We start from the raw sequence: 51,102 nt of genomic DNA, 5'->3' as shown, positions 1-51,102 counted from the left end.
GTGTTCGGCGACCGCGACCTCGTCGAGGTGGCGCCGCGGCGCAGCCGGGCGACCGTGCTGCAGATCCTCGCCGCCATCGTCGCGCAGAACCAAGCACTCGGCGTCGGACGCGGCCTGGTCTCCGCACCGGCCATGCTCAACACTGCGCTCGACCATGCCAGACGCCGCGCTGCGCACGATGCCGCCGTGATCGTCATCAGCGATTTCGACGGCGCGGACGCAGCGACCCGCGAGACCGTCACCGCCCTCGCCCGGCATAATGACGTGATCGCCGTGCTGGTCCACGATCCCCTGCAGAGCGACCTGCCGCCCTCGGCCAGCATGACCGTGACCGATGGCGAATTGCAGATCCGGCTCGACGTCGGACGCGACAGTGTCCGCAAGAGCGTATCGCAGGTCACGCAGGATCGCCTCAAGGGCATCTTTGCCTGGACGCATGAGCTCGGAATTCCAGTGCTGCCGCTGAGCGCGGCGGAGGACACCCCTGCTCAGCTCCGCCGCCTGCTCGGCGGCCTGCCGACCCGCCACGGCCGCACGGCCGCGCACAGCCAGACGGGGGCAGCCCTTGGCTGAGGTCACATTCGCAAAGGCCGATCCTGTCGCCGGCCTGATCGACGTCCCGCTGCCGCACGAGGTGAGCCTCCTGCCGCAAACCTGGGAGGCGCGGCTTGCGATTGTCCTGCTGGTCGTCGCCGTCGGCGCGGCGCTGTGGCGCTATGCGCATCTGCGCCGCGTCAACCGCTACCGCCGGCAAGCGCTCGCAGAACTCTCCCGGATCGAGCACGCCCGCAATTCTGCCTCGCCGGAATTGCTGTCGAAATTGACTGTGCTGGTGAGGCGCACCGCGCTCGCTGCCTTCCCGCGCGAGCAGGTCGCGCCCCTCATCGGGCCGGCTTGGCTTTCCTTCCTCGATCGCAGCTATGGCGGCGAGGAATTCTCCCATGGCGTGGGCTGCCTGCTCGTCAGCGGTCCGTATCAGCGGATGCCGCCCGACGGGGCCGAGCTGCAATCGCTGGTCCGTCTCGTCCGCCGCTGGATCAGGGGACACCATGCTTGAATTCGCCTGGCCATGGCTGCTCCTGCTGTTGCCGCTGCCGATCCTGGTGTGGTGGCTGCTGCCGCCGTACCGGGCGCGACAGGCCTCGGTCCAGGTGCCGTTCTTCGACAGGCTGGCCGCGGCGACCGGACAGACACCGCAGCGGGGCGCGGTCATCCTGGAACGCCGGGCCGTGCAGATGATCGCGGCGGTGGTGATCTGGATATTGCTGGTTGCGGCCCTGGCCCGTCCGCAATGGGTCGGCGATGCCGTGACGCGGGAGGTGTCCGCGCGTGACCTGATCCTGGCGATCGACATCTCGGGATCGATGGATCAGCGTGATTTCAAGGCGCCGGACGGCACGACGCTCACGCGTCTCGACGGCGTCAAGCGCGTGGTCAAGGACTTCATTGCACGCCGTAAGGGTGATCGTATCGCGCTGATCCTGTTCGGCACCAGACCCTATGTGCAGGTGCCGTTCACACAAGACCTCCAGACGGCGCAGCAACTGCTAGATCAGGCTACGGTCGGCATGGCCGGCCAGCAGACGGCGATCGGCGATACGATCGGCCTTGCCATCAAGACATTTGCGGCCAGCACAGCGAAGCAGAAGCTGCTGGTGCTCCTGACCGACGGCAACGATACGGCAAGCCGCGTGCCGCCCGAACACGCCGCCGACATCGCCCGTCAGAACGATGTCGCCGTCTACACGATCGGCGTCGGCGATCCCGCAGCCTCCGGCGAGAACCGCGTCGATCTCGGCGTCCTGCAACGCGTCGCCGGCACCACCGGCGGTCACTTCTTCAGGGCCGAGGATGGCGCCCAGCTGCAGGCAATCTATGCCGACATCGACCGGCTGGCGCCGGCCAAGCTTCAGACCTTGTCATGGCGGCCGAAGCGGCCGCTGTTTCAATGGCCGCTTGGCGCCGCCGTCATGCTCGGCCTGCTCCTGTGGATCGCGCTGCTGCTCGGGAGCGAGTGGCGCCGGATGAGGAGCGTGAGCCATGCATGAGGCGGCCGCGACGTCCTTCCACCTCTTGCGGCCGCTCTGGTTGCTCGCGCTGATCCCGCCCGCCGCCGTGTTCGTCGTCCTGCTGCGGCGGCAAAGCGTGAGCGCGCAATGGGGCGGCGTGATCGCGCCCCATCTTCTGACGCATCTGATCGTGCGGCCGCGGCGCGGACGCCATATCAATCCGATCTATCTCGTGGCCGCCGCCATGATGCTCGGCATTATCGCGCTGTCCGGACCAACCTGGCGGCGCGAGCTGCCGCCTTTTGTCGAGGACAAGGCGCCGCTGATGATCGCGCTCGCGGTCGGCTCATCGATGAGCGGGACCGATGTCGCGCCCTCGCGCCTCGAACGTGCCAAGCAGAAGATCCGGGATCTGCTTGCGACCCGCGCCGGCGCCAGGACCGGGCTCGTTGCTTATGCCGGCACCGCGCATCTGGTGATGCCACCGACGGACGACCGCTCCGTGATCGAGCCGTTCCTGGCGGCGCTTGCCCCCGGGCTGATGCCGGCAGACGGCAAGAACCTTGCCGGCGCAATCGCGCTAGCTGCCGACGCCCTCGCGACCGAGCCCGTAGCCGGCACCATACTGCTGGTCGCCGACGATGTCGGCGCTGCGGATGCGGCCACGGTGCGGCAGGCGGCCGGGCGCAACAATCTCGTGGTTCTTGCAGTGAGCGCGGACGCACCCGCCCTGCCCGCCGGCACGGATGTCATCCGCGTCAGCATCGACGGCTCCGATATCGCGCGGCTCGAGCGCCGGATCGAAACGCGCTTCCAGGCCGCGCAGGGAGATGCGTTCGGCACGCTATGGCGCGACGAGGGTTATTGGCTACTGCCGTTGCTCGCGCTGTTGAGCCTGCTCTGGTTCCGACGCGGCACCACCGTGGCCTGGGCCCTTGCCCTGATGATCGCGATGCAGACGGTGCCTGCGAAAGCCCAAGAGGCCTCTCGTTTTGCCAGTCTCTGGCTGACGCCCGATCAGCAGGGTCGGCTTGCCTTCGATCGCGGCGACTATGCCGCTGCAAAAACGACGTTCGCCGACCCGATGTGGCGCGGCATCTCGGCCTACCGCGCGTATGACTTCCTCGCCGCCGCCGAGGCGTTCTCGCACGTTGACACGCTGGAGGGGCAATTCGCGCTCGGCAACGCACAGGCGCAGAACCACGCCTATGAGAAGGCGATCAAGGCCTATGACAATGTGCTGAAGGCGCAGCCCGGCAACGTCGCCGCCAAGATCAACCGCTCGATCGTTCAGGCAGCGCTCGACGCGCAAGAGGAGAAGCGCCGCAAGCAGGAGCAGGATAACAGTGCGCCGCCTGAGGAGAAGGCGGACGAGATGCGGGTCGATCCCAAACAGAAGGGTGGCAAGCGGATTACGGTCACGCCGCAGGACGTCACGACGGCAGATGCGGCCGCGGCCTGGATGCGCCAGGTCCAGACCTCGCCGGCGGACTTCCTCAAGCTGAAATTTGCGATCCAGGCTGCAGCGCCGACGCAGGGAAAGGCCGCACCATGAGACTGCGGATTGCATCCGGAATCCTCTGGACCGCCGCAGTGCTCCTGCCGCCGCACGCCTTCGCGCAACAGCCGGTCGCACCGGAGCCGATCGTGCAGGCAACGGCCGATCCGCCGCGTGTCGTGGTTGGGCAGCCGGTGACGCTGCGCATCGTCGTGGTCGCGCCCAATTACATGACATCGCCCCCCGAACTGCCCGGCTTCCAGGTCCGCAACGCGGTGACCAGGCAGTTGCAGAGCATCAACACCAGTGAGCAGCGCGACGGCGTGTCTTATGCCGGCGTGCAGTTCGAATATGCGATCTCGCCGCAGGAGCCGGGCGCCTATGCGATCGCCGACCAGACCGTCAACATCAAATACGCCGCCGCCCCTCCCGCCACGCGCGAGGTGACTGTCGCGCTCCCGCGCGTGTCGTTCGAGGCATTCATTCCGGACGCGGCAGCCGGGCTTCGTCCATTTGTTTCGGCCAAGAGCCTGATGGCTGAACAGGAGATCAAGCGTTCGTCCGACCAGCTCAAAGCCGGCGATGCGGTCACGCGAACGGTGACGATCACGGCAGAGGGTACGCCGGCGATGCTGCTGCCCCCGCAGAAATTTGCTGCAATCGACGGCTTGCAGCTCTATCCGACGCAGCCGGTGCTCGAGGACAAGATAGAGGGCCGCACCGATGTCATGACCGCGACCCGGACCGACTCCGCAACCTATATGCTGGAACGGCCCGGTACTTATTCGCTCCCCGCGATCGAGATCGACTGGTGGAACAACGCCAGCGGCAAGGTCGAGCGGATCCACCTCGATGCCGTGCCTTTCGCCGTTGCCGCTCCTCCGGGGGGCGCGAACCAGATGTCCATGGGACGATCAGGTCGGGGCTGGACATGGGCCGGCATCCGCGACCTCCTGGCGGACCACTGGCTGATTGTCCTGTTCGCAGCCGCCGTCGCCGCAGGCCTCGGTCTGATCGCGCCCCGCGTGATCCAGCGAGTGACTGCCGAACATCGCCGACGGCGCGACGCCTATTGCCTGTCGGAAACCTTTGCCTTCAACCGGCTGCGTCGCGCGATCGGCCGCCGCGATGCAGGACAGGCGTATTTCGCTTTGCTCGATTGGTTGCCGCGCCTCAATGCAGCGCCGGAGAACACCGCCGCAGCGTTCAGAGCGGTCGCAGACGATCCGGTGCTTGACGGACAGATCGGAGCACTCGAGAGCACGCTGTTTGGAGATCGGCGCAACGCCGCTCCCTGGTCGCCGCCCGAGATGCTGCGCCATCTGGTTGCAGCCCGCCGCAATCTGCGGCCGCGCGAAAGGCGCGCTCACGGCAGTGGCCTACCCCAATACATCAATCCGGTCGGGACTTCGAACATGCCTGCGCATCAACGCAGAAGGCCCGCCAGATGAGTGAAGCACGTGGAGACCAAGTGAGCACCAGAAGAGGTCACGTTATCGCCAGCCCAAACACCCCTTGAGCACCGAGGAGCGTCAAATGAGCCGTGAAACGACCAAGCAGGACACCATCAGCGCCGACTCCCTCTGCGATCCCACGCCAAGCCTCCACCGCCGGGCAGTGCTGCTCGGCACGTCGTCGATCGTCGCGACGGCGGCGTTGACCCCACAGGCCCTCGCCCAGGCGCAGAAGGCCGCACCCTCACCGTCGCCCGCCGCGGCAGCGCCTGGAGGGCGCAAGCCCAACATCCTCGTCATCTTCGGCGATGACATCGGCATTCCCCAGATCAGCGCCTACACCATGGGCATGATGGGCTATCGCACGCCCAATATTGACCGGATCGCGCGCGAAGGCGCGATCTTCACCGATTCCTACGGTCAGCAGAGTTGCACCGCCGGCCGCGCTTCCTTCATCCTCGGTCAGGAGCCGTTCCGGACCGGCCTTCTCACCATCGGCATGCCCGGCGATCCCCACGGTATCCAGGACTGGATGCCGACGATCGCTGAGGTCCTCAAGACCCAGGGCTACGCCACCGGCCAGTTCGGCAAGAACCATCTTGGCGACCGCGACGAGCATTTGCCGACGAAACACGGCTTCGACGAATTCTTCGGCAATCTCTATCATCTCAACGCGGAGGAAGAGCCCGAAGGCTATTTCTATCCGAAGGATCCAAACTTCCGGAAGCAGTTCGGACCGCGGGGCGTCATCAAATCATCCGCCGACGGCAAGATCGAAGACACTGGCCCGCTCAACACCGCCCGAATGCCGACTGTCGATGAAGAGTTCCTCGGCGGTGCTAAAGATTTCATCGACCGGCAAGCCAGGGCAAACCGCCCCTTCTTCGTCTGGTTCAACTCGACGCGGATGCATGTCTTCACGCATCTGAAGAAGGAGTCACTCGGCAAGACCGGTAAAGGAATCCATGCCGACGGCATGGTGGAGCACGACGGGATGGTCGGCGAGTTGCTGAAGCAGCTCGACGATCTCGGCATCGCCGACAACACGATTGTTCTCTACACCACGGACAACGGCGCCGAGATTGCGCTGTGGCCGGACGGAGCAATGACCCCGTTCCACGGCGAGAAAGGCACCACCTGGGAAGGCGGCATGCGCATCCCGATGATGGTGCGGTGGCCGGGCGTCGTGAAGCCGGGCACGCAGTACAACGAGATCATCTCGCTGATCGACTGGTTCCCGACGCTGTGCGCCGCGGCGGGAGTCCCCGACATCAAGGAGAAGATGAAGACGGGGTTTTCTGGCGCCGGCGGCAAGAACTTCAAGGTCCATCTCGATGGTTATAACTTCATGCCGTTCTTCAAGGGAGAAGCAACCACGCCGCCGCGAGATGCGATCTACTACTTTGACCAGGGCGGCAATCTCAACGCCATCAGATGGAACGACTGGAAGCTGAGTTTCGCGACCGCTTCCAAGGGCAATATCGCGACGGCGACCCGTGAAGTCCCGGCATGGTCGCTGATCGCAAACCTGCGCATGGATCCCTATGAGCGCGGCCTGGAGGAAGGCGGCGGAGCCGTCCAGTTCCTCGCTCAAAACATGTGGCTGATCGTGCCGGTGCAGGGAAAGATCAAGGAGTTCTTCTCCGATTTCGATCAATTCCCCTATCAGGAAGGCAGTTCGTTGAATGCCGGCGGCATCAACTACGGATTGCTCCGGCAGCAGGCGGCATTGAAGCGGCTCAACGAGCTCGAACGCATGAAGCCGCAATAGTGAGAGCGTAGCGAGGAACAGAAGGAACGATGCCATGATGGCACGGCTCGGTGCTCTGCTGCTTGCATGTTTGGCCGCGATCTCCGCTGCGGTGGCGCAGCCGGCCGATCCCTTGCCATCCTGGAACGACGGCGCGGCGAAATCGGCAATTGCCGATTTCGTCGCGCGCGTCACGCGCGACGGCGGACCGGACTTCGTTGCGCCTGCCGAGCGCATCGCCGTGTTCGACAATGACGGGACGCTCTGGTGCGAGCAGCCGATCTACTTCCAGGCGGCGTTCGGGCTCGACGAGGTCAAGGCGAAGGCGCCGCATCATCCCGAATGGAAGCGGCAACAGCCGTTCAAGGCATTTCTTGCGAACGACAAAGCCGCGCTCGCGGCGCAGGGCGAAAAAGGGTTGCTCGCGCTGCTCGCGGTGTCGTACAGCGGCATGACCACGGAAGCTTACGCAAAATCGGTTGGCGACTGGCTCGCGCAGGCCAAACACCCGCGGTTCAACCGTCCTTACAACGAGCTCATCTATCAGCCGATGCTGGAGCTGCTCGCCTATTTGCGCGCAAACGGCTTCAAGACCTTCATCGTCTCCGGCGGCGGTGTCGAATTCATGCGGGTATGGACCGAGAAGGCCTACGGCATCCCCCCGGAGCAGGTGGTCGGCTCGTCCGACGTGACGCAATTCAAGATCGGCGCCGACGGCCGGCCGGTGCTCATGAAGCTGCCGAAGGTCGCGTTCATCGACGACGGCCCCGGTAAACCGTCCGGCATCAACCGCTTCATCGGCCGCCGGCCGATCCTCGCCTTCGGCAACTCCGACGGCGACCTCCAGATGCTGCAATGGACCGCCGCTGGCCCCGGCGCGCGCTTCCTCGGCATTGTCCATCACACCGATGCAGCCCGCGAATACGCCTACGACCGCCACTCCAGAATCGGAAAGCTCGACAAAGCCTGGGACGAGGCGGTGCAACGCGGCTGGACCGTCGTCGACATGGCCAAGGACTGGAAGACGGTGTTCGCGTTCGAACACGGCAGCACGGGAGCGCCGCAATGACTGGGGTGCCGCAGACCGAACCGGTGAAGGACCTGAAGGGCAATACGCAGAAGAGCAACAGGAGAGGTACGCCAATGTCTGATCATACGCACGTGGCACGACTGGCAAGCTGCATTCTGATGCTGGCGACCGGCATATCGTCATCGCCAGTGCCGGTATCGGCGGCCCCGCTTCAACCCGCCGCGATCCAGCATGACGCCGCGACACCCCCCGACCTCATCGAGGTCCGCGCCGCCGGGCGCCGCGGCGGTGCCGTGGTCGGTCCCCGCGGCGGCGCGGTCGTTCATCGTGGTGGGGCCGTGGTTGGTCCTCGCGGTGCCGCCTATCGCGGTGGCACGGTCGTGAGGGGACCGCGCGGCAATGTTGCGGTTCGATCCACGACGGCCGTCGCCGGACGCGGCGGATGGGCCCGGCCCGGCTGGTACCGCTGGCCCGCAGGCGGTGCGATCGCGGCCGGTGCGGCGATCGGCTTCGTGACCGCGGCGACGGCTGCGGCCTGGGCGGGTAGCCCGCCCTCACCCGGCATGTGCTGGTACTACACCGATCCATCCCGGACGCAGGGCTTCTGGGACTATTGCCAATGATGGCGGTGCTGACATGAAGGCGAGGCGATCGTCATGAGCGGTTACGACATCTTTGCGTCGATCGTGCTGGTGATCCTGCTCGCCAGTGCGATCGGTGTGGTCTGCATCGCCGGCTGGCTGCCCGGACACATCGCGAAATCGCGCAACCATCCCCATGCGCAAGCTGTGACCGTCGCCGGCTGGATCACGCTCTTCTTCGGCTTCGCGCTGTGGCCAATCGCCTTCATCTGGGCCTATCTCGACGTGCCCGCACGGAAAGCAGGAGATGCGTGATGGGCGCCGCGATCTTCAACACCTATCTGGCTCTGCTGTTCCTCCTCGTGCACTTCAAGATCGTGAGCTTCAACCTGTTCTGGAAGGCGTCGCCCGCGATCGTCCCGGTGCTGCTGCTATTCGGGCTGCTGATCCCGATGGGATGGGGCGCGCCGCAGGGCAACGCGCTGGTGGTGCGCAACGCGGTCTCCATCGTGCCCAACGTCGCCGGCGAAGTGACTGATGTCCCCGTCGTTGCCAATGTACCGCTCAGGTCCGGCGATGTCCTGTTCAAGATCGACCCCACACCCTACGCCGCCCAGGTCAAGGCGATCGACGCGCAGTTCAAGCTCGCCAAGACGCGCCTCGGCGAGCTGACGCAGCTCTATGAACGGGACGCTGGACGCGGCTTTGATGTCGAGCAGCGCCAGTCCGAGGTCGACCAGCTCTCGGGCCAGCTCGAGTCAGCCCAATGGAATCTCGACAAGACAGTCGTGCGCGCGCCTGCTGACGGCTACGTCACAAACCTCGCGCTGCGCAAGGGCGCGCGCGTCGCCAACCTGCCGGTGTCGCCGGTGATGGCTTTCATCGACACCTCCAACACCATCATCGGCGTCGAGATCAACCAGATCGATGCGCGCTTTGTTGCCCCCGGCCAGGAGGTCGAGGCGACCTTCAAGTTTGCGCCCGGACAGATTTTCTCCGGCAAGGTCGAGAGCGTGCTCCAGGCGATTGCGACCGGACAAACACAGACATCGGGCACAGCCGTGCTGCCGAAAGCGATCGAGGCCGCGCCGTTCATCGTCCGCGTGAAGCTCGACGATGCCGAGTTCACCAGGCGCCTGCCGGCCGGCAGTGTCGGCACGGCCGCGATCGACACCGATCACGTCAAGCCGACCCATCTCGTGCGTCGCGTGATCCTGCGCCAGCTCGCGATTCTGAACTACGTCAACCCGTTCTGAAGGAAGTGCCCAAAGCCATGAAGCAAATCGCCTTGATGATTTCGATCTCCCTGCTCGCGATATCTTCGGCCTTCGCCCAATCGCCGGTGCCCGTAACCGTCGACAATTTTGTGCGCGCCGAGTCCGATCTCTATGCGTCCAATCTCGAAAAAGAGGGCGGCCTTGGAAAGCTGTCCCATCGGCGCGAGCCTGCCTCCATCGATAGACAGTCCGTGATCCGCCTCAACCGCGATACGCTCTATTCGTCGGCCGTGTTCGATCTCGATGCAGGACCTGTGACAATCACCCTCCCCGACGCCGGCAAGCGCTTCATGTCGATGCAAGCAATCAGCGAGGATCACTACGCCACGACGTCTTACGGCACCAAGCCGCACACGTTCACGCGCGAGAACATCGGGACGCGCTATCTGATCGTCGGTATCCGCACGCTGGTCGATCCGACCGACGCGGAGGATTTAAAGAAGGTTCACGCTCTGCAGGACGCAATCAAAGTCAGCCAAAAAGACGTCGGCAAGTTCAACGTGCCGAATTGGGACCCGGCCAGCCAAAAAAAGGTACGTGATGCACTGTTGGTTCTCGCGTCGACCATTCCGGATTTCAAACGAGCGTTCGGTACAAAGGGTGAGGTCGATCCGATTCGGCACCTGATCGGAACTGCTGCAGCCTGGGGCGGTAACGCTGACAAGGACGCAACTTATCTCAACGTCACCCCGACCAAGAATGACGGCTCGACCGTCTACAAGGTCACGGTCAACAACGTCCCGGTCGAAGCATTCTGGTCCATCAGCGTGTACAACGCTGAAGGGTATTTCGAGAAGAATGCGGCAAACGCCTACTCGATCAACAATATTACAGCGAAAAAGAGCAACGACGGTTCGATCGCCATCCAGTTTGGCGGCTGCGACGGCAAGATTCCGAATTGTCTGCCGATTACCAAGGGCTGGAACTACACCGTCCGCCTGTACCGGCCGCGTGCCGAGATTTTGAACGGAAAGTGGAAGTTTCCCGAGCTGCAGCCAGCAAGCTGACTGCGAATGTTGGAGGCTATCATGAGAAGAGCAATTGCGACCATTGTTGCCTTGCTGATGACTGCAAGCGCGCAGGCGCAAGGCCCATCGCCGGATGACCTCGCCGCGCGCAATATCCAGCGCCGTGCTGTCGAGGCGATGATCTGGGCGATGCCCGCGGTCAACACCGATTTGATGCTTCAGGCAATGCTTGGGAGCACCAAGGCCAAGGTCAACGAGATCGTCTACTGGTCGAAGCCGGCAAATTGGAAGAACCAGACGCTGACGCCCAATCCGGATTCGATCTACTTCATGTCGTTCTGGAATGTGAAGGACGGGCCGATGGTGCTGGAGATCCCACCGGCGCAAGGCGGCTCGATCGCCGGCAACATCGTCACGGCCTGGCAGATGCCGCTGGAGGACGCCGGCCCCGAAGGCGCCGACAACGGCCAGGGCGGCAAGTACCTGATCCTGCCGCCCGGCTACAGGGGCGAGGTGCCCGCAGGCTACATTCCGCTCCAGTCGGACACGTTCAGCGGCTTTGCGTTGCTGCGGTCCAATCTTGCCAGCCATACCGATGCCGATGTCGCGAAGTCGGTGGCTTATGGCAAGCAGATCAAGCTCTATCCGCTTGGGCAGGCGCAGAACCCGCCGCCGACCAGTTTTACGGACGCCTATGACGTCCTGTTCGACTCCACAATTCCGTATGACGTCAATTTCTATCGAAGCCTCGACCGCGTCGTGCAGAACGAACCCTGGCTCGATCGCGATCGCGCGATGATCGACCAGCTTCGATCGATCGGCATCGAGAAGGGCAAGGCATTCAATCCGGATCAGACGACCGTCGCGATCCTGGACGATGCCGCGCAGGAGGCGCACGCGCTGTTGTCGCAGCCCTATGATGCCGGCTTTCCAGTCCTCAACCCGGGCATTCACTGGTTCCCGGCGGCGATGGCCGAAATGGTGAAGGCGGCACAGGGTGGATATGCCGATCCCGACAATTATCCAGTCGATGCGCGCGGCGTCACCTACACGCTCGGCTTCACCGGCATCAAGCGGCTGGGCACAGCGCAGTACTACCTGATGGCCAACAAGGACAAGGACGGCCGGCCGTTCGAGGGCAGCGTCACCTATCGCTTATCCGTGCCGGCCAACGCGCCGGTCCGCAATTACTGGTCCGTCACCGTCTACGACCGCGAGACCCACGCGCTGGTGCGCAACATGCCGAGCGCGAGCCGCGCCTCGATCAGCCCGGGCATCCAGAAGAACGCCGACGGCTCGGTCGATGTCTATTTTGGCCCGAAGGCGCCAGAGGGCAAGGAAGCCAATTGGGTGCCCACCGACCCCACGCGCAAATTCGAGCTGCTGTTCCGACTCTACGGACCGGAAAAGCCGCTGTTCGACCACAGCTGGAAGTTGCCGGACGTCGAGCGCTTCGCTACCACGATCGGGGGCATCACGAAATAGCGAGACCACGACGACGGGCTTTGAATGACAGGCGTGACCCCGTCCGGGTGGAAAACATGATTGGACTAAGGAGGTGACATGACGCGACATTTTCGGAAGGCCGGGATCGCAACCGCATTGGCGTTGACTGGCCTCGTCGCGCAGCCAGCCCTCGCCGACTCCGGCGGTGTCAGCTTCTGGCTTCCGGGCATCTTCGGCAGCCTCGCCGCCGTGCCAGTGACGCCGGGGTGGGCCTATTCGACGATCTACATCCACCTGCAGGAGAATGCCGGCCGAGGGCAGAACTTCGTCACCAGTGGCGGCATACCCGGCTCGGTGACCGCCGGCCTCAATGCACATGCCGATGTGCTCGTTCAGGGCATCACCTACACTTCGGCGATGCCTGTGCTCGGCGGCCAGGCCGCCTTCACGCTGATCACCGCCCCCGGCAACATCGGTGTCGGCATCGATGCGACGCTGACTGGCCCCCGCGGCAATACCATCTCGGGCGGCGCCACGGACAACCGCACGACGCTGACCGATGTGTTCTACCAGGGCACGCTGAAATGGAATCAGGGCGTCCACAACGAGATGGTCTACATCACCGGCAACATCCCGAGCGGCACCTATGATTCCAGCCGGCTCGCGAATTTGAGCTTCGGCTTCCCCGCGATCGACGCCGGCGCCGGCTACACCTATCTCGACCCGAAGAGCGGCCACGAATTCTCGATCGTCGGCGGACTCACCTACAATTTCATGAACGCAGCCCTGCAGTACCAGAACGGCATCGATTTCCATGTCGACTGGGCCGCCTTGCAGGTCGTCAGCAAGAACGTCCATGTCGGCATCGCCGGTTATTTCTTCCAGCAGATCACCGACGACAGCGGTCCCGGCGCCAAGCTCGGCGGCTTCCGGGGACAGGCGGTCGGCATTGGCCCGCAGATCAGCTTCATGATCCCGATGTCCGACGGCTACCAGGGTTATCTGAACCTCCGGGGATACAAGGACCTCGAGGTCGAGAATCGGCCGAACAGCTGGTCGACCTGGACGACCTTCTCGGTCTCATCGGCGGCGCCCACGCCGGCCGCGACAAAACCCATCGTTCGAAAGTACTGAAGGAGGCGTCACGCAGCCCCAATGACCGGAGACAGGACCAGCAAGCGCGTATTTCGCATCGGCTTCCAGACATCGATCATCGCGGTGTTCGTGGCCGTCGTGCTGGTTGTCGGCCTCGCGCTGGTCTATCTTAGCTTCGAGCGCGTGACGGCCATCACGCGCGCGGCGGCCAGCGGCTTCAGCGAGAAGGTCGCCCAGCTCGGCGCCGACCATGTCGACGAGCACTTCAAGAACATCCGCGACAACCTCAACATTCTGTCCGCCCTGCCCCCGATCCAGGAGGCCGACATCGCAGACAATTCGAGACTCTACAGCTTGATGGCCGCGATGCTGCGCAACAACCCGCAGCTCTTCAATCTCTATGTCGGCTACGAGGACGGCTCGTTCATCGAGATGGACGTGATCGACCGCGCCAAGCCTGGCTTCAGGGTGGGTCTGAATGTCAATCAGGACGCGGCCTTCCGGCTCGTCGTGATATCGCGAACGACCGGCGCCAAGCCGGTCACCCGTTTTCTCTCGGAGACTCTCATCGTGGTCGCCGAAGCGGCTGGTCCCGACAATTACGATCCGAGGACCAGGCCCTGGTATGTCGAGGCATTCAAGAATGACAAGACGCTGCTCACCGGCCCCTACATCTTCTATGCGACCAAAGAGCCTGGCTACACCCTGCGAACACCGCTGAAGGAAGGGCGGCAGGGTGTCGTCGCAGGCGACGTGCTGTTGAGCCGGTTCGAGGACATGCTGACGCAGCAGAAGCTCGGAGAGTCCGGCATCGCTTTCCTGTTCAACGATTCCGGGCAAATCGTCGCCCATCCGGAGATGAGCCGTCTGGTAGACGGGATGCCAGGGCGCCACGACAATCTTCCGCCAATCAGCGCACTGAAATGGCCCGGCTTCGAGCCGATCGTTCGCTCCTGGCAAGAGGGCGGACCGACCCAGCAATTCTTTGCGGACGACTCGGGGCGAACCTATGTCGCGGCCATGCATCAGCTGGCGACGACCGGCTCGGCCAATGTCCGGTTGGCGATCATCGCGCCGCTCGATGAGTTCTACGCCCATATCATCCGCGAGCGTCGCGTGCTGTTTGCGCTCGCCCTCGCTTTCGTCGGCGGCACACTCCCGTTCGCATTCTGGCTGGGATCTCTCATGGCGAAGCCGCTGCGCAATCTCGCCAGGCAGACAGACGAGATCCAGCGGTTCCAGATCGCGGAGCAGCCGCGCATCCATTCGATCTTTGCCGAGATCGACGAGCTCGGTCGCTCGGTGTTCACCATGCGCAGCGTGGTGCGCAGCTTCGCAAGCTTCATTCCGCGCCAGATCGTGCGGCAGCTGATCGAAACCGGTTCGTCCCTCAGCCTCGGCGGTTCGCGACGCGAGGTGACGGTGCTGTTCACAGATGTCGCTGACTTCACCGCCAAGACCGAGCGGGCCGATCCGTCGCAGGTGATGATCTACACCTCGCGCTACTTCGCGGCGCTGTCGGACGAGATCATGCGGCATCACGGCACGATCGACAAATATATCGGCGATGCGGTGATGGCGTTCTGGAACGCGCCGGCGGATGATCCCGACCATACCGTCAATGCCTGCCGCGCCGTTCTCGCATGCCTTGCGGCGAACGATGCGCTCAACAGGGAATTCCAGCGCGAGGCATGGCCGGATTACGACACGCGCTTCGGCCTGCATGTCGGTGACGCCGTGGTCGGCAATATCGGCTCGAGCGACCGGATGAACTACACGGCGCTCGGCGCCACCATCAATCTGGCATCGCGGCTGGAGGGCCTCAACAAGAACTATGGCACGCGCGTGCTCGTGAGCGCCGCCGTGCGCGCACGCGCCGGCCATGCGTTCCTGTTCCGCAGCGTCGACAGCATCACGCCCAAGGGATTTGCCGAAGCGATCGAAGTCAGCGAGCTGCGCGGCGAACTCACGCTTACAAACGAGGCGGACATTGCAATGTGCAAGCGCTGGGACGAGATTTTTACGTCGATCGTACAGGACGGCGCGGCGGAGACGACCCTGGCCCGGCTCTCCGGCTTCCTGCTCGACTTTCCGAAGGACAGCGTCGCGCAGTTTCACGCCGAACAGTTCCGCACAGCGGCCTAGAATACCGAGGCGGCGGCGCAGCTCTGTCTGTCAGCTGTCCGATAGAGATCATTCCGCAGCGCAGAACGACGAATTCAATTTAAGCGTTCATTTCCAGTCTAATTCCACTTGCTAGCTAGTCTGAACCGGAGCAGCATCCCGCCGCCGGCCTCGGGCCGAACGTAACGCGCGACAAAGCCGCGCAACTCAAGGGAAATAGTGGAGGAAACGAATGACACTCAATGTCTCACGTCGATCCCTGCTCGCACTCGGCGCCGGCCTTGGCGCCAGCGCAATGCTCGGCAGCAGCGCGATGGCACGCGCTCCCAAGCTCGGCACCCAGACTCCCTACTGGCATCGCTTCGTTCTCGGCGATGCCGAAGTGACCGTCGTGTCCGACGGGCCCCTGCCCCTTGGTGATCCCTCCGGCACCTTCACCGGCGTTCCCAAGGAGGAAGTGAAGAAGATGCTCGCCGACAATTTCCTCTCCCCGGACAATGTCGTGCTCGAGCAGAACTCGCCGATCGTGAACGCCGGCGACAAACTCATCCTGTTCGATACCGGCATGGGCACCTCCAAGGCGTTCGGGCCCACCACCGGCCGGCAACAGAAGAGCATGGCTGAAGCCGGCATCAAGCCGGAGGACATCGATGCCGTGGTCTGCTCGCATGCTCATATCGACCACATCGGCGGCATCGTGGACGCCAACGACAAGCCGCTGTTTCCGAACGCGCAAATCTACATCTCCCAGACCGATTTCGACTTCTGGACCGATGAAGGCAAGCTTGGCAGCCCGGCAAAGGACTTCGTCGTTCACGCCCGCAAGAACCTTCTGCCGGTCCGCGACCGGATCGTGTTCTTCAAGGACGGCCAGGAATTCCTGCCCGGAGTTCAGGCGATCGCCGCCCCCCGGTCATACAGTCGGTCACACCATCTTCATGGTCTCGTCGGCCGGCAAGTCCTTTGCATTCCTCGGCGACCTCTCGCACCATTCCGTGCTGCTGCTCGAACGGCCACGCATGGAATTCTCCTACGACACCGACCCGACGCAGGCGGCTGAATCGCGCGTCAAGTTGCTCACAATGCTCGCGGCGAACAAGACGCCGGTGATGTCGTACCACTTCGCCTGGCCGGGCTACGGTCATGTCGCCAAGGTCGGCGACGGATTCCGCTACTATGCCGAACCAATGCAGATGACGTTGTAGTCTGCCAGATCCGGTCCGAGCGATGCGTGTCGCCCGGACCATTTACCCGGCGCTCGCTTTGGCAAGGCTGCGAACGCGATCTCAGCAAGCAGCCTTCCGCTCTTTAGGGGTGTGGAATCCCTGGACTGACAGTGATGCCAAGTCTCAGCTGGCCGCGCTTCCCTGTAGCGATTGGAGCAGCTTCCTGGCATCCGAGCGATCCCGACCGTCAGGCTGATTGGCGAAGAACTGCAATTCGCGCTGCAAGAGCGTGAGTGCCCGCTCCGTCTGGCCTTTGGCGCCGACAAGGTCGGCAAGCCCCACCGCCGCGCGCAAGCCAAATCCGCGCTGGCCACGCCGGCCGGCAAGCGCGATGGCTTGCTCAAAGTTCTTCTCTGCAAGCGCGGCGTCATTGATCTCCGCATGTGCGGCAAGCCGCCCTTCGATACGATAGCATTCGGCCTCGTACCAATAGTTGCCACCCCGTCCGAAGACGCTGCGCACCTCATCGAGACAGCGCCGCGCGTCCGTCAGCTTGTCGGAACGGACATAGGCCTCCGCAAGCCAGCACAGGTAGGTCGGCAACCAGTAGACAAGGTGCGCCGTTTGCAAGAACTCGCGCTGCTGCTCCAGCATGTCGATGCCCTCCGACAGGCGGCCGGATTCGACGTCGGACCAACCGAGAAAGGTCCGCGCTACCGAAATCCACAGCGGCAGCTCCCTCTTGATGGCCCCCTCGAGTGTGCGCTGTGCGAGCCCCCGAACCGTCTCCACATCCCGCTCCAGCGTGTACAGCATGCAGACGTGAGCACACGCGTAGCCGAGGGTATGCGCATGTGACAATCGCTGCGCATGCCCCAGCGCCTCGCGTGCGTGAGCGATCGCTTCGCTTACCCGGCCCACCAACCAGCAGCAGATGCACAGGTTGGACAGGCTCGTGATCTGCACGTCGGTGCCGTATGTCACGGCCGTTTCCCGGTCAGCGTCTGCATCGTATAGCTTGACCGCCTGGTCGAGGTGGATGCACGCCTGCTCGGTCTCCCCGTCGAGCAGCGAGGTGCCAAGTAGCCGATGGCCGACCATCCGATCGGCCCTCGTTCCTTTCTCTTCGGCCAGCGTCAAGAAGTCCCGCGCCAGCGCGCCGGCTTCCCGTACGTCGCTTGCAACGCGCAGGTGCGACCACCGCGCGTACAGCGCCGGGAAGATGCGCGGATCGTTGTCCAGGGCCCGGCAGAGCTCGATGGCGCGGCTGCTGACGTCCGCGACCGCGTCGGCGCCGAATCCCCCGAGCGCGATTGTCGGCCCGATCAGCGCAATCTGGGCATTCAGCTCCAAATTGTCCCGTTCAAGCCCGACAGGAAGCTTCTTGATCTCCTCGCGCGCCATGTTGAGCTCGGCGATCGTCTCCAGATTTGCCGAACGCTCGGCCGCCTGTTTTGCAGCCTTGAGCCACATCCGCGCCGCTCGCGACGTCCGCCCGGCCTCCGACAGATGCTGTGCGACGTAGCCGGGCTCCGTCTGCACGATCTCGGGCAGATGGAGCTCGATCTGCTCAGCAACACGGTCGTGAAGCTCCCGCCTCTGCCGCTTGAGAAGCGAATAGTAGGCGACGTCCCTCACCAGGGCATGCTTGAAGGAGTAGACCTTTTCGTCGTCGCCGCGCTCCAGCCCTATCAGGCCGGACGCGCGCAGTCGCTCCAGGGCGTCGTCAAGGACGTCGTGAGGCTCCGTCGCAACAGCTGCGAGAAGCCGATGCGAAAAACTTCGGCCAATCACCGACGCGAGCTGAGCGATCGCCCTGGCATTTCCGAGCCGTTCGAGTCGCAGCATCAGGGGATCGTAGAGTGCCGATGGTACTTCTGCGGGTCCACTGGTGCCGACTGTACCGGCACCCGGATCGACTTGCCCGGTCTCGAGGGCGGCCGCCGCCAGCTCCTCCACGAACAACGGCACCCCGTCCGATCGCGCAACAATCTGCTGGATCAATCGACCAGGCAATTGCTGGTCGCGGACGACGGAACCGGCGAGATCACGGCAGTGCTCGTCGTCCAGACGTTGCAGCACGATACGCTGGATCATCGGCGACACGTTGCCGAGGACCGTCGCGCGGCTCGTCACCAGCAGAAGAATCCGTGCATTATCGATCTGGCCGGCAATTCGCTCGACAATCTCGACGGTCGACGGATCGGCCCAGTGAAAATCCTCGACCAGAATGAGACCGGCATCGCCACGGGCCTGCGACGTCAACAGCTGCACGGCTGCGTCGCGTGTCTTCCGACGCCGTTCCTGCGCATCGGGGATTGGCGGGCTCGATGCCGCCGGCACCGGCAGACCGAGCATTTGACCGATCAGCACAAACTGCTCTTCGTCGGTGCCGGAGGTCGCGGCGACGAATTCACGCAGACGCGCCAAATTGGCCTGGGCGTCTTCATCCTTGCGAATACCTGCGCGCTGCTCGATGGTTCTGATGATCGGATATAGCGGCGTGTTCTGGTGCGAGGCGGAAGCGTGGATGGCCAGGATCAGGTCGTCCGGCAACCCCGCCTTTTCGATCAGTTCCAGCGCAAGGCGCGATTTTCCAATCCCGGGCTCCCCGGTGATCTCCACCGTATGTCCCCGCCCAGTCTGCGCGAGGTCCCATGCTTGCAGCAACTGGCCCATCTCGGTGACCCTGTCGACCAGAGGCAAGGCATTGCGGTGGCGTGCACGATGCCCAGCGTCATCCTCCGATACCTCTCCCAAGACGAGAAAGACCTCGACCTTCCGCGACAGTCCCTTGAGCGAACACATACCGAGCGGGCGCAAGGCGAATCTGCCGCGTAGCAGGCGCTTCGTCTCGCCGCTGATCACGAGCGAGTTGGGTTCGCCCATTTCCAGCAATCGGAATGCGATGTTGGGCGTGTCGCCGACGATCTCCGTCGCATCGTGCACATGGCCCGGCCCAGCCTTGCCGATCACCGCCACGCCCGTATGCACACCGATCCGAACGCGAAGCGGCTCCTTGATAGCCAGCGCGGCGCGCTCACTGAGCTCGTGAATTGCCCGCAACAACACCAGGCCGGCGCGGACTGCGCTCACGGCCTCGTTCTCCGAGGTGAGCGGATAGCCAAACTCCGCACGAATGCCGTCGCCGATGTAGTTGACGACGCTGCCTCCGGAATTGCAGATGCATTGCGAGCTGACCGCCTGGAATTCCAGCAGTATCTCTCTCAGCTCCTCTATGTCACAGCGTTCGGAGAGACCGGTTGAATCGACGACGTCACAGAACAGAACCGTGACCTGCCGGCGTTCAGTTGCTCTGTCGTGAGGCGCGTCCATCACCCAAATTCCGCGGTTCGACTTCGCAATTCGACTTAGCAATTCGACTTGGCAATTCGACTTAGCAATTCTACTTGGCGGTTCTACTTGGCTCCGCTGCCTTTTTCCCGAGCGTGGCGGAGATTGGCCATTCCCTTGAAAGAAGTCCACGTCGCGTTACGCGAGTAATTGCGTCAGTCCCTCTGTCTCAATCGTGCCGGACGCAGTTATGCCGGCATGCCACTCCTCGTTCGACGTTCGGACCAGTCCTTACGGGCTCAGCAGATCGGCAAAGAAAGGATTCAGCATCCGCCCCTGCGGATCTGCTTGTCTAACTTGCGCGGAGAAATTGATCCATCTCGTCCCGTACGCCGCTTCAACATGGCTCTTGGTGATGAAAGGGCTCTGGTTCAGCAAGGGAATGCCGCCCCTCTTGCTCGCAAATTCGTTGAACTCCTTCAAAAACCCATCCCACGCTGGTCTATCCGTATAGGCGTGAATGGGGTCGACGGAAAATACGTCTCCGTCATGCGAGTAGGACAGCATGGAATGCTCGTCCTTCCGAATGAAGTATGAGCCAAGCGCCATGTTGCAGCGGAAGTCATGATCCCTAAAATACTTTTCGCTGAAGTCGACGTAGTCACGCAGCACCTTCAGCCACGCAGCACGCGGAAATGCCCAGAATGTGAAGGCATATCTCGCTGAGGGCCGCGTCTCGCTGTAATCGATCGTCTTGTCTGGATTGTACAATGTCGCTCCGCCAACCAGGTGCAAATACGACATCAGCAGCCTGTTGCCGACGAACCAGGTATCGAGTGATGCCTCCCTGAGGGGCTTGGTCGGGATGCTGCTGTCAATGAACCTGCCGACGCGGGCTTCGCCAAAATTCCAAAGCTTGCGCCGACTTGCGGCGAATAGCGATCCAAACGGTCCGACCCGGTCAGCAGGGTGCCGCGTCTGGAAGTGAGCCTTTCGACCGACCGTCCAGCAGATCAAGCCACGTGATGCATCGATAATCTCATCCACCTCCTTCTCGGTCAGATCTCCGATCGGGCGCGGCAGATATTTGAAATGAATCACCTCCAGCGGCTTGATGCGGAAGGTCACCTCGTAAACGATCCCGCACAGGCCATAACTCGAACGCATGAGATACATGAGAGCGGGGTTATTAGCCTCCGACGCCTCGGCGAGCTGGCCGCTGGGCGTCACCCATTTCATCGCTGTGATGTACGAACCGACCTGCCCGAACTCGCCACCATCCAGGCCATCCTTGGTATGGCAGCAGGCCGCGGCACCGAGAGTCATGTTTCCGATCTCGATGTTGGTCATAAACTGGAGGTTCAGCGCCTTTAGCACCCGCGATGCGGCTATGAATTGAAGCCCCGCCTCCGCGGTGAACGTCATGTCGTGCGGATCGATCTTGAGGATCCGGTTCATGCGGGACATGTCGATGATGGTCCCGTCCGAGGATACGCAGGGTGTCAGGGAGTGAAAGCTGCCCTTCGCCCTGACAGGACCAGGGTATTGGACGGCATCCGTCAGGATCGACTGAATCTCGGGAACGGTACTCGGAGACACAAGTCGCGCGGGAGAGCTCGTGATCCCGCCATCGTAATTCCGAACCATGTTATCCATCTGCGTCACCCCCTTTTGACGGCGAAACACGCAACTAAGATGGCTTTCCAGTCTTGCCGACGTCGCTGTCGGCGTGGTTCTCATGAGGTTGAAGCTCGCTACCGCACAGCTTGACCCCGCTCTCGCGAATTCCGCTGTATCTCCGATTGCACCCCAAGGCTATTGTACCTCCGGGCTTCACTACATCCTATCCGAGCATCCGCTTAACCGACAGGGCAAATTGACCGGCCCTGACGCCGCAGAAGCTGCAGTTTGCGAGATCGCACGGAGGTCCCGACGCGACTTCCGATGCTTCAGCCGGTGGCCGAGGCTCCCGTGACAAGGCGTTTCGAGGCCCTTTCTCCGGTCGGCCCGACGATGACGCTGCTCAAATTAGCGCCAACCCATGGTTGCAGCAACGGATCGGTCATCGAGACCTGGCGCGCCCGCAAGACGCGTTGGCAAACAGACAGTTTAGTGCTATCAGACTACATTTACTGGTTGCCGCCCGAATTGTTTTTCAGACGAATTACTTCTCGGAGTGCACATGTCGCGTGAGAACGATGGCTTTGTCTTCCATCGTCGCGTGCTCGACGAAATCCTCAATGTTGTCTATCGGGTCATTAACTTCTTTGTAAGGTGGGATCGCCTGCCGACCCTGCTTGGGGCAGTCAATCTTTCGGTCTTCCGCAACCGGCTCCGAGAATACAACCTCTACCATACCGGTTACGGCATCGGGACATCGGCGGGCTGGAGCGCCGGCAATGAACGGTGGCGTTCCGCCGATGGCTCGTTCAACAGCCTTGATCATCCGCACATGGGCATGGCGGGCTCCCGGTTCGGGCGCAACTTTCCCCTGCCGGAATGCGTGCCGGACAGCGAAGACGATCTGCTCGAGCCGAGCCCACGCCTGATCTCGGAGACATTGTTGGCGCGCGAGACCTTTATTCCCGCGACCAGCCTCAATCTGTTGGCCGCTGCGTGGATCCAGTTCGAAACGCACAACTGGTTCAGCCATGGGATTCCCGAGCCGGGAAACGAGTTCAATATCCCGCTGCCGCAGGGCCATGATTGGCCCGAGCAAGTCAACGGCTGCATGCAAATCCGTCGTACAGTTCGCGACCAGACAGCGCGTGATCCGTGGCTCGGTGCGACCCCGACATTTCGCAACTTCAACTCACATTGGTGGGACGCCGGCCAGATCTACGGCAGCAGTCGCGCAAGGCAGATGCAGCTCCGCTCCATGGTGGACGGGAAGATCAGAGTCGGCGGCGACGGGATGATTCCAGCCGATCCAGAGCACCGGGGCGCCGATCTCACCGGCTTCAACGACAATTGGTGGATCGGGCTGAGCCTGCTGCACAATCTCTTCGTACGCGAGCACAACGTCATCTGCGACGCCCTGAAGGCGCGCTATCCGGCCTGGGATGACGAAGAGCTGTTCCAGCGCGCGCGCCTGATCAATGCGGCCCTGATCGCCAAGATCCATACCGTCGAATGGACCCCGGGCATTCTTGCCCATCCGGCGCTGGACTTTGGCATGCACGCCAATTGGTCGGGGATACCCGATTGGCCAGGGATACCGTCGCGGGTGGCTCGCGCGGTGCTCGGCAAAGACAGCGAGGCGGCCTATGGCATCCTTGGCTCGCCCACGGACCAGCATAGCGCTCCCTACGCCCTCACCGAGGAGTTCACCGCAGTCTACCGCCTGCACCCGCTCGTCCCGGACGAGATGGATGTGCGACAGCTCGACACGGCAAAAATCGAGCGCTGTGAGTTGGTCAATATGCAGGGAGCCGCGTCCCGCACGTTCATGCAGACGCACGGCTTCGTCAACCTGCTGTACTCCTTCGGCACCGCTCATCCCGGCGCGATTCGCCTCCACAATTTTCCCAACTTCCTTCGTCAGTTCAGAAAGGACGGCCAGCCGCTGCTCGACATGGCCGCAATCGATATCATGCGCGACCGCGAGCGCGGCGTGCCGCGCTACAATCGCTTCCGCGAGCTGGTCGGCAAGAAACGCGTCGAGACATTCGAGGAAATCACCAGCATTCCTGGTGCGGCGGACAAGATGCGCACGATCTACAAGAACAACGTCGACCGTGTTGATCTGCTGGTCGGGCTGTTGGCGGAGGACCTGCCGAAGGGCTTCGGCTTCAGCGATACCGCCTTCCGCATCTTCATCCTGATGGCATCGCGGCGTCTCAAGAGCGACCGCTTCTTCACCGACGACTACCGGGTGGAGGTCTACACTGACTTCGGCCTGGACTGGATCCGCAACAACGGCATGAAATCGGTGCTGTTGCGGCACGTGCCGCAACTGGGTCCGGCGCTCGAAGGCGTCGACAACAGCTTTGCCCCCTGGAACGTTCTTCGAGGCTGAGCCGTGGCCGTCACCATAAACATTCCGGGCCTCGTACGTCTCATCATCGTCTGGCAGCCGAACGAGGTGCTCAGCATCAACGATGCAAGCATGGTTACGCGTCCGCTGTCCGGCCGCGGCGGCCTCTTGAACAGCTCGATCGCTGGAAAGCTCGCGGTTTTCCGCAGCCCCGATGGAGACATCTGGCCGGCGTTCCGCGACCGCCGCGACCTGTCACGCGCGACGCATCAGGCGGCGCTCGAGGCCGCGCTTTCGGACGTCGAGCCGTTGTTGCAGCGGATTGCGCCTGAGATCGCCGAGCTCGGCGGTTACGTCGCCGGCGCCCCCACGGATCGCAACATGGGCATCATCGTCCAGCAGGCCGTGGGCCGCCTCTTCTTTCCCGACTATGCCGCAACCGAAGACTCTTACAGAGCTGCGCGCACGTTGCAGGCCTGGTTGTCGGCCGGACCGCTGCGAGCCGCCTGGATCAGGCGAAGCGGCGCGCTGGAGGCCGCGCTCGATCGGATCGAGAAGTTGTCGCGCCGCAGCATGGCTTGCGCGCACGCAACCGCGCTCGCAATGGACAATATCGTACGGTCTATCGACTTGATGCGCACGATGGCGGGCGACGGCGGAAGTCTGGCGACGATCGCGCCAGAGGTAGCGTCGGCGCAAACCTTGCGCGCGCCGGCGCGCGTGGTCCGCGAGGTGCAGGATCAAGGCTGTATCGGCACGATCCGGCTCCGTTCACGGACGCTGGTGGTGATGATGCTGGAGCGTGCCCGCCGGCAACGCCCCGCCGATCCGGGCTTCGCCTTCTTTGCCAGCACCTGGAATCGATGCCCCGCGCACCGCATTGTTCCTGCGTTGCTCACTGCCGTCTGGCAGGCGGCCAGGGACCAGCGCGGGGGCGGCGGCGCGCAAACGCCGCGATGATCTGACTACGAGCAGCCGAGCTTGTCGGCGATCCCGCCAAAATCCTTCGCGACGATGTCCCAGTTGCCGGTGGCCTCGAAATCGACCTTCTGATGCGGTCCATATTCGGTCGGCCTTGCCACGAACGCGGTCTTCAGCCCGTTCTTCTGCGCGGCTGCGAGGTCGCCATTGTGGGCAGCGACCATCATCACCTGCTCCGGCTTGAGGCCGAGCAGGCGCGCGGCGCCGAGATAGGTCTCGGGATCGGGCTTGTAGTGCTCGAACAGCTCGGCCGACATCACGAGGTCCCAGGGGAGACCGGCAAACTTCGCCATGTTGGTGAGCAGCGCGACGTTACCGTTCGACAGCGGCGAAATCACGAATTTGGATTTCAGCCGCGTCAGGCCGGCAACGCTGTCGGGCCAGGGATTCAGACGGTGCCAGCCCTTGGTGAGGTAGTCGAGGTCGGCTTCGGTCAGACCCTTGATCGCAAACTTCTCGACCAGCTTTTCCAGCGAGCGGCGGTGCAGATCGTCGAGCATCACATAGCCGTGCTCGGGATGCTTGCGCACGTCGTCCATCGAGGCGACGTACATGCCGCGCCAGCCGTCGACCAGGGCGGTCCAGTCGGCACTGATACCGCGGCCCCTGCTCCACCACATGAAGTCGGTGATCAGGCTGGTGCGCCAGTCGACGACTGTGCCGAACACGTCGAACACCAGGGCTTTGACGGTGGTGAGATCGGACATGTGCGCTTCCCTCTATGCTCGTCATTCCGGGATGGCCCGTAGGGCCAGGCCCGGAATCCATAACCCCGGCTCATGGTTATGGATTCCGGGCTCGCGACTTTGTCGCGCCCCGGAATGACGGCAGTTGTTTATTACGTCGTCAATCCAGGTGGAACTTCGCCAGCTCGCGGTGCTCGGCCTTGATGTAGCGCACGGTGCCGGTGACAGAGCGCATCACCACCGTCTCGGTCTCGATCACGCCGTCCTTGCGAAACTTCACGCCCGAGAGCAGCGAACCCGTGGTGACGCCGGTGGCGGCGAACAGGCAGTCGCCGCGCGCCATGTCCTCGATGCCGTAGATCGTCTTGGGATCGTTGACGCCCATCTTGGCGGCACGCTCGCGCTTCTCGTCGGAATCGAGGATCAGGCGGCACTGCATCTGGCCGCCGATGCAGCGCAGCGCCACGGCCGCGAGCACGCCTTCCGGCGCGCCGCCGGTGCCGAGATACATGTCGACGCCGGTATTATCGGGATCGGCGCAGTGGATTACGCCCGCGACGTCGCCGTCGGTGATCAGGCGCACTGCGGCACCGGTCGAACGCACGCTCGAGATGATGTCGGCATGACGCGGACGGTCGAGCACAAGAACGGTGATGCCGTCCGGCTTGACACCCTTGGCCTTGGCGAGGCGGCGGACGTTGTCGGCTGGCGACGCGTCGAGATCGACGACGCCCTTGTCGTAACCCGGGCCGATCGCGAGCTTCTGCATGTAAACGTCCGGGGCGTGCAACAGCGTGCCGCCGTCGGCCATCGCCATCGTGGCGATCGAGCCCGGCATGTTCTTGGCGCACAGCGTGGTGCCCTCGAGCGGGTCGACCGCGATATCGACTTCCGGACCCGCCTTCAGGCCGACCTGCTCGCCGATATAGAGCATCGGCGCCTCGTCGCGCTCGCCCTCGCCGATCACGATGGTGCCCTGGATCGGCAGCTTGTTGAGCTCGCGCCGCATGGCGTCGACGGCGGCCTGGTCGGCCGCTTTCTCGTTGCCGTGTCCGCGCAGCCGCGCCGACGACACCGCCGCCCTCTCCGTCACTCGCACGATCTCCAGCGTGAGGATGCGCTCGAGCAACGCGTGCGGCGGGACTGAAATATGGGTCGACATTGGCTCACTCCTTCAAAACAGTTCGGGACAGAACTCTCTGCCCGCATCAATTCGTACGCCCCCGGTTCGTTCGAACGAACCGCCTCATTGTTTGAGCATGACCTTTCCGGAAAACCGCTCCACGCTTTTCCGGGGGCATGCCCTAGTTCTTCTCGATCCTGATCACCTGCGGCCGTCCGCTGATCACCTTGTCGCGCTGCACAGCGGCGAGCGCGCGGCGCACGGCGTCCTCATGCGTGGCATAGGTGATCAGGATGACGGGCACAGGGACCGCCTTGCCGGTCGCCGGCGCAGCGCCGCCATTAGGATGACGCTGCACGATCGACTCGATCGAAATTTTCTGCTCCGCGAGCCGGGTCGCGATCGCGGCCGCCGTGCCCGGAAAATCGCGCGCCAATAGGCGGATGTAGTAACCGCCTTCATGCCGCTCCATCGGCGCCTTCTTGGTGTCGTGGAGCTGCGAAATCGGCCGTCCGAACGGATTGGCGCGGATGCCGCGCGCAACGTCGGCAATGTCGGCGACGACGGCGGATGCGGTCGCCGCCCCGCCGGCGCCGGGCCCGACCAGCGTGATCGGCGGAATACCATCGCCATCGATCGTGACCGCATTGGTGACACCCATCACCTGCGCGATCGAGGAGGATCTTGGAACCATGGTCGGATGCACGCGCTGCTCGATGCCCTTGGCAGTGCGAACCGCAACGCCAAGCAGCTTGACGCGATAACCGAGATCGGCGGCGGCGCGTAAGTCCTCCGTCGCGATGGACGAGATACCTTCGACATACACCGCGCTTTGAGCAACTTTCGTGCCGAAAGCGAGGCTGGCGAGAATTGCGAGCTTCTGCGCGGTATCATGGCCGTCGACGTCGAAGGACGGGTTGGCCTCCGCATAGCCGAGCCGCTGCGCGTCCTTGAGGCATTCGGCGAAGGACAGGCCCTCCTGTTCCATCCGGGTCAGGATGTAGTTGCAGGTGCCGTTGAGGATGCCATAGACGCGGTCGATACCGGTTCCGGCGAGACCCTCGCGTAACGTTTTGATGACGGGGATCGCGGCGCCGACCGCTGCCTCGAAATTCAGCGCTCCGCCGTGCTTTTCGGCGGCCTTTGCCAACTTGATGCCGTGCTTGGCGAGCAGCGCCTTGTTGGCGGTGACGACGGACTTGCCGGCATTCAGCGCGGCCTCGACCGCCGACAGCGCGGGATCGCCGGCGCCCCCCCATCAGCTCGACGAAGCAATCGACCTCGGGATGCGTGGCGAGCGCCATCGGATCCTTCGCCCATTCGACGCCGCGCAGGTCAACGCCGCGCTTCTTCGCCTTCGAGCGCGCGGTGACGGCGACGACGCGGATGCCGCGGCCGCTGCGGCCCGCGAGCACGCGCGCCTGGGTTTCGATCAAACGGACAACTTCGGCGCCCACGGTGCCGAGCCCCGCTATGCCCACTTTCAGGGGTGCGACCATGATGCTTCAGAAAACCTGTCGGAGAGAATTAGCGCCGGTTGGCGAGCGGAACGACGTTGTGCAACGTTTCGATGCCGCTTTCAAGGAAGCGGCGCACGCCGCGCGCGGCCTGCCTGATCCGTTGCTCGTTTTCCACCATGGCGATCCGGACATATCCTTCACCATGCTCGCCGAAGCCGACGCCGGGCGAGACCGCAACGCCGGATTTCTCCACCATCAGGGTGGCGAACTCCATGCTGCCGACGCTACGGAAGGCCTCCGGCAACGGCACCCAGGCGAACATCGAGGCTTCCGGCGGCGGGATCTCCCAGCCGGCGCGGCCGAACGACTCCACAAGCGCATCGCGGCGCTTGCGGTAGGTGTCGCGCATCTCCTTGATGCAGTCATCGGGGCCGTTCAGCGCCGCGGTCGCGGCGACTTGCACCGGCGTGAAGGCGCCGTAGTCGAGGTAGGATTTGACCCGGGCGAGCGCTGCGATCACGCGCTCATTGCCAACCGCAAAGCCCATGCGCCAGCCGGCCATCGAATAGGTCTTCGACATCGAGGTGAATTCGACGGTGACATCCATCGCGCCAGGCACCTGGAGCACCGAGGGCGGCGGGTTGTTCTCGTCGAAATAGACCTCGGCGTAAGCAAGATCGGACAGAATCAGGATCTCGTGCTTTTTCGCGAACGCCACGAGGTCCTTGTAGAAGTCGAGGCTCGCGACATAGGCGGTCGGGTTCGAAGGATAGCAGACGACGAGCGCCAGCGGCTTCGGGATCGAATGCACGATCGCCCGCTCCACCGCCTCGAAGAACTGCGGCGTCGGCTCGGACGGCACCGAGCGGATCACGCCGCCCGCCATCAAAAAGCCGAAGGCGTGAATCGGATAGCTCGGGTTCGGACAGAGGATGACATCGCCCGGCGCGGTGATCGCCTGCGCCACGTTGGCAAAGCCCTCCTTCGAGCCGAGCGTCGCCACGACTTGAGTGTCGGGATTGAGCTTCACGCCGAAGCGGCGGTCATAGTAGCCGGCCTGGGCCCTGCGCAGCCCGGGAATGCCGCGGGAGGCCGAATAGCGGTCGGTGCGCGGCTTGCCGAGCGTCTCCTTCAGCTTCTCCAGCACATGCGGCGGTGCCGGCAGGTCCGGATTGCCCATGCCGAGATCGATAATGTCGGCGCCGGCATTCCGCGCGGCCGCCTTGGCCCGGTTGACCTGTTCGAACACGTAAGGCGGAAGGCGGCGGATGCGGTAAAATTCTTCCATGGCTCTCTGGGCTCCGGGCAACCGGTCAGGACAGAATCGACAGGCCACGACGGCCGCTCGGGAAGACACTCGTCTCCCTTCGCGAAAATCGCTCAAAATCAAAGACTTGGAGCAATATTCGACGACGGGAGCTGAAGTCGTTCGCCCTGACTCTCGGCTGAACTGAGGTCTTTTAGCACGGCATGGCGGGGGCGCCAGCGATTACGTTGCACCGCTCGCGAGCGCCGTTACTTGCCGTTACTTGGCGTCCTTTGCGGCGACGGACTGGCGGTCGCGCGCAGCTGCAAGCTCCGCTTCAATCTTGGCACGCTGATCCGGTGGAATGACCGCCTGATCCCTATCCGGGGGCAGATCGTGCACCGGAAGGTAGGCACCGGGCTCCTTGGGATGGGCCTGCGCGTCGGCGGGCGTGTAGTCGGCCAGCTGACTCGAACAGCCAGCCAGCGCGAACGCCGCGCCGCAGATCAGGAGCGACTTTTGCAGGTCCCTCAACGCCAACACTTGGGAATTCCCCTACTCGTCCCAACGCACGGCTGCGGGAGGTTAACCCGACAGCACGCCCAAGCTCAAACCACTGATGCCCTAAATGGTGCGAGCGAGAAAACATCCAAGGCCCACGAACCCACCAACCCACCAACCCACCAACCCGCGCGGTGCGGCTTGATTATGACGGAACCAAGAAAACTTATCGCAGTGCAACACATCTTCGAGAGTGTTTAACGTCAAACATGTGAGCTTCGCGGTGACGAATACGGAATGAATCGTTACTGTTCTGCTCATGAGTACCGCCACGACCGACAAGCCCAAATCCGAGACGAAGTTCGATGCGGAAGCCTTCGCGATGAATGTCGCGCAGGCGATGGAAAGCGGCGGCAAGGCGCTTGCCGCCTACCTCAAGCCGCGCGAGAGCGGCGAGGTGCAGGACCGCCCGCCGGCCGAGCTCACCGAGGTCGTGAAGACGTTCACGTCGGTCGCCGAATACTGGCTGTCGGATAGCTCGCGCTCGTCAGACCTGCAGACCAGGCTCGCCAAGGATTATCTCGACCTCTGGGGCTCGGCGGTGCGCCGCATGAGCGGCCAGGACGCCGCGCCCGCGATCACGCCCTCGCCGCGCGACAAGCGCTTTGCCGATCCGGAATGGAAGTCGAACCAGTTCTTCGATTTCGTGATGCAGCTCTATCTGCTCACCACCAAATGGGCGCAGGAGCTGGTGCGCGACGCCGACGGCCTCGATCCGCACACCCGCCGCAAGGCGGAGTTCTACGTCCAGCAGGTCACCAACGCGCTGTCGCCCTCGAACTTCGTCCTGACCAATCCGGAAGTGCTGCGCGAGACGGTGGCGAGCAGCGGCGAGAATCTCGCGCGCGGCCTGAAGATGCTGGCCGAGGACATCGCAGCCGGCAAAGGCATGCTGAAGATCCGCCAGTCCAACCCGGACAATCTCGTCGTCGGCGTCAACATGGCGACGACACCGGGCAAGGTGATCTACCAGAACGAGATGATGCAGCTCATCCAGTACTCGCCGACCACGGAGAAGGTGCTGCGCACTCCGCTCCTGATCGTGCCGCCCTGGATCAACAAGTTCTACATCCTCGATCTCAAGCCGGAGAAATCCTACATCAAGTGGTGCGTCGACCAGGGCATCACCGTGTTCGTGATCTCATGGGTCAATCCCGACAAGCGGCTCGGCAACAAGAGCTGGGAAGACTACATGAAGGAAGGCCCGCTCAAGGCGATGGACGTGATCGAGAAGGTCACCGGCGAGATGAAGGTGCACACCGCCGGCTATTGCGTCGGCGGCACGATGCTCGCGACCACGCTGGCCTGGCTCGCCGAGAAGCGCCGCCAGCGCGTGTCGTCCGCTACGTTCTTCGCGGCACAGGTCGATTTCACCCATGCCGGTGATCTCCTCGTGTTCGTCGACGAAGAGCAGATCGCCGCTCTCGAGCAGGACATGAAGGCGGCCGGCGTGCTCGAAGGCTCGAAGATGGCGATGGCGTTCAACATGCTGCGCTCCAACGACCTGATCTGGTCCTACGTCGTCAGCAACTATTTGAAGGGCCAGCAGCCAAGCGCGTTCGACCTGCTGCACTGGAATTCGGATGCGACGCGCATGACGGCGTCGAACCACTCCTATTACTTGCGCAACTGCTATCTGGAGAACCGGTTGTCGACGGGCACGATGGTGCTCGACAACACGCTGCTGGATCTCTCCAAGGTCAAGGTGCCCGTCTACAATCTCGCCACCCGAGAGGACCACATCGCGCCGGCGGAATCGGTGCTGTACGGCTCGCAGTTCTTCGGCGGGCCTGTGAAGTATGTGCTATCGGGCTCTGGCCACATCGCCGGCGTGGTCAATCCGCCCGCCTCGAACAAGTACCAGTACTGGACCAACGACAACGTCAAGGACGTCAGCATCGCCGAGTGGATGAAGGGCGCGGTGGAGCACAAGGGCTCGTGGTGGCCGGACTGGCGCGAATGGCTGGGCGGGCTCGATCCGGAGGAAGTCCCGGCGCGGGCAATCGGCAGCGACGCACTCCCTCCGATCGAGGACGCGCCGGGCAGCTATGTCAGGGTTCGCGCGTAGCGGAATCTTTCGCGCTTGTATAAGCTCGCTTCCGGCACAGCGACGACAGAGAGGACCGGACCATGACGCGCGAATTGTTCTGGCTGACACTGACGGTGATCCTGACCGGCATCCTCTGGGTCCCCTACATCATCAACCGCTGCCAGGTTCGCGGTCTCAGCGGCGCCATGGCCAATCCCTCGCGCGGCGACAAGCCGCACGCCGAGTGGGCGAACAGGCTGATGTTCGCGCATGACAACGCGGTCGAGAACCTCGTGATCTTCGCGCCGCTGGTCCTGATCCTGAACGCGATCGACTATTCCACGAAATGGACGGTGCTTGCCTGCGCCGTCTATTTCTGGGCCCGCGTCGCCCATCTGCTCGTCTACACGCTGGGGCTTCCCGTGTTCCGAACCCTCGCCTTCACCGTCGGCTTCCTCGCGCAGGCCGTGCTGGCGCTGGCGATCTTCAAGGTGTTCTGAGCGCACAGGGCGCTCCAAGCTCACAGCATAATTCGGGGGATCGGCTCGGCGCGGTCGACCTCGGAATGCTGCCAGGGTGCCGTCAGCCGTTCTTCTGGGCGACGACAAACAACATCGATGCCGTCTTGTCGTCGAACCCGATGACGTCGCCGGTTTCGATCGACAACCCATTCCAGCTGCCCGCTTCAGCGTAGGTTGCCCGGAGCCAGTCCGGGGAAGGATAGTTGTAATAGCGGTTCAGCGTGTCGCGACCGGCAACCTCGCCGGCCTTGTAGTTGGCGTAGAAATGACCGGCCGGCTTCAAGGCACGCAAGATCCGCGCAAGAACATTCGCCAGTTCAGGCCTGGGCACGTGAAGGAGGCAGGCATTGGCCCAGACGGCGTCGTAGGCCTCGATCTCGTCGAGGTCCTCAAACAACAGCGTCTCGACGCGACGTCCAAGGCGGCGCGACGCGACATCGGCCATTTCCGGCGATCCATCTGTCGCGCGAACAGCAAAGCCGCGCGCCAGCATTTCAGCGTGTCGCCGCCGGCACCGCATCCGAGTTCGAGGATGGAAGCGCCCGGCGCTAGCCGGGCCAGCAAGGCTGTCAGCCGAGCCTGGCGCGAGGTGATCTCGCGCCGGGCATAGGCTTCGGCGTTGCCGCGGTAGAACTGCAGCGTCTCCTTGTCCATGGCGTCACTCGCTTTGGGAAACCTTCAACAAGTTTCTCTCGTGTCCCGGACGCGCTGCAACGCCACAGCGCGTCGAAGACGCGCGTAAACGCGCTTACGGCGTTGCTGCGCAGAGCCGGGACCCAGAAAGCCGCTGTGAGCTGTGGGGCATGGGCCCGGCTCTGCAGCGCATCGTTTCACGCTGCGCTGCGTCCGGGGCACGAGCGTGCCCTACTCGTCTGCCAGGCCCAGCATCAGCCGCATGTTCTGCACGGCGGCACCCGAAGCACCCTTGCCGAGATTGTCGAGCCGGGCGACCAGCACGGCCTGGTGATACTTGTCGCTGGCAAAGACGTAGAGCTCGAGCATGTTGGTCTCGTTGAGCGCTTCCGGCTCGAGCCGGCTGCCCTTCGACGCTTCGTTTTGAAGCGGCATCACCGAGACATACTTTGAGCCGGCGTACCGTTTTGCCAGTGCGGCCTGCAGAGCCGCACCATCAGGCTTGCCCGCCACCGTGTCGAGCTGGAGCGGCACCGAGACCAGCATGCCCTGCCGGTAATTGCCGACCGAGGGAATGAAGATCGGCCGCCGCGTCAGGTTCGAGTAGAGCTGCATCTCCGGCAGATGCTTGTGCTCGAAGCCGAGGCCGTAGAGCTCGAAGGACGGCGCGCTGCGGTCTTCAAAGCTCGCGATCATCGACTTGCCGCCGCCGGAATAGCCGCTCACCGCGTTGACGGTGACGGGATAATCCTGCGGCAACAGGCCGGCATCGACGATCGGCCGCAGCAGCGCGATCGCACCGGTCGGATAGCAGCCCGGATTTGAGACCTTCTTCGCGGTCTTGATCTTGGCGGCCTGGTCCGGCGTCAGTTCCGGAAAGCCATAGGCCCAGTCCGGCGCGACCCGGTAGGCGGTCGAGGCGTCCAGCACCTTCGGCGCCGAGGCGCCCATGCTGTCGACCAGCGCGACCGTTTCCTTCGCGGCATCGTCGGGCAGGCAGAGGATGACGAGGTCCACCTCCTCCATCAGCGCCTTCTTGGCCGCGGGATCCTTGCGCTTGTCGTCGGCAATCGTCTTCACGACGACATCGCCCTGGAGCTTCAGCCGCTCGTTGATGCCGAGCCCGGTGGTGCCGGAACCGCCGTCAACGAAGACGGTGGCCGGCTTCTTTGCCGCGCCGGTGGTCGGGGCTTTCGTGGTGTCAGCGAGACTGGTTTCAGAAAGGCTCATGGCACGCTCCTTTCGAGCTTGTTCGTGTCGTCTGCAAAAATTTGCGGCCTGGCCTGCCGCATCAAATGTGAGATTTTCCTGGCGTCAGTATCGCCTTCGCCAAGTGCATCCGCGATTGCCGCGTAGTCGGCGTCCGACTTGTGCTGGTTGAGCTTGAAGCTGCCCTCGACCTCTTCAACCGTCATCACCAGACCCACGATCGCCTTCTTCAGCGCTTCAAACCGGCCCGCCGTCATCTTCGCCGATGTCCACGGCGTCTTCGGCAACAGCCAGCTCTCGAACTTGTCGCTGAGCGTCTCGAACTGCACCGCCAGTTCGGCGTCCGACAGGAGCCGCACCGGCCCGCTCAGATGCACCGACTGGTAGAGCCAGGTCGGCACCTGATCCGGTGAGACGTACCAGTCGGGCGATACATAAGCATCGGGGCCGTTGACCGCGAGCAGCCAGGACGCAGCTCCGTCCGCAAGTTTTACCAGCGGATTGTGACGGGCGACATGAAAGGCGGCCTGCGGCGTGCCGTCGGCGGCATAGGTCAGGTAAAACGGCAGCGGCGAAGCGAGCGGCTGTTGGCCGTCAAAGGCGCACATCGTGCCGAAGCCGCGCTCTTCCGCGAATCTCAGGCTCGCGGCGCGGTCCTGCTTGAAAAAGGGTGGCGTGTACATCGTGGTCTCCTGCTGGGCCTCCTTGGGGGCCGCCGGATCAGATCGCGCTGACAGGAGAGAGAATGCCGCGGATCGGGTCCAGCGGCAAAGACGATAATCTCAAACGCGATCGACCGCCCAAACCGCAAGACTGCGGCGGCGGCGACGGGCGAACAGGATGGTCGCGGCGTTGATCATGGCGCGCGGCTATAAGGCCAAATCGGCCTGGCGTCAAGGATTTGGATCCATCATTCGACGCCGTCGCAGCCTTGCTGGCACTACCATCTGGCCAGCCCGAGATGACTGAAGAGTGTCCCCCAGAAGGAACGCCCACGCGTCAGCTCATACAGATGAGCGCCTGCTTGCTCGTTTCCACGGGCCGACGCCTTGCTGTACCAATCGATCGCCTGCTGGGTATCCTTCGGCACACCCGTGCCACTCTCATAGGCCCACCCCAAATTGTATTGGGCCCAGCCGTCGTTCTGATCCGCCGCCTTGCGCAGCAGGGAAATGCCTTTGGCAAGGTCCTGCGGCACGCCCTCGCCTTTGATGTGCAAGAGGCCGAGACCCGTCTGCGCGTACGTCGAGCCCTGCTCAGCCGCCTTCGAAAACAGATCGAAAGCGAGGGCAAAGTCCTGGGGAACGCCTCGACCGTCCCTGTACATGGCGGCAAGCCGGGTCTGGCTGTAGACATTGCCCTGATCCGCTGCCTTGCCGTACCAGTCGGCCGCCTGCTTTTCGTCGCGAGCCGTCCCTGTGCTCGTCTCGTAGAGATAGGCAAGTTGCTCCTGACTGTAGGCATCGCCCTGTTCGGCGGAGAGACGAAACCACTTGATCGCCTCCACGCGATCGCGCTTCGTTCCATTTCCATCGCGGTACATCGCGCCCAGATAGGACTGTGCGCGCGCATTGCCGATTTCGGCCAGCGGCTTCAACCGCTCCATCGCGCGCTGGAAATCATGAGCAAGATATGCGTTCGCGCCGTCGGTGAAGTCTGCACTGACCTCGACGACCGAGGCTGCTCCCTTCGGGGTCAGACCGATCGGCCCGTACCTGAACTCGTCGAGCTTATCGAACCCCTTCTCGATAGCCGGACCGAACTCTGCCGGGCAGACCGGTGCGTCGAGTGTAAGGCGAAGAAGCGCATTGGAGCGGATGGTTCGGCCATCGACAGCGATGGTGGCATTCACCTCGATCCGGCCGTGGACTTCAGCGTTGCCTGTTCTGCCTTCGAACGTCGCCGAATAGGCGATCGGTGCCGGTTTCTCGTAAAAGAACGTGTTTTCGGGAACCGTGAGTGAAGCGACCTCGCGATATTCCATCGGTCGGCAGACAAAAGGCCGTCCATTCGTCTGCCGCGCAACCAACCGCAGGAGGGATTGTCTTGGATCGGTCAGAGGCAACATCCTGACGTGCGCGGGCCGGCCGAGATCGGTGGGCTTGCTGATCTGGAACGTGGATGTGATCGCGTAGTCGTCTGTCAGTTCGCGCGGGTTTGGATAGGTGTAATCGCCGGTACCGGTCAGACCGGCCTGCTCGATCAGCTTCCTCGCGGCCATGCGCCGGTCTTGATCATCAAGTCCCTGCGCGAGCGTGCGCCCCAGTTCTGCGCCGACGCCGGTACCAGACAGGATCGAGCGGACTTCGCGTTTCCCATCGTTGCCGAGGACGTAGTCCGTTTCCGCAGCCATCCGGAAGCGCTCCGGATCGGCCATGGGGATGCGGCCCAAAGTGCCCTTGTCGATGTTGAGAACCGGCTTGCCGGCAAGGTTCGGTGGCAGGGAGCCGAAGGCGAACAACGAAGCGGTCGGATCGAGATATTGGTCGATCTCCGGAACATAGGCGATCGCGTGGTCAAAGTTCGGGGTGGCGACTTCAGTGAGCGTGTATCTTGCGTCCGAGTTCACCGCGACAAAATTGGCTTCGATGCCCTGGGCGGCAAGCAACGCCTTGAACAGCGTCGCGTGCGCCTTGCAATCGCCGTAACGCGACGCAAGCACAGCCGAGGCAGGCTGCGATGTCCAGCCGCCGTCCTCGAGTCCAATCCCGACATAGCGGATGTTTCGAGCCACCCAATTGTAGAGGCGCTCGACCTTCGCGCGCGTGCCGACGGCGTCGCCCGCAATCTCGCGCGACAGTCGCGTCAGCCTCTCGTCCGGTCGCGCCATCGGCGCGTTGCGTGCGTTCAGCATCGCCGCGAAAGCGGCATAGTCGGCAAACGTGCTCACCTCGAAACGCTCGGCGTAGGCGAGCGTCTCGTCGTCGATCTGGCGGGGTCTGGGCGCATCTTGCTTGAAACGCACGCGATGGACGATCCGATCGTTCACCCTCTCTTCACGGTGTTCGACATTGCGCAGCGCGACCCGCAGTGGCCTGGATGCCGGTCCATCAACGGTCACTTCGAGCACTTCGGGGGGCTGGCTCGCCGGCTCGCTCCAGGAGCGCGCAAACTCACCTGGAAATCTCGGCTGCTTCGCCTGGTAGACCAGACGCCCGCGGATGCTGTCGCCGGGAGCAACATGGGGATAGGCGATGATCCTGTTGCGAACCTCGTCGAAGTAGGGAGAGGAGGAATCTGTCGACGCCGGTTGATCGCGGATGGCGCGCTCATCGACCTCGATCACGGTGCCATCGGCCTTGAGAGTGGCAAGCGCCATCGACGACAAATCGTCAAAATAGCTGTTGTACTGGAAACTCTGCTGCGCGATCGCCTCCGCGCCCCTCTCGTCGAGCGCCTTGATTTCGAACTCAAAGACCTCCGTGCTCAGCCCCTTCTCGTCGAATGTTACGGCGTAACGCGCCACCGTTCGCCGCCAGCCCGGATCGACCCAGCCGGGCCGATCAGCGCCGGATGATTCAGCGGCATACGATTTCATGCATGGCGACGCGAGGAGCAAAGCCACCAGGAAAGTTGAACAAACGCGTACGATCATATGCTGAGCGCTCGGCCGTTAAGTCGGCAGCTCAACTAGCAGGCGAAAATTACCAGCAGCACCCTCGAAAAGAACGACTTTTAAGTTTCTTCCGCCCCGCGGGCGTCAACCTGTCCCGGGCTCGCTCAGATCACCCGCCAGAGCCATTCCATGATCTTCGCGATCACGTCGCCGAACAGCAGGAGTGCCGCCGACCAGACCAGCGCCGAGACGAAATTGGCGGCCTGGAAGCTCCAGTACGGCATTTCGAAAATGCCGGCCGCAAGCGGTACGGAGGCGCGCAAGGGGCCGAAGAAGCGGCCGATGAAGATGCTGGGCACGCCCCAGCTCCGCACGAAGGCCTCGCCCTTGGGCAGGATTTCCGGATAGCGCGAGAGCGGCCAGATCTGGGCGACCTGCTCCTTGTAGCGGTAGCCGAACCAATAGGAGACCCAGTCACCCAGCGCTGCGCCGAAGCCACCGGCAATCCAGACTGGATAGAAGCTGATGCCGCTGGCGCCGATCAGCGCGCCGATCGCGACCAGCGCACCCCAGGCTGGGATCAGCAGCGAGATGAACGCGAGCGACTCCCCGAAGGCGAGCACGAACACGATGGGAGCCGCCCAAGCTTGATGAAGGCGCACGAAGTCGGCCAGCGCGTGCGCAAACTGCTCCATTCCAGATCGCCCTCCCGCCCCGTCACGGTCCCGTCAGATAAAAAGACTGGTAAGCCAAGGACTTGTGTGACATCAAGTCACAAAGCTCGGCCCAAACCGGCCCGGGACGTCAAATTGCCGGGAATTGCTGGGCCTGCGGCGTAAAATCGCCGGGATTGGCTCCCAACCACATCGCCCGGCCAGCCCTGCGGTGACCTTTCCGGGCCAGCCGTGGCATAGTCAGCCCAACCGATTCGCCGCCTGCGCGGCCCTCAACACACATCAAAATGCATGTCCAAGCAGTTGAAACCCAAAGCAAAAGACGATTTTTTCGGCAGTGACGAGCCAAAGCCCCGCACGGCAGCCAAAGCGGCGACGCGCGCAAGCGGCGGGGAGGCCGACTACACCGCAGCCGACATCGAAGTGCTCGAAGGCCTGGAACCAGTGCGGCGCCGGCCTGGCATGTATATCGGCGGCACCGACGAGAAAGCGCTGCATCACCTCTTCGCCGAAGTCATCGACAACTCGATGGACGAGGCGCTGGCGGGGCACGCGACCTTCATCGGTGTCGAGTTGAGCGCGGACGGCTTCCTCACCGTCACCGACAACGGCCGCGGCATTCCGGTCGACCCCCATCCAAAGTTCCCGAAAAAGTCTGCGCTCGAAGTCATCATGTGCACGCTGCATTCGGGCGGCAAGTTCGACTCCAAGGTCTACGAGACCTCGGGCGGCCTGCACGGCGTCGGCATTTCCGTCGTGAACGCACTGTCCTCGCTCCTCGAGGTCGAGGTTGCGCGCAGCCAAAAACTTTATCGCATGACATTCGAGCGCGGCCATCCCAAAGGCAAGCTCGAGGACCTCGGCAAGATCAACAACCGCCGCGGTACGCGTGTGCGCTTCAAGCCCGATACCGACATCTTCGGCGCCAAGGCCGCGTTCAAGCCGCAGCGCCTGTTCAAGATGACGCGCTCCAAGGCCTATCTGTTCGGCGGCGTCGAGATCCGCTGGAATTGCGCTCCCGAATTGCTCAAGGGCGTCGAGGACGTGCCGGCGGAGGCGACGTTCCACTTTCCGGGCGGTCTCAAGGATTATCTCGCGGCTGCGATCCACGCCGACACGCTGGTGCATCCCGACATCTTCTCCGGCAAGTCGGGCCGCAACGGCGCGCATGGCGCCTGCGAATGGGCTGTGGCCTGGACCGCGGACGCCGACGGCTTCCTCTCTTCCTACACCAACACCGTGCCGACGCCCGATGGCGGTACGCACGAATCCGGCCTGCGCAGCGCGCTGCTGCGCGGCCTGAAAGATCACGCCGAGCGCGTCGGCCAGGGCAAGCGCTCGGCTTCCATTACCTCTGAAGACGTGATGGTCGGCGCCGCCGTGATGCTCTCCGTGTTCGTGCGCGAGCCTGAATTCCAGGGCCAGACCAAGGATCGCCTCGCCACCGCCGAGGCCCAGCGCATCGTCGAACAGGCGATGAAGGATCCGTTCGACCACTGGCTCTCGGGCAATCCGAACCAGGCCAACAAGCTGCTCGACTTCGTGATCGATCGTGCCGAGGAGCGCTTGCGCCGCCGCCAGGAGAAGGAGACGGCGCGCAAGACCGCCGGCAAGAAGCTGCGCCTGCCCGGCAAGCTCGCCGACTGCACCGATGCCGGCACCGAAGGCTCCGAGCTCTTCATCGTCGAGGGTGACTCGGCCGGCGGCAGCGCCAAGCAGGCGCGCGACCGCAAGAACCAGGCCGTGCTGCCCTTGCGCGGCAAGATCCTCAACGTCGCCTCTGCCGGCAAGGACAAGCTTACGGCGAACGCCCAGATCTCCGATCTGGTGCAGGCGATCGGCTGCGGCCAACTCGCGCAGTACCGCGAAGAGGATCTGCGCTACCAGCGCATCATCATCATGACCGACGCCGACGTCGACGGCGCTCACATCGCGTCGCTCCTGATCACCTTCTTCTACCGGCAGATGCCGCGGCTGATCGACGAGGGCCACCTCTTCCTCGCCGTGCCCCCGCTCTACAAGCTGACCCACGGCACCAAATCGGTCTACGCCCGCGACGACGCACACAAGGAAGCGCTGATCAAAAGCGAGTTCAACGCCAACGCCAAGGTCGAGGTAAACCGCTTCAAAGGCCTCGGCGAGATGATGCCGGCGCAGCTTAAGGAAACCACCATGGATCCGAGCAAGCGGACGCTGCTCAAGGTGGTGCTGCTCGCCGACGACCGCGACACCACGGCGGATTCGGTAGAGCGCCTGATGGGCACCAAGGCCGAAGCGCGTTTCGCGTTCATCTCGGACAAGGCCGAGTTCGCCAATGAGGAACTGCTTGACGTCTGAGGAGCGGCGCGGCGTTTGACGCCGCGCCATTCGCAACGTAGTGGGTCGCGGGCATCGCGCCGCGATATCACCAGGGCGACAGCAACAAGAAGTCGCTGGTAGGCATTCCGGGCACGTGGAGCCGGGCACACCCGCGGCCACATCGCGCTCGACGGCTCCGAGCCAATGAGACCGGCTACGGCGGAATCCAGGCACGCAATCAGCGACTCGGCCAGCGACTCACAGACCCAAAGCTGAGGCGCCGTCGCCGCCATTTCCGACGAAGCCGGATTTACTAATGAGAAGCTACTCCAAATCCAAGGTCCGCGATTCTTTTAACGCATTGAATATACGCGACTTTTATCGATTCGACCGTTAGCGCTGCAAACCCTTCGTGGCGGGCGTTTTCCGGCGACTGTGCTTGCCCGGCAACAGCATTTCGGCCGGAAACGTCTATAGTCCGGGCATCAGATCAAACGAACTTCAGTCGCGCTCGCGCCTGCCACGGCAGATTAAAGTTGGGGACATTCACATGAAGAAGATTTTGCTCGCTCTGACCGCGGTCGCGGCGATGACCGGTTCGGCCTCGGCGGCCGACCTGGCGGCTCGTCCCTACGTGAAGGCCCCGGTTGCGCCGCCCGTCGCGAACTGGACCGGCTTCTATATCTTTGGCGGTGGCGGCGGTGGCGTGTCGGCTTCCGATCAGCACGTGGTTGACACCCTCACCGGCGTGCCGCTGACGATCGATCAGCGCCAGGGCGGTTCGGGCTGGTTCGGCACCGTCGGTCTCGGCTACGACTGGCAGTTCAACAGCACCTGGGTCGCCGGTGTGTTCGCCGACGGTCAGTTCGGCAGCATCCGCGCCACCGTGCAGGATCCTCTTCTCCAGATCACCGGCACCCAGAAGCTGCAAGACTCGTGGGCCGTTGGTGTGCGCCTCGGCTGGCTGGTTGCTCCGAACGTTCTCTCTTACGTCAACGGCGGTTACTCGGGCGCCCACTTCGGCAGCACGAATTTGATGACGCTCGCCGGTTTTGACGCTGGCGTCCACCTCAACGGCTACAACCGTAACGGCTGGTTCATCGGCGGCGGCGTCGAGAACAACCTGAACATCTTCGGCATCCAGTCGCCCGGCTGGTTCATGAAGACCGAATATCGCTCGGCGTTCTACAATGCCAAGACCCAGAACGAGATCGACAACCTCACCAACCTGCCGATTGGCAACAGCATCCGCGCCAACAACTGGAACCAGACGATCTCGACCTCGCTGGTCTACCGCTTCAACTGGACCGGTCCGGTCGTCGCGAAGTACTGATCTGAACTCAACTTCAGACGTCAAAGCCCCGGCATCGCCGGGGCTTTTTCGTTTGGGACTTGCAGCGGCTGACACTCGCCTTCGGCTTCCTGCACGCTCTGGCCGATCGCATCTGTGATCGCCCTGCCCCGCGCATGCCGCCTCCCACACTGGCTAATCCATTGTGCCGGTACCGCCATTGTGCCCGAACCGCGGCTACGGCTACTGTGCGCCCAAGTTTTCGCGGCGGTGGCGATCGTTCATGCCGTAGGCCGCGACCGAAGCGGACCAATGGGGAGGAATGCATGCGCAGATTTCTGCTGATCGCAGGCCTGTTTGCCCTCGCCGTCGGGCTGCTCTGGATCGGACAGGGCACGGGCACGATCGCCTGGCCGCGATCGAGCTTCATGATCAACCAGCTGCAATGGGTCGGCTATGGCGCAGCCATGGCCGGCCTCGGACTGGTCCTGATCTGGCAGAGCAACCAATAGAAGAAACGAAGGAATCAAAGCATGACATCCAGCCGGTTCGATCTCCGCGGCAAGGTCGCGATCGTCACGGGAGGCAATGGCGGCATCGGGCTCGGCATGGCCCGCGGCCTTGCCGACGCCGGCGCCGACATCGCTGTGGTGGGACGCAACGAAACCAAGTCCGCCGACGCTGTGGCCGATCTCAGGAAGCGCGGCGTGAAGGCGATTGCCGTCACCACTGACGTGACCAACACGGCGGCCGTCGCGGCGATGATCGACCGCGTCGTCAAAGAGCTCGGCCGCATCGACGTCCTCGTCAACAATGCCGGCATGAGCATCCGCAAGCCGCCGCACGAGCTCGAGCTCGACGAGTGGAACAAGGTGATCGACACCAACCTCACCAGCGCCTTCATGTGCTCGAAGCTTGCCTATCCGGCGCTGAAGGCGTCCGGCAACGGCAAGGTGATCAACATCGGCTCGATGCTGTCGATCTTCGGCGCGAGTTTCGCGGCGGCCTATGCGGCGAGCAAAGGCGGCATCGTGCAGTACACGCGCGCCTGCGCCAATGCCTGGGCGCCCGACAACATCCAGGTCAACGCCATCTTGCCGGGCTGGATCGACACCGACCTCACCCGCGGCGCGCGCAAGCAGATATCGGGATTGCACGAGCGCGTGCTGGCGCGCACGCCTGCGGGACGTTGGGGCGGCATCGACGACTTCGCCGGCATCGCCGTGTTCCTCGCCTCGCCCGCGTCGAACTTCATCACGGGCACCGCGATCCCCGTCGATGGCGGCTACTCGGTGATGACGTAAGCCCACCTCTGCGCCCATAAAAAAGCCCCGGCGCGAGCCGGGGCTTTTGAGTTTCATCCGGGAGGGATCAGTACCGCGCGACCACCGGACCGCCGAAGCGATAGTTGACGCCGACCAGGCCGATATTCTCGCGGAAGTTCACACGCACGCTATTGGCAGGATCGCATCCGGCGCCGCCGGCGACGGTCTGCAGGCCGCACGTGAAGCTGCCGAGGTCGACATAGCGGTACTCGCCCTTGAAGCTCCAGTTCGGCAGGAAGCCCCACTCGACGCCCGCGCCAACCGTCCAGCCGACCCGCGTGTCGGTTGCTCCGCCGAACGTCGGAAATCCCGGGTCGCTGATGATACGAGCTTTTACGTCACCGAAGGCGACGCCGCCGGTGCCGTACAGCAGCACATTGTTGATTGCGTAACCGAACCGACCGCGGACGGTACCGAGCCAGGTGTTCTCGGTGCGGCAAGCAAAACCGTTGCCGCCTGCTGCTATTGGGCCGTTACAGACAAATCCGCCGGCGGCCGGCAGCGTCGGCCGGTTGCCGTTGGTGCCGCGAACGCCCGACCAGTCGATGTCGCCCTCGACACCGAACACCCACTGTCCCGTCTGCCAGTTGTAGCCGGCCGTACCACCAGCCAATCCACCGGACACATCAAAGTTGCCGGTCGTGGTGCCGATCGGCGACGCGTCAAAACGCGACCTACCCCAGCCGCCACCGCCGCTCACACCGACATAGAAGCCGGTCCAGTTATACACCGCTACTACCGGCGGCGGCGCCTTGACGTATGGCTTCGCCGCAAGATCTGCGGCCATCGCTGTCGCACCCGTCCGGTTGCAGTGCCGTTTGTTCCGGGACGTTGCGCACCTGCCACAGATGTGTGCACTTTTTGCCTGTCGACTGCATCTATATGCACGTCAATCGACATAGTCCGAGTCAGCTCTCCGCGTACTTGTCCGCTGCTAGCCAGTATTGGCCCGACTCGGCGCAACGAAAAGCCCCGGGGAGTTACCCCGGGGCCTTCGTTGTTATGACGCCCCTGTCTAGTCTCAGTAGCGCGCGATGACCGGCGCGTCGAACTTGTAGCTGGCGCGCACAACGGCCCACTGGATGTCGCGCGGCTTGGCATCAAATGTGTAGTTCGTCGTTGTGCCGCCGAGCTGATAGGTCTGGCTGCCGAAGGCCGCGTAATTGTATTCGAGGCCGACGATCCAGTTGCGGGTAATGCCGTATTCCCAACCGGCGCCGACGGTCCAGCCGTTGGCCCAGTGGGTCTGACCGCCCGAACCGGGTGTGACCGTGTCGCTGACGTTGAGACGGTTGTTCACGCCGGCATAGCCGCCCTTGATGTAGAACAGGTTGTTCTGGACGGCAAAGCCCGCACGGCCGACGACCGTCGCGAGCACGTTGGCGCGCCAGGAGAACACGTCGTCACGGGCACCGAAGGCGGTGTTCACGACCGTGCCCTTGTTGTTGAGGCCGGAGATCGTTCCCTCCATGCCGAAGACGAAGTTGTTGGCCTGCCAGTTGTAGCCGATCTGGGCGCCGCCCATGATGCCCGAGCCGCGCTGCCGATAGCCCTGGCCCGGCAGCAGATCGCCAAAGCCGAGGCTGTTGCCGTTGTTGACGAACTGCTCGTTGGTCCAGGCGCCGCCGATGTGGCCGCCGACGTAGAAACCGGTCCAGTTGAACAGCGGCTCGATATAGGCTGGCGCCTTCGTGTAGGGCCGCGCGGCGAGGTCGGCGGCGGAAGCAGCACCTGTCGAAACCAGAGCGGTCGTGCAGGCGAAGGCAGCAATCAACTTGTTACGCATAGTACACCCCATGTCCCTTGATGGGTGCACGCTCACAGACAGTCCTTACTAAAATTCGAATCAAGAAAGTTAAGACGCGGGATTGGCCGCCAACGCTCATTGAATCCGTTTGCGCTGTTGCACGGACGCAACGCGCCATGCGCGATTTAAGGCGAAATTATCCCTACCTGGTTCTCGAGCTACGATGCCGGCGCGGCCGTCGACTGCACGTGCTCGGGGCGCACGCCGACCGCAAGCAGGCGCGCAGGAATGCCCTGCAGCCAGGGCAGCGCGGTGATGAGGCGCACGATCAGCGGCACCTTCAGCGGCCGGTCGCCCGGCTGCAAAGCCCCGCTGATGATGTTGTTCTGCACGATCACCTGCATTCGCTGCGTCACCTTCATCGGGAATTCGCGGCGACGGCGCACGGCATCGAGTTCATCCTCGGACGGGCAACCGAGCTGAAGCCTGTCGGCGAGCAGGTTGGCGGTCGCGACCGCATCCTGCACGGCGAGATTGACGCCGACGCCACCGACCGGCGACATCGCATGCGCGGCATCCCCGATGCAGAGCAGGCCCGGCCGCGTCCAGCGCGTCAGGCGGTTGATCACGACGGTGAGCAGCTTGATGTCGTCAAAGCTCCTCACATCGGCAATGCCGCTTCGCAGGATCGGCGCCATGCGCACGACGTCGTCGAGCAGCGCCTGCAATCCCCTCGCCTTCACCGCATCGTATTGTCCCTTTGCGATGACGTAGGCGCATTGCCAATAGTCGCCGCGGTCGAAGGTGACCATCATCTTGCCCGGCTCGACGCGCGCGAACACATTTTCCGTCTCGTCAGGCTTGCGGCCGGCGCGGAACCACAGCACGTCCATCGGCGCGCCGATCTCCTCGACGCTAAGGCCCGCACGCTCGCGCACCGTGGAATGCCGGCCGTCGCAGGCGACGGTGAGATCGGCCTCGATGTCGATCGGCCCTTCCGGCGTCTTCGCCCGCACGCCGGCGATCGTCTCGCCCCGGCGGATCAGGTCGACGGCCTCCGTGCTCATCATCACCTTGAGCGAAGCAAAGCGCCGGCCTGCCTCGCGGAGGAAATTCAGGAAGTCCCATTGCGGCATGAAGGCGATGAAGGGGTATTTCGTATGGAGCCTGCTGAGGTCTGCGATCCGCACGGGCGTGCCGCCGAACAAGCCGTCCATTTTCTGCAAGCGCTGATGCGGCAGCTTCAGGAAGCCGTCGATCAGGCCGAGCTCGTCCATGACCTCTAGCGTTGAGGGATGCACGGTGTCGCCGCGAAAGTCGCGGAAGAAATCCGCATGCTTTTCCAGCACCACGACGTCGATGCCGGCCCGTCCCAGGAGATAGCCGAGCATCATGCCGGCGGGCCCGCCGCCGACGATGCAACACCGGACTTTCACGGAGCGAGCCTGGGGCGACTTTGAGGTGCCTGGGTCCACGGTGGAGGCCTCATGTACGACTTTAGTACTTTTTGCAACGCAACAAACCTGAATTGATTTGCCGCAGTGGCGAATGACCATTAGCGTTGCAGGAGACTTTGGTTGATTTCAGGAAATGGCAGTGCAGACGATCCTAATACTGGTCGGCGTCTGGATCCTGATCAATGTGCTTTTCGTCGTGATCATGATCCCGCCGCGCAAGCCGCGGAAGCCGAATCCGCACGGCACGGGCACGCTCGCGCCGGTACGGATCGACCAGAACGGCTATCCGTTCGAGGAGCCGGAGAAGCTTCTGCTGCGCCACGTCATCATCTCGATCGCGTTGGGCGCGTTCTTTTCGCTGGCTCCCCCTTTGATCGAGGCTATCGAGTCCATCAAGCGCTTCGTCAGGAACCGCCGCGAGTAGCGGACCCGCATGCGACGCCTCCGCCCAGATGATCAATTATTGCTGCGGTTCGCCGTGCGGAAACTCTTGATCTCCGAGACGCTGCCGTCGCGATAGGTCAGTTCCACCGAGATGAACTGCGTGGCCGGGGCGAGCTTCATGTAGAGCGGCATGCCGGCGGTGATCGCGCCCGGGTCGCGCATGTCGCAAGTGGGCATCTTCAGCACCTGGTTTGGCACGGCGGTGTCGATTCCGATGCGCACCTCGCGGATGGCGCAGCGGTACGACACAAGGTGCGTGTAGTAGACCAGCAGCCCGTTGAACTCGCGGAATGACAGCCAGCTCGTGGCAGTCATGTCGAGGATCTTGCGCTGGTCGCGGATCAGCGCGGCTTCGGGATCGAACCTGATCGGGAACGGCCCCTGCATGTCGCCGGAGGCGTCGACATAACGGACCTCGATCGTGCCGGCCTGCGCATCCGGCGGCAACTCGATCGACGGGTTCGGCATCCGCTTGCGCGTGCGCGGATCGAGCGTATCGATGAAGCCGGTCTCGCGGAAATCGCCGTTGCCGGCCATGCGCCAGGAGATGCCGAGCGTCGGGTCGGCGAAGGAGAACACCACGCTCCAGCCGCCATTGTGGCGCGAGAAGCTCGCGATCGGCGCGTTGGTGGTTTCCTCCCGCGGCACGCGCGGCACCGACACGGGCGGCAGGGCCGCGAGCTTCTGCGGCGGCGGATCCGCCGGGCGTGTAGCGGCCCCGTCCTTCGCCAGACCGCTGAGGAAGACGTCGTCGACCATCTGGTCGAAATAGACCGGCACCTGCCTGTGCTTGACGGTATCGGCCATCTCGCTGACGAGACGGCGGGTGCGCTGCGCCACCTGAACGAGGTTCTCGCCGGGCTGGAGCAACTCCCTCGCGAAGGTGCGCGTGAACACCGAATTGGGATTGGCGTCGTCGTTGGACAGGCGATCAAGCGCGGTCTGGCGGGGACCGGCCGAGAACACCGAGAACACGCCTTCGGGCAGTTGCGTCATCGGCGCCAGCCCCCCGCCGCCGGCCACCGCGCGCGTGCCGGCGCGCTCGAATGGATTGTTGCGGCAGGCGTCAAACACCAGGATCGAGGTCCGCACCTTCTTGTTCTGAAGACGCTCGACGATGCGGTCCGCCAGAATGGAAGCGTCGCGCACCAGCTCTTCCTGGCCTTCGGTCGCCGCCGGCACGTCGGTCGGCAGCAGATAGTTCTGGCCCGCGATCTCGAAGCCGTGGCCGGCGTAGAAGAAGAACGCGGTGTCGCCGGGTTCGATCGCCCTGTCGAAGGCGAGCAGCGTTTCGGAGAATTGCTGGCGGTTCTGGTTCTCCGCGACCATCACCGCGAAGCCGAGCTGCTTGAGCGTATCGCCCATCGTGCGGGCGTCGTTGACGGCCTTGAGCAGCTTCGGGACATTCTTATAGTCGTTGTTGCCGACGACGAGCGCGACGCGCTTTTCGGCATGTGCGGGAAGCGCGAAACCGCTCAGGCTCGCCGCAAGGCCGAGGGCCGCCAGAATTCTGGAAAACCGACGCATCATCGAAAATTTCCCGTTGCCGACGGTCTCACGCCGGCTCCCTCGAACGCTCGTTCATGGGAACCTCAGCCGTTGATGTGATAGTCGTCCCAGCCACATCGACGGTTCAACGGTCTGGGGCTCCGGTTCCATCATCTGGCCTATGGCAGATCCCGCCGGAATCTGCTTTTTCTTAGGCAATTTTCGGTGGAGGGGGCTGCCGTGTATCACTGGTGCACCGACGAGGTCGAGCCGCATGACCGCTTCGACTATTGGCGCGAGGTGCGCGCCAAGGGCCTGTTCGGCGTCACGGCCGAACTCGAGCGCGACCGCCGCGCGGACTTCTACGGCGAATTCTCGTTGCGCCAGGTCGGCGGCGGCGGCCTCGTCGAGTTGAAGGCCTCGCATTACACGGTCGAGCGCAGCACCTCCGACATCGCATACGCGCCTGGCGACAGCATCTGCGTCTACCAGCAGCTCGGCAGCGGCGGCTGGTTCGGCGGCATGCACTCGAGCGACTTCGCGATCGCCAATGGCAGCTTCGCCACCAGCCATACCGACTTGCCCTATCGCACGGCTCCGCTCGGCGCAGGCGGCTTCCACCTGCGGATCCTGAAGATCCCCGCGAACAGCATCCCGGCGCAGGACAGGCGCGTTCGCGAGCTCGAGCCCAAGACCTTCAACGACAACGCTTTGGTGCCCCTGCTCAGCGCCTGCTTTGCCGATCTCGGCGAGGCCGGCGCGGATGACGGCGCCTCCCATGCGACCTCCCTCGTCCAGACCCTGGCCCATCTGGCGCTGATCGAGCGCGGCATCATGCGGCCGGGCAGCCGGCGCGGACAGGCCGCGCTGCGGATCGCCCGCCTCTCACAGGCTCGCCGCCTGATCGCGCGCCACCTGCAAGACCCCGATCTGGCGCCGACGGTGGTGGCCGACCTGCTCAGCATTTCCGTGCGTCATCTCCACATGCTGTTCGAAACCGCGGCGAAAAGCTTCTCGCAAACCGTGACGGACGAACGCCTGAAGCAGAGCCGCCGCCTGATGCGCGAGGCGCCGGAACGGCTGATCGCGGATGTCGCTGCCGCCTGCGGTTTCGAGAGCCTGGCGACCTACTACCGGGTCTTCAACGCCGCCTACGGCATGGCCCCCGGCGATTTCCGCGCCCAGACCTCGGAAGGACATTAGCCCGTGTTTTGAGGGCTCCCGCAGGACCGCCGGGCCGGGCGGAAAACCCCAACCGCGCCCGCTATTTGGGCAAAAACCTCAGGTTTTTTAGGGTCTTCCCGCGTCCGCTCCATTGACTTTGGCCGATTCCTGCCTATGTTCCGGGGCGACGCGGCTCAGATCGAAGACCGATTCCCGAGCCTGGCGCTTTGTTCGCGTGAGTCAGCACCCCCAGCTTCTTTGAGAGCGCGCCGTTTCGGGGTGGAGCGCGACAGCCTTATTACCCTCGATTCCGGACGGCGGTTTCGACCAGAGGCTCAATGTCCTTTTCAAATCTCGGACTATCCGAAAAAGTCCTCGCCGCAGTGGCGGCCACCGGTTACACCAACCCCACCCCCATTCAGGAACAGGCGATCCCCCACGTCCTCGCACGCAAGGACGTGCTCGGCATCGCCCAGACCGGCACCGGCAAGACCGCGGCCTTCGTGCTGCCGATGCTCACCATCCTCGAAAAGGGTCGCGCCCGCGCGCGCATGCCGCGCACGCTGATCCTCGAACCGACCCGCGAACTCGCGGCCCAGGTCAAAGAGAATTTTGATCGCTACGGCGCCGGCCAGAAGCTCAACGTCGCCCTCCTGATCGGCGGCGTCTCGTTCGGCGACCAGGATGCCAAGCTGATGCGCGGCGTCGACGTGCTGATCGCCACCCCCGGCCGCCTGCTCGACCACACCGAGCGCGGCGGCCTTCTGCTCACCGGCGTCGAACTGCTCGTCATCGACGAAGCGGACCGCATGCTCGACATGGGCTTCATTCCCGACATCGAGCGCATCTGCAAGCTGGTTCCCTTCACGCGGCAGACCCTGTTCTTCACCGCGACCATGCCGCCGGAGATCCGGCGGATCACCGAAGCCTTCCTGCACAATCCGCAGAAAGTCGAGGTGTCCAAGCCGGCCACCACCGCCGTGACCGTCACGCAATCCCAGGTTCCCGCGGGACGCGAGGCGCATGAGAAGCGTGAATTGCTGCGCCGCCTGCTACGCGAGGCCAAGGATCTCAAGAACGCGATCATCTTCTGCAATCGCAAGCGCGAGGTCGCGATCGTTCACAAGTCGCTTCAGAAGCACGGCTTCAGTGTCGGCGCGCTGCATGGCGACATGGACCAGCCGGCCCGCATGGCCGCGCTCGACCAGTTCCGTAAGGGCGAGCTGCCCCTCCTCGTCGCCTCCGACGTCGCAGCCCGCGGCCTCGACATTCCCGAGGTCAGCCACGTCTTCAATTTCGACGTCCCCCCATCACGCCGATGACTATGTCCACCGCATCGGCCGCACCGGGCGCGCGGGCCGCACCGGCACCGCGATCTCGATCGTGACGCCGCTCGACCAGAAGTCGATGGCCGCGATCGAAAAGCTGATCGGCCAGAACATTCCGCGCGCCGAAGGCGATTACGAAGTCCACACTGAAGCCTCCGACACCACCGAGCGTCCGCGCGAGCAGCGCGGTCGTGAACGGTCGCGCGGCGGACG

Annotated in this window: 38 protein-coding genes and 4 pseudogenes; 26 read left to right on the top strand and 16 right to left on the bottom strand. The window is 63.5% G+C overall.

Annotation, left to right across the window (positions count from 1 at the left end; all coding sequences use genetic code 11):
- The 15 genes and pseudogenes from AC630_RS27440 to AC630_RS27370 all read left to right on the top strand — a co-directional run.
- Window positions 1-573 (top strand): DUF58 domain-containing protein (locus tag AC630_RS27440; protein ID WP_502691539.1); only part of this gene is annotated, 573 nt, incomplete at its 5' end.
- A complete protein-coding gene (locus AC630_RS27435; RefSeq protein WP_074121587.1) occupies window positions 566-1,057 on the top strand; it encodes a DUF4381 domain-containing protein in 492 nt (163 codons plus the stop codon). The genes AC630_RS27440 and AC630_RS27435, both read left to right, overlap by 8 nt.
- Window positions 1,050-2,048: a VWA domain-containing protein gene (locus AC630_RS27430; protein WP_074121586.1), complete on the top strand. Its 999-nt coding sequence runs from the start codon at window positions 1,050-1,052 to the stop codon at window positions 2,046-2,048. The genes AC630_RS27435 and AC630_RS27430 overlap by 8 nt, the downstream gene beginning before the upstream one ends.
- Window positions 2,041-3,564: a VWA domain-containing protein gene (locus AC630_RS27425; protein WP_074121585.1), complete on the top strand. Its 1,524-nt coding sequence runs from the start codon at window positions 2,041-2,043 to the stop codon at window positions 3,562-3,564. The genes AC630_RS27430 and AC630_RS27425 overlap by 8 nt, the downstream gene beginning before the upstream one ends.
- Window positions 3,561-4,958, top strand: coding sequence for a BatD family protein (locus AC630_RS27420; RefSeq protein WP_074121584.1), 1,398 nt, complete (start codon window positions 3,561-3,563; stop codon window positions 4,956-4,958). Before AC630_RS27425 ends, AC630_RS27420 begins: the two co-directional genes overlap by 4 nt.
- A gap of 85 nt (window positions 4,959-5,043) precedes the next feature.
- Complete coding sequence (locus tag AC630_RS27415; protein WP_074121583.1) at window positions 5,044-6,732, top strand: arylsulfatase; 1,689 nt, start codon at window positions 5,044-5,046, stop codon at window positions 6,730-6,732.
- A 34-nt stretch (window positions 6,733-6,766) separates the two neighbouring features.
- Complete coding sequence (locus tag AC630_RS27410) at window positions 6,767-7,780, top strand: HAD family hydrolase (protein ID WP_074121582.1); 1,014 nt, start codon at window positions 6,767-6,769, stop codon at window positions 7,778-7,780.
- Window positions 7,777-8,364: a hypothetical protein gene (locus tag AC630_RS44315; protein WP_502691538.1), complete on the top strand. Its 588-nt coding sequence runs from the start codon at window positions 7,777-7,779 to the stop codon at window positions 8,362-8,364. Before AC630_RS27410 ends, AC630_RS44315 begins: the two co-directional genes overlap by 4 nt.
- A gap of 33 nt (window positions 8,365-8,397) precedes the next feature.
- On the top strand, window positions 8,398-8,637 hold the full coding sequence (locus tag AC630_RS27400; RefSeq protein ID WP_074121581.1) for a DUF3302 domain-containing protein: 240 nt from the start codon (window positions 8,398-8,400) through the stop codon (window positions 8,635-8,637).
- A complete protein-coding gene (locus tag AC630_RS27395; RefSeq protein WP_074121580.1) occupies window positions 8,637-9,578 on the top strand; it encodes an HlyD family secretion protein in 942 nt (313 codons plus the stop codon). Before AC630_RS27400 ends, AC630_RS27395 begins: the two co-directional genes overlap by 1 nt.
- Window positions 9,579-9,595: 17 nt before the next feature.
- On the top strand, window positions 9,596-10,606 hold the full coding sequence (locus AC630_RS27390) for a DUF1254 domain-containing protein (RefSeq protein WP_074121579.1): 1,011 nt from the start codon (window positions 9,596-9,598) through the stop codon (window positions 10,604-10,606).
- Window positions 10,607-10,627: 21 nt separating this feature from the next.
- Window positions 10,628-12,052 (top strand): DUF1254 domain-containing protein, encoded by a 1,425-nt coding sequence (locus AC630_RS27385; RefSeq protein WP_074121578.1) that lies wholly within the window; start codon window positions 10,628-10,630, stop codon window positions 12,050-12,052.
- 78 nt (window positions 12,053-12,130) lie between these two features.
- Window positions 12,131-13,147: a SphA family protein gene (locus AC630_RS27380; protein ID WP_074121577.1), complete on the top strand. Its 1,017-nt coding sequence runs from the start codon at window positions 12,131-12,133 to the stop codon at window positions 13,145-13,147.
- 21 nt (window positions 13,148-13,168) lie between these two features.
- Complete coding sequence (locus AC630_RS27375) at window positions 13,169-15,253, top strand: adenylate/guanylate cyclase domain-containing protein (protein ID WP_074121576.1); 2,085 nt, start codon at window positions 13,169-13,171, stop codon at window positions 15,251-15,253.
- A gap of 211 nt (window positions 15,254-15,464) precedes the next feature.
- Window positions 15,465-16,437 (top strand): annotated as a pseudogene (locus tag AC630_RS27370) (MBL fold metallo-hydrolase).
- A gap of 144 nt (window positions 16,438-16,581) precedes the next feature.
- Here AC630_RS27370 and AC630_RS27365 read toward each other — a convergent pair.
- Together AC630_RS27365 and AC630_RS27360 are read right to left on the bottom strand one after the other, a co-directional pair.
- Window positions 16,582-19,884: an ATP-binding protein gene (locus AC630_RS27365; protein ID WP_143198357.1), complete on the bottom strand. Its 3,303-nt coding sequence runs from the start codon at window positions 19,882-19,884 to the stop codon at window positions 16,582-16,584.
- Window positions 19,885-19,983: 99 nt separating this feature from the next.
- Window positions 19,984-21,348, bottom strand: coding sequence for an FAD-binding protein (locus tag AC630_RS27360; RefSeq protein WP_167561293.1), 1,365 nt, complete (start codon window positions 21,346-21,348; stop codon window positions 19,984-19,986).
- A gap of 526 nt (window positions 21,349-21,874) precedes the next feature.
- Between AC630_RS27360 and AC630_RS27355 the strand changes: the two genes are divergently transcribed.
- Together AC630_RS27355 and AC630_RS27350 are read left to right on the top strand one after the other, a co-directional pair.
- Window positions 21,875-23,710, top strand: coding sequence for a peroxidase family protein (locus tag AC630_RS27355; RefSeq protein ID WP_074121573.1), 1,836 nt, complete (start codon window positions 21,875-21,877; stop codon window positions 23,708-23,710).
- Window positions 23,711-23,713: 3 nt separating this feature from the next.
- Window positions 23,714-24,628 carry a hypothetical protein gene (locus AC630_RS27350; RefSeq protein WP_074121572.1) on the top strand — a complete coding sequence of 305 codons (915 nt, stop codon included), beginning with the start codon at window positions 23,714-23,716 and terminating at the stop codon, window positions 24,626-24,628.
- A gap of 5 nt (window positions 24,629-24,633) precedes the next feature.
- Here AC630_RS27350 and AC630_RS27345 read toward each other — a convergent pair whose 3' ends face one another.
- From AC630_RS27345 to AC630_RS27325, 5 genes and pseudogenes are all read right to left on the bottom strand, one after another.
- Window positions 24,634-25,356: a haloacid dehalogenase type II gene (locus tag AC630_RS27345; protein ID WP_074121571.1), complete on the bottom strand. Its 723-nt coding sequence runs from the start codon at window positions 25,354-25,356 to the stop codon at window positions 24,634-24,636.
- A gap of 139 nt (window positions 25,357-25,495) precedes the next feature.
- Window positions 25,496-26,497, bottom strand: a complete 1,002-nt coding sequence (glpX, locus tag AC630_RS27340) for a class II fructose-bisphosphatase (protein WP_074121570.1) — start codon at window positions 26,495-26,497, stop codon at window positions 25,496-25,498.
- 142 nt (window positions 26,498-26,639) lie between these two features.
- Window positions 26,640-27,957: pseudogene (locus tag AC630_RS27335) on the bottom strand (homoserine dehydrogenase).
- A gap of 28 nt (window positions 27,958-27,985) precedes the next feature.
- Window positions 27,986-29,206 (bottom strand): LL-diaminopimelate aminotransferase, encoded by a 1,221-nt coding sequence (locus tag AC630_RS27330; protein ID WP_074121569.1) that lies wholly within the window; start codon window positions 29,204-29,206, stop codon window positions 27,986-27,988.
- 237 nt (window positions 29,207-29,443) lie between these two features.
- On the bottom strand, window positions 29,444-29,707 hold the full coding sequence (locus tag AC630_RS27325; protein ID WP_074121568.1) for a hypothetical protein: 264 nt from the start codon (window positions 29,705-29,707) through the stop codon (window positions 29,444-29,446).
- A 277-nt stretch (window positions 29,708-29,984) separates the two neighbouring features.
- On the opposite strand from AC630_RS27325, the gene AC630_RS27320 reads away from it, so the two are divergent.
- Both AC630_RS27320 and AC630_RS27315 read left to right on the top strand, forming a co-directional pair.
- Window positions 29,985-31,793 carry a PHA/PHB synthase family protein gene (locus tag AC630_RS27320; protein WP_074121567.1) on the top strand — a complete coding sequence of 603 codons (1,809 nt, stop codon included), beginning with the start codon at window positions 29,985-29,987 and terminating at the stop codon, window positions 31,791-31,793.
- A 62-nt stretch (window positions 31,794-31,855) separates the two neighbouring features.
- Entirely contained in the window at window positions 31,856-32,254 is a 399-nt protein-coding gene (locus AC630_RS27315; RefSeq protein WP_074121566.1) for an MAPEG family protein, read from the top strand.
- Between the two features lie 82 nt (window positions 32,255-32,336).
- On the opposite strand, the pseudogene AC630_RS27310 reads toward AC630_RS27315, so the two are convergent.
- The 5 genes and pseudogenes from AC630_RS27310 to AC630_RS27290 all read right to left on the bottom strand — a co-directional run bounded on the left by AC630_RS27310 (window position 32,337) and on the right by AC630_RS27290 (window position 38,368).
- Window positions 32,337-32,929 (bottom strand): annotated as a pseudogene (locus AC630_RS27310) (class I SAM-dependent methyltransferase).
- Between the two features lie 210 nt (window positions 32,930-33,139).
- Window positions 33,140-34,138, bottom strand: coding sequence for an N-acetyl-gamma-glutamyl-phosphate reductase (gene argC, locus AC630_RS27305; protein WP_074121565.1), 999 nt, complete (start codon window positions 34,136-34,138; stop codon window positions 33,140-33,142).
- Window positions 34,135-34,800, bottom strand: a complete 666-nt coding sequence (locus tag AC630_RS27300) for an FMN-binding negative transcriptional regulator (protein ID WP_074121564.1) — start codon at window positions 34,798-34,800, stop codon at window positions 34,135-34,137. Before AC630_RS27300 ends, argC begins: the two co-directional genes overlap by 4 nt.
- Before the next feature lie 257 nt (window positions 34,801-35,057).
- Window positions 35,058-37,655, bottom strand: coding sequence for a DUF3857 domain-containing protein (locus tag AC630_RS27295; protein WP_083636411.1), 2,598 nt, complete (start codon window positions 37,653-37,655; stop codon window positions 35,058-35,060).
- Between the two features lie 182 nt (window positions 37,656-37,837).
- Window positions 37,838-38,368, bottom strand: coding sequence for a DedA family protein (locus tag AC630_RS27290; RefSeq protein WP_074121562.1), 531 nt, complete (start codon window positions 38,366-38,368; stop codon window positions 37,838-37,840).
- 270 nt (window positions 38,369-38,638) lie between these two features.
- On the opposite strand from AC630_RS27290, the gene parE reads away from it, so the two are divergent.
- The 4 genes from parE (at window position 38,639) to AC630_RS27270 (ending at window position 43,240) form a co-directional block, all read left to right on the top strand.
- Window positions 38,639-40,684, top strand: a complete 2,046-nt coding sequence (parE, locus tag AC630_RS27285) for a DNA topoisomerase IV subunit B (protein WP_074121561.1) — start codon at window positions 38,639-38,641, stop codon at window positions 40,682-40,684.
- Between the two features lie 511 nt (window positions 40,685-41,195).
- On the top strand, window positions 41,196-41,978 hold the full coding sequence (locus AC630_RS27280) for an outer membrane protein (RefSeq protein ID WP_074121560.1): 783 nt from the start codon (window positions 41,196-41,198) through the stop codon (window positions 41,976-41,978).
- A gap of 284 nt (window positions 41,979-42,262) precedes the next feature.
- Entirely contained in the window at window positions 42,263-42,448 is a 186-nt protein-coding gene (locus tag AC630_RS27275; RefSeq protein WP_074121559.1) for a hypothetical protein, read from the top strand.
- A 21-nt stretch (window positions 42,449-42,469) separates the two neighbouring features.
- On the top strand, window positions 42,470-43,240 hold the full coding sequence (locus AC630_RS27270) for an SDR family NAD(P)-dependent oxidoreductase (protein ID WP_074121558.1): 771 nt from the start codon (window positions 42,470-42,472) through the stop codon (window positions 43,238-43,240).
- 67 nt (window positions 43,241-43,307) lie between these two features.
- Here the strand turns inward: AC630_RS27270 and AC630_RS27265 are convergent, their stop codons facing one another.
- The 3 genes from AC630_RS27265 to AC630_RS27255 form a co-directional block, all read right to left on the bottom strand.
- Window positions 43,308-44,048 (bottom strand): outer membrane protein, encoded by a 741-nt coding sequence (locus tag AC630_RS27265; protein WP_074121557.1) that lies wholly within the window; start codon window positions 44,046-44,048, stop codon window positions 43,308-43,310.
- A gap of 234 nt (window positions 44,049-44,282) precedes the next feature.
- Window positions 44,283-45,047 carry an outer membrane protein gene (locus tag AC630_RS27260; RefSeq protein ID WP_074121556.1) on the bottom strand — a complete coding sequence of 255 codons (765 nt, stop codon included), beginning with the start codon at window positions 45,045-45,047 and terminating at the stop codon, window positions 44,283-44,285.
- 179 nt (window positions 45,048-45,226) lie between these two features.
- Window positions 45,227-46,483, bottom strand: a complete 1,257-nt coding sequence (locus tag AC630_RS27255; protein ID WP_208867054.1) for an FAD-dependent oxidoreductase — start codon at window positions 46,481-46,483, stop codon at window positions 45,227-45,229.
- 121 nt (window positions 46,484-46,604) lie between these two features.
- Between AC630_RS27255 and AC630_RS27250 the strand changes: the two genes are divergently transcribed.
- A complete protein-coding gene (locus AC630_RS27250) occupies window positions 46,605-46,889 on the top strand; it encodes a hypothetical protein (RefSeq protein WP_074121588.1) in 285 nt (94 codons plus the stop codon).
- A 32-nt stretch (window positions 46,890-46,921) separates the two neighbouring features.
- Here AC630_RS27250 and AC630_RS27245 read toward each other — a convergent pair whose 3' ends face one another.
- Complete coding sequence (locus AC630_RS27245) at window positions 46,922-48,439, bottom strand: caspase family protein (protein WP_074121554.1); 1,518 nt, start codon at window positions 48,437-48,439, stop codon at window positions 46,922-46,924.
- Between the two features lie 198 nt (window positions 48,440-48,637).
- Between AC630_RS27245 and AC630_RS27240 the strand changes: the two genes are divergently transcribed.
- Both AC630_RS27240 and AC630_RS27235 read left to right on the top strand, forming a co-directional pair.
- Window positions 48,638-49,600, top strand: coding sequence for a helix-turn-helix transcriptional regulator (locus AC630_RS27240; protein ID WP_074121553.1), 963 nt, complete (start codon window positions 48,638-48,640; stop codon window positions 49,598-49,600).
- Window positions 49,601-49,899: 299 nt separating this feature from the next.
- Window positions 49,900-51,102 (top strand): annotated as a pseudogene (locus AC630_RS27235) (DEAD/DEAH box helicase); the annotation flags it as partial.

It is taken from the genome of Bradyrhizobium sp. AS23.2 (genome assembly GCF_001908185.1).
In the GTDB taxonomy this organism is placed as follows: domain Bacteria; phylum Pseudomonadota; class Alphaproteobacteria; order Rhizobiales; family Xanthobacteraceae; genus Bradyrhizobium.
Note: the sequence above shows the minus strand (reverse complement) of the source record. Positions and strands in the feature narration are given on the sequence as shown.

Coding starts and splice junctions, on each gene's coding strand:
- AC630_RS27400 (WP_074121581.1), top strand. CDS start 8,398: ATGAGCGGTTACGACATCTTTGCGTCGATCGTGCTGGTGATCCTGCTC.
- AC630_RS27300 (WP_074121564.1), bottom strand. CDS start 34,800: ATGTACACGCCACCCTTTTTCAAGCAGGACCGCGCCGCGAGCCTGAGA.
- AC630_RS27385 (WP_074121578.1), top strand. CDS start 10,628: ATGAGAAGAGCAATTGCGACCATTGTTGCCTTGCTGATGACTGCAAGC.
- AC630_RS44315 (WP_502691538.1), top strand. CDS start 7,777: ATGACTGGGGTGCCGCAGACCGAACCGGTGAAGGACCTGAAGGGCAAT.
- AC630_RS27395 (WP_074121580.1), top strand. CDS start 8,637: ATGGGCGCCGCGATCTTCAACACCTATCTGGCTCTGCTGTTCCTCCTC.
- AC630_RS27330 (WP_074121569.1), bottom strand. CDS start 29,206: ATGGAAGAATTTTACCGCATCCGCCGCCTTCCGCCTTACGTGTTCGAA.
- AC630_RS27390 (WP_074121579.1), top strand. CDS start 9,596: ATGAAGCAAATCGCCTTGATGATTTCGATCTCCCTGCTCGCGATATCT.
- AC630_RS27410 (WP_074121582.1), top strand. CDS start 6,767: ATGATGGCACGGCTCGGTGCTCTGCTGCTTGCATGTTTGGCCGCGATC.
- parE (WP_074121561.1), top strand. CDS start 38,639: ATGTCCAAGCAGTTGAAACCCAAAGCAAAAGACGATTTTTTCGGCAGT.
- glpX (WP_074121570.1), bottom strand. CDS start 26,497: ATGTCGACCCATATTTCAGTCCCGCCGCACGCGTTGCTCGAGCGCATC.
- AC630_RS27290 (WP_074121562.1), bottom strand. CDS start 38,368: ATGGAGCAGTTTGCGCACGCGCTGGCCGACTTCGTGCGCCTTCATCAA.
- AC630_RS27275 (WP_074121559.1), top strand. CDS start 42,263: ATGCGCAGATTTCTGCTGATCGCAGGCCTGTTTGCCCTCGCCGTCGGG.
- AC630_RS27245 (WP_074121554.1), bottom strand. CDS start 48,439: ATGATGCGTCGGTTTTCCAGAATTCTGGCGGCCCTCGGCCTTGCGGCG.
- AC630_RS27270 (WP_074121558.1), top strand. CDS start 42,470: ATGACATCCAGCCGGTTCGATCTCCGCGGCAAGGTCGCGATCGTCACG.
- AC630_RS27420 (WP_074121584.1), top strand. CDS start 3,561: ATGAGACTGCGGATTGCATCCGGAATCCTCTGGACCGCCGCAGTGCTC.
- AC630_RS27375 (WP_074121576.1), top strand. CDS start 13,169: ATGACCGGAGACAGGACCAGCAAGCGCGTATTTCGCATCGGCTTCCAG.
- AC630_RS27315 (WP_074121566.1), top strand. CDS start 31,856: ATGACGCGCGAATTGTTCTGGCTGACACTGACGGTGATCCTGACCGGC.
- AC630_RS27320 (WP_074121567.1), top strand. CDS start 29,985: ATGAGTACCGCCACGACCGACAAGCCCAAATCCGAGACGAAGTTCGAT.
- AC630_RS27380 (WP_074121577.1), top strand. CDS start 12,131: ATGACGCGACATTTTCGGAAGGCCGGGATCGCAACCGCATTGGCGTTG.
- AC630_RS27360 (WP_167561293.1), bottom strand. CDS start 21,348: ATGGATAACATGGTTCGGAATTACGATGGCGGGATCACGAGCTCTCCC.
- argC (WP_074121565.1), bottom strand. CDS start 34,138: ATGAGCCTTTCTGAAACCAGTCTCGCTGACACCACGAAAGCCCCGACC.
- AC630_RS27280 (WP_074121560.1), top strand. CDS start 41,196: ATGAAGAAGATTTTGCTCGCTCTGACCGCGGTCGCGGCGATGACCGGT.
- AC630_RS27430 (WP_074121586.1), top strand. CDS start 1,050: ATGCTTGAATTCGCCTGGCCATGGCTGCTCCTGCTGTTGCCGCTGCCG.
- AC630_RS27355 (WP_074121573.1), top strand. CDS start 21,875: ATGTCGCGTGAGAACGATGGCTTTGTCTTCCATCGTCGCGTGCTCGAC.
- AC630_RS27295 (WP_083636411.1), bottom strand. CDS start 37,655: ATGAAATCGTATGCCGCTGAATCATCCGGCGCTGATCGGCCCGGCTGG.
- AC630_RS27415 (WP_074121583.1), top strand. CDS start 5,044: ATGAGCCGTGAAACGACCAAGCAGGACACCATCAGCGCCGACTCCCTC.
- AC630_RS27265 (WP_074121557.1), bottom strand. CDS start 44,048: ATGGCCGCAGATCTTGCGGCGAAGCCATACGTCAAGGCGCCGCCGCCG.
- AC630_RS27260 (WP_074121556.1), bottom strand. CDS start 45,047: ATGCGTAACAAGTTGATTGCTGCCTTCGCCTGCACGACCGCTCTGGTT.
- AC630_RS27425 (WP_074121585.1), top strand. CDS start 2,041: ATGCATGAGGCGGCCGCGACGTCCTTCCACCTCTTGCGGCCGCTCTGG.
- AC630_RS27345 (WP_074121571.1), bottom strand. CDS start 25,356: ATGTCCGATCTCACCACCGTCAAAGCCCTGGTGTTCGACGTGTTCGGC.